Source organism: Massilia arenae, from assembly GCF_008014745.1.
Classification (GTDB): domain Bacteria; phylum Pseudomonadota; class Gammaproteobacteria; order Burkholderiales; family Burkholderiaceae_D; genus Telluria; species Telluria arenae.
The window spans coordinates 1-57,671 of sequence record NZ_VPFD01000023.1; the positions used below are offsets into that span (position 1 = coordinate 1).

Below are 57,671 nucleotides of genomic sequence, written 5' to 3' on the forward strand. Positions count from 1 at the left end.
CGGCCCGGGCGCGGCTGCGGGCGCGACCGACGGCGACGCCCTGCCTGGCGGCGTGGCCGCCCTCGGCGCGCCGGACGGCGTGGCCGCTCCGGCCCGTCCGGGCGCCGTGGTCCCGCTGCTGGAGAACTACGACCTGCCCCCGAGCGGTTCGGCGGTGGACGTCATGGTCGATCACCTGAAAGTCCTGGCCGGCAAGGAGCCCGAGCGCGTTGCCGAAGTCGTCAAACAATGGGTACAGAAAAAACATGGCCGACCAGAATAATTTTGAGGACGACGACGCCGTCGTCCTGACGCCGGTCGAACAGGCCGCGATCGTGTTGCTGTCGATCGGCGAGGAACAGGCGGCCGCCGTGCTGCGCTGCCTCGAGCGCGACGAATTGATGGAACTGACCCAGGTCATGTCGCGCATGAGCGGCATCAAGGTCGACGCCGTCAAGTCGGCGCTCCAGTCCTTCTTCGACGACTACCGCCAGCAGAGCGGCCTGCACGGCGCCTCGCGCAGCTACCTCAAGCGCTCGCTCGACCTGGCGCTGGGCAGCGACATCGCCAATAGCGTGCTCAACACGATCTATGGCGATGCGATCCGCCCGATGATGGCGCGCCTGCAGTACGCCTCGCCGCGCTGGCTGGCCGAATTCGTCTCGAGCGAGCACGTGCAGATGCAGGCCGTGTTCCTGGCCTTCCTGCCGCCGGCGCTGGCCTCCCAGATCCTGGAGGCGCTGCCGGTCGAGGGTCGCGAATTGGTATTGCTGAACATGGCGCGTCTCGACGAGATCGACCGCGACGTGCTGCACGAACTCGAAGAACTGGTCAATCGCTGCCTGGCCGCGCTGGATACCCAAAGCGCCAGCGTGGAAGGCGTGCGCCAGGTCGCCGACATCCTCAACCGCCTGCAGGACAACCGCGCCGGCATGGTCGAACTGCTGCGCGCCCACGATCCCGAGGTGGTCACGCAGATCGAGATGTCGATGTACGACTTCTTCATCCTGTCGCGCCAGACCGAACAGGTCATCACGCGCCTGCTCGACGACGTGCCGCTGGAACAGTGGGCGATCGCGCTCAAGGGCGCCGAGGCGCCGCTGCGCGACGCCATCCTGGCCGCGATGCCGCGCCGCCAGGCCCAGAGCTTCGAAGACCTGATGCGCCGTTCGGGCCCGGTCCCGATGTCGCGCATCGAGCAGACCCGCCGCGAGATCATGGCCACCGTCAAGGAACTGGCCGACGCCGGCGAGATCGACATCCAGCTGTTTGCCGAGGCGACCGCGGAATGAAGCAGTTCAGGTCCTATCACTTCCCGCCGCTGCACCAGTTCAGCGCGGCGCGCCCGGCTGGCTCGAACGGCACGGGCTCGCAGGAAGAATGGCAGAGCGCGCTGGCCGACGGCTACCGCCAAGGCCAGCGCGAGGGCTATGAGGCCGGCCTCGACCAGGGCCGCGCCGAAGGCTATCCGCGCGGCGAGGCCGAGGGCCGCGAGCGCGGGATGGAAGAAGGCCGCGCCGCGGCGCTGGCGCGCTTCGACGAACTGGCGCGCCCGGTCGAGGCCATGCTCGAGGGCCTGAGCCAGCTGAAGGCCGACCTGCGCGCAGCCCAGCGCAACGAAGTCGTCGAACTGGTCGGCAAGATCGCGCGCCAGGTGATCCGCGCCGAACTGGCGCTGCAGCCGGTGCAGCTGCTGGCCCTGGTGGAAGAAGCGCTGGCCGTGATGCCGCCTTCGCGCGACGAAGTCGAGGTCTTCCTCAACCCCGAGGAACTGCGCCGCGTGCAGGAACTCGATCCCAAGCGCGCGCGCACCTGGACCCTGCTGCCCGACCCTGCCCTGGAGCCGGGCGAATGCCGCGTGCGTGCGGGCGACAATGAAGTCGACGCCGGCTGCCAGGGCCGCCTGGCGGCGGTGATGGAGCAGGTCCACGACCAGCTCATGACGGAGGAGCCGACGGCATGATGGCCCTGGCCGACAGCTTGCGTGCGGTCGACATCGGCGCGGTGCCGGTGGCGACGCCGACCGGACGCCTGGTGGGCGCCCAGGGACTCCTGCTGGAGTCCGTAGGCTGCCGCCTGCACACCGGCCAGCGCTGCCGCATCGAGACCGTCGACGGCGAATGGCTCGACGCCCAGGTGGTGGGCTTTCGCGACAAGGTGTCGTACCTGATGCCGTTCAAGAAGGCGGCCGGCCTGGCCACCGGTGCGCGCGTGCTGCCCACGCCCGACAAGAGCGACCTGATGATCGGTCCGTCCTGGCTGGGCCGCATGGTCAATGGCCTGGGCGAGCCGATCGATGGCCTGGGCCGCCTTGGCGGCGACCAGCCGCTGTCGACCACCCCGCCGCGCGTCAATCCCCTGAGGAAGGCGCCGGTCGAGGAACCGCTCGACGTCGGCGTGCGCGCCATCAATGCCATGCTCACCATCGGCAAGGGCCAGCGCGTCGGCCTGATGGCCGGCTCCGGGGTCGGCAAGTCGGTGCTGCTGGGCCTGATCACGCGCCAGACCGTGGCCGACGTGATCGTGGTCGGCCTGATCGGCGAGCGTAACCGCGAGGTGCGCGAATTTGTCGAGCGCTCGCTCGGCCCCGATGGCCTGAAACGCGCCGTGCTGGTGGTGGCGCCGGCCGACGAAAGCCCGCTGATGCGCGTGATGGCGACCGAGATGTGCCATGCGGTCGCCGCCCACTTCCGCGACCGCGGCCTGAACGTGCTGCTGCTGTGCGATTCGCTGACCCGCTACGCGATGGCGCTGCGCGAAGTCGCGCTGTCGCTGGGCGAGCCGCCGGCCACGCGCGGCTATCCGCCGTCGGTGTTTTCCAACCTGCCGCAGCTGGTGGAGTCGGCCGGCAATGGCGAGCACCCGCAAGGCAGCATGAGCGCCATTTACACGGTGCTGGCCGAGGGCGACGACCAGCAGGATCCGGTGGTCGATTCGGCGCGCGCGATCCTCGACGGCCACATCGTGCTGACCCGCGAGCTGGCCGAGCGCGGCCACTACCCGGCGATCGACGTCGCCCAGTCGATCTCGCGCTGCATGGCCCAGGTGGTGCCGCAGGAACACGCGCTGGCCGCGCGCAAGCTGAAAGCCGCGCTGGCGCGCCATGCGCGCGTGCGCGACCTGATCCCGCTCGGCGCCTATGTGCCGGGCGCCGATCCCGAGACCGACCGCGCGGTGCAGCTGCAGCCGCAGATCGAAGCCTTCCTGTGCCAGGGCACGCGCGAAGAAGCCCCGATGGGCGACTGCATCGCCTCCCTGACCGCGATGATGGCATGAGGACCGCACCATGAAACGACAGAACACCATCCGCAGCCTCGACACCCTGGTGCAGCTGCGCGGGGTCCAGGTCGACCGCCTGCAGGCCGACCTGGCCGGTCAGGAAGCGACCCGGGTGCGCTACCAGGTCAACCTCGAGCGCCTGGCCCTGCTGGCCGAAGGCAGCGGGGCGTCGGGCGCCAAGCTGGCGCTGAATCCGGCGCTGGCCTTGAATTGCGGCGCCTACAAGCAGGGCGTGCTGGCGCTGGCCGACAGCCACCGGGTCGACCTGTCGCTGCACGAAGCGAATATGGCGGTGGCGCAGGGCCGCCTGAAGGATGCCTGGGTGCGGCGCGAGCTGCTGGGCAAGGTGCTGGTGCGCGAGCAGGATGCGCACGCGGCGGAACAGGAACGCGCCACCAGGAAGCGCGAAGACGATATTGCCACCCAATCGTGGATGGCGGGACGGGCGGCTTGACCGCTGAATGAGAACCGGGAGAACAACATGGCATCAGTGATTACCGCACCTACCTACGATCCGATTACCACGGCAACAGCGCTGGCGGAAAAATACGTTGGCGCGCGGCGCGAACAGCTGGCGTCCCAGACCCGGATCGCCGCAGCGACCGAGCGTAGCCTGACCGACCTCGGATCGGCGATTTCGTCGTTCCAGACCAGCCTGGCGGCACTGACCGGGACGGGCAAGGCTTTGTACACCCAGACCGCCACCTTCAGCGACACCGCAATCGGTTCCGGCACCGCCAAGGCGAACGCGACGGCCGGCACCTACAGCTTCTTCGTGCAGCAGCTCGCCACCTCCAGTCAGGTGGCGTTTTCCGGCCTGACGGACGACCGTGGCGTTGGCGGCGAGCTCATCGTCAAGATGGGCACCGAATCGTTCGCAGTCGATCTGAAAAAGGCCGATACCGACAATGACGGCATCCTGAGCACGCGCGAGCTCGCCGCGGCGATCAATGCCGCTCCAGACAATGCATCCAGGCTTACCGCTTCGATCATCACCACTGGCGCAACGTCCGAACTCGTGCTTACAGCGAAAGGAACCGGCGCCAACACCGAAATCTCGCTCGACACGGCCGGCGTCACGGTTGCCGCCGGCGACCCCGATGCCCCCCCTCCGGCCTCCAGCCTGGTCACTGCCAACGGATCGATGCGTAGGCTGGTACGGGCGCAGGACGCGATCATCCAGATTGGCGCCGGGGGCGCTGCGGACAGTACGTCGATTCAGCAGGCCAGCAACACGTTTACCAATATCGACGGCGTGACGATGACGTTTGTCAAAGCGCAAGCTGCGGGAGACGCGCCGGTCACGATCACGGTCGGGCCGAACGATACCGCGACCACGGCCAATGTCCGTGCATTTGTCGACGCCTACAACAAGCTCACCACCAGCCTGGCGAAGCTGACCTATTCGGGGAACCCTGCAAGCGGCGCCGCCGCAGGCGTGTTTGCCAATGACGGCGGCGTGCGCGCCCTGCAGGACCGGCTGGTCAACCTGGTGCGCCCGGTCGGGGGCGCCAGCCTTGCTTCGTTCGGCATTGTCGCCGCCAAGGATGGCACTCTCGAGCTGAACAGCGACCGCCTGCTGAGCCAGCTCGCGACTTCTCCCAACGGACTGGACAAGCTCATAGGCAGCACCTCGGCCGCCGGCGCCAGCGGCATCGCGAGCGAGCTCGACAAATACCTCAAGGTCTGGAGCGATTCCGCAAATGGCCAGATCGGCAAGCGCAAGTCCGCGACCCAGGACCTGCAGTCCAAACTCGGCGAACGCGAAGCGCTGATCGACCAGCAATTCGACGCCGCCTATCAACGCTATCTGGGGCAATTCACCCAACTGCAAAACATGCAGAACATCATGAACAGCAACGTATCACTGTTCGACGCCCTGTTCGGCAACGACAAAGACTGAAGAGAACCGCCATGTCCTACCAAGAAGCCTACGGCAGCTACCACGCCGTCAACCTGGACGCACAAACCGCGCGCGCCTCGCCGGTCGAGCTGGTGCTGCTGCTCACCGACGGGCTGCTCGACGAACTGGCGCGCGTCCGCGCCCACATCGAGGCACGACGCTACGAACAGAAGGCCGCCGGCATCGACAAATGCCTCGAGATCATCAATGGGCTGTCGAGTTCGCTCGACTTCGAGAGCGGCGGCGAGACTGTGGCCAACCTGGCGCGCATCTACGATTTTTGCGCGACCCGGTTGAACGGCGCCGGCATCAAGCTCGATCCAAGCATGGTCGACGAGGTGATTCAGGTGCTGACCACCATCCGCCAGGGATGGAAAGGTGTTCAGGAACGCAATGGATAGGAGTGTTGCCATCGAGCGCCTGGCCGCGCGACTGCGGGATGCAGCGGCATGTGCCGACTGGGACCTGCTGGAGCGCGCCGTGCGTGAGCTCGGCCCGCAGGTACGGACGCTGGCCGAACGCGGCGCCTGGGGCGCGCGCGAGCGCGCTGCCCTGGCCGGCCTGCGCGCGGCCCACGACGGAGCCGCGAGCGCGGCCGCCTCGGCTAGCGCACAGCTGGAAGCGCAGATGGGCGAGATGCGCGACAACAAGGAAGGCTGGATGGCCTATGCCCTCGCGGGCGAACTCGAATCAGGTAGCACCACACGATGAATTTCTCCATGAATAGCGCGATGAATGCCATCATCGCCGTCGGCAATGCTTCCGCCAAGGTCACCGCCAATGGCGCGCCGGCCGATTCAGCCCAAGTTCCCGAAGGCGTGGTCCTTCCGGGCGCCGGCCCCGCCCTCCTCCGGCCGGCGCTCCCGGTGCTGCCGTTCCAGCACTGGATCGGCGCCGATGGCGCGTTGCCGCAGCTCGATGCCGCCGCGCCGGTCGACGGCGCCGCGCCCGAGTCCAGCCCGGAACCGCTGGAGGACGAACAGGCGGACGAGACCCTGGCCGCGGAACAGGCGGTGGCGATCGATGCCGTGCTGGCCGCGATGACGCCGCAGGCCTCGCCGGCCGCGCTGCCGGCCATGATGCTGGCGATGTCGGGCGCCAAGCCGGGCGCCGCCAACGACGGCGCTGCGCCAGCCGCGCTGGCCGCCGTGACGGATGCGGCCGCGGCGCCCGAGGGCCAGCCGGTCGCCGCGACCAGCGCCGCGCCTGACGTTCCCGTCCTGCCGCTGCCGGTGGCGGCGGCCGTCCCGCGCGTGGATGCCGCGGCCCAGCCGCTGCCGGTAACGCCGGCCTCGGCCCCGGCCGCAGCTGCGACGCCGGGCGCAAACACAGCCGCAGACGCAGCCGCAAACACGGCCACGAGCGCGGCCGTGGATGGCGCGCCGCTGGACAGCTCCGACAGCGCGCCCACCATCGGCGCCGCCGGCGTCGCTCCCGGCCAGCCGGCCGCCGCGCGCGGCGCCGCCAGCGCGGTGCTGGCCGGTCCGCCGACCGCCTGGCGCCAGACCCTGCACGAAGCGCTGGGCGAGCGGCTCCAGCTGCAAGTCGGGCGCGGCGTCGAGCAGGCGACCATCCGCCTCGAGCCGCCCATGCTGGGCCGGATCGACATCTCGGTACGCCACAGCGGCGGCAACCTCGAAGTACATATCGCCGCCACCAATACCGAGGTGCTGCGCCAGCTGAACACGGTCAGCGACAGCCTGCGCAACGACCTGGCCGGACGCCAGTACAGCAATGTCTCGGTCAATGTGAGCGAGGCCCCGCGCGCCCAGGCGAGCGCCCAGGCCGGCAACCAGCCGTCCGGCCAGCCGGGCGCCGACGCCCAGGGCCGCGGCCGCCAGCAAGAGCAAGAAGAACAGCGCCAGCGCACGCCCGGCCTGGCCCTGAACGATGCCGGCGACGCCGGTTCCCTGTTTTCGATGAATGACCGCGACTAGACCATGAAAGCAAAACTGATCATTGCATTTGCCGGCGTCGCTGTAGCGGCGGCCGCCGCCGCGGGCGGCGCCATGTGGTACATGAAGCCGGCCCCGGCCAACGGCGCCGTCGCCAGGCCGGCGCCGGAAAAGAAACCGACCAAGTACGTCACCCTGGACAAGGTGATCGTCATGCTGCGCCGCGCGCCGAACGAGCAGGCCGCGCACTACCTGTCGGTCGACCTGGTGCTGGCCACCACCCCGGCCGAAGAAAAGGAAGCAAAGGAGCAGTTGCCGCTGCTGCGCAGCATCGCCGTGTCGGCGCTGTCTTCGCGCACCCTGGCCGAAGCGTCCGCCATGACGGTCGACCAGTACGCGGACGAGCTGAACAAGGTATTCAACGCCAACTATGAAAAGGAAAACCACGTCAAGCCGTTTTCCGAAGTCATGGTCGGCAAACTGATCATCGAGTGACGCGCACACCCCTGGTGACCACGTGGCCTATATGACCGACTACCTCGACGCTGGCGCCGGCGCCGCATTTGCCGAGTATGGCGAGGCGCAGGCCGCCGCCGGCATGAGCGCCCAGGAAGAGGGGCGCCACCTGCTGGCCTATGCGCCGCTGGTCAAGCGCATCGCGCGCCAGCTCGGCAGCCAGGTCTCGGGAGCGCTGGGGCGCGAGGACATGGAACAGATCGGGCTGATGGGCCTGCTCGAGGCGCTGCGCCGCTACGGCCAGCCCGATACCGGGTTTTCCAGCTATGCGGCGCTGCGCGTGCGCGGCGCCATCCTGGACGAGCTGCGGCGCCAGGACTGGCGCCCGCGCGCCGTGCGCCAGGACAGCCACCGCCAGCGCGACGCCCTGCGCGCGCTGACCCGCAGCCTGGGCCGCGAGCCGAACGAGAAGGAAGCGGCAGAGGCGCTCGGCTTGAGCCCGGAAGAATATCAACAGTATCTGCTCGACGACAGCGCCGAGGAAATGCTGAGCTTCGACGAAGTCTTGCAGGACGCGGTCGCCGAAGCCCACCATACCCCCGGTCCCGAAGAACAGTTCATGGTGCGGCGCAGCCTGGAGCAGGCGCTGTCCGCCCTCAACGAGAAGGAGCAGCGCGTGATCCAGATGATCTACGAGTTCGAACTGAGCTACAAGGAAATCGCCGCCGTGCTCGACCTGTCCGACGCCCGCGTCTGCCAGCTCAACAAGAGTGCGCTGGCCAAGATGAAGGCCGCGCTGCAGCGCGACTGAACCGAATAACAGAGAAAAGCCAGAAAGGCCTTACGTCATGCAGCAACTACTCGGAATCGCCATCGTGCTCGGCGCCGTCTTCGGCGGATTCACGATGATGGGCGGAACCTTCTCCGCGATCTTCCACCCGATCGAGATCCTGATCATCGGCGGCGCCGCCTTCGGCGCCCTGGTGCTCGGCAATCCGCGCCACGTGCTGGCCGAGATGGGCCACCAGCTCAAGAAGGTGGCGGCGCGCAAGAAGCACGACTCGGAATTCCAGCGCCAGCTGCTGCTCTTGATGTACGAACTGCTGCAGACCGCCGCCGGCGGCCTGAAAGCGCTCGACGCCCACGTCGAGGCGCCCGCCGAAAGCCCGCTGTTCCAGCGCTATCCGCTGATCCTGGAAGAGCCGAAGCTGCTGGCCTTCATCGTCGACAACTTCCGCCTGATGGCCATGGGCAAGATCAACGCCCATGAACTCGAAGGCGTGCTGGAGCAGGAACTGGAAGCCATCCACGAAGAGCTGACCCAGCCCTCGAAGTCGCTGCAGAAGATCGCCGAGGCGATGCCGGGCTTCGGCATCCTGGCCGCGGTGCTGGGCATCGTGATGGCCATGTTCTCGGTCTCGGGCGGCGCCGATTCGGGCGAGATCGCCGAGAAGGTGGGCGCGGCCATGGTCGGCACCTTCATCGGCATCTTCTTCTGCTACGGCGTGCTGGAGCCGCTGGCCAACCTGATGAAGCAGACGGTCAACTCGGACGCCTCGACCATGGAAACGGTGAAGGTCGTGCTGTGCACCCACGTGGCCGGCAAGCCCGCCCTGCTGGCGATCGACGCCGGACGGCGCCTGATCCAACTGAACACCAAGCCCAGCTTTGCCCAGCTCGAACAGTGGATCAACGCCATGGGCGGCGAGGACGAATCGCAGAACAAGCGGCGCCGCGGCGGCGACCGCATGACGGGGTAACACGTGTCGAAGACCAACGACAAGCACGAATCGACCATCGTCAAGCGCGGCGGCGGCAAGCACCAGCACGACGAGCACGGCGGGGCCTGGAAGGTCGCGTTCGCCGACTTCTGCCTGGCGCTGATGGCCCTGTTCCTGGTGCTGTGGCTGATCGCCGCGCGCGAGCAGCAGAACCTGAAGGCGATCGTGCAGGACGCCACCGACAGCGGCATGCTCGAGGGCCAGGGCCAGAAGCCGGCCATCGCCAGCGAGCCGAGCGGCAGTCTGATCGAACGCTTCGAAGTGCCGCGCACCGGCAATGCCGGCACCAGCAATCCGGGCAGCCCGAGCGCACCGCGCACCGCCTACGAGACGCCGTCCGACCTGGCGGCCCTGTCGAAGGCCCTGACCGAGCTGTCGGTGAGCGCCGGACTGGCCTCGAACCTGGCGACCGTGGTCACGCCCTACGGCTTGCGCGTGATGCTGCACGACACCGACAAGCAGGGCATGTTCATGCGCGGCAGCGCGCTGCCCACCGGTCGCTTCGCGCGCCTGCTGCAGAAGATGGGGCCGCTGTTCGCCCAGATGCGCAACCAGATGCTGATCATCGGCCATACCGATTCCAGCCGCTACGCCGGTCCCGATACCGGCGGCTACTCGAACTGGGCGCTGTCGACCGACCGCGCGCTGGCCGCGCGCGCGCAACTGCTTACCGGCGGCATGCAGAGCACGACCATACTCCAGGTGGTCGGCATGGCCGACCGCGGCCCGCTGCACCCGGAAGAGCCGCTCGACGGCATGAACCGCCGCATCGAACTCCTGATCCTGACCAGCGCCCAGTCGCGCGCGGTGGCGAATATGTTCGGCGCTCCGAGCGGCCAGGGCACGGCGCTGGGCAGCGGCGCGACGGTCACCATGCCGGATGCGACGGCACTGGAAGAACTGCGCGGCCAGCTGCCGAAAACGCCATGACGATCCAAGCAAAATCCCGAGGTAACCGCATGAAAATCACCGGCTCGCCCGTCTCCACCGTCACCATCGGCGCCCAGGCCGCGCCGGCGCCGGTCCAGGCCGAAGCGCCGGCCGCCCCGGCCGCCGCCCTGCAATCCGAGGTCCTGAAACCGGCCGCCGACGCCTTGCGCGCAATGCCCGACTTCGACGCCGCCCGCGTGGCCGAGCTGCGCGATGCGCTGGCGCGCGGCGAACTGCCGTTCGATCCGGGCCGCCTGGCCGGCCTGATCCAGAAATTCCACGGAGGTCGCTGATGGCTACCCTGACCCGCCAGCAGGCCAATACGCTACTGCTCGAAGGCGTCCAGCGCGACCTGGGCGAAGCCACCACCATCCATACGCTGCTGGAGAAACAGTTCGAAGCCGCGGTGCGCCACCGCAGCGCCGAGCTGACCGCGCTGGCCGATGGCCTGGCGCCCCTGCTGGAAAGCATGGAAGCGCGCCGCCAGCAGCGCCTGCAACTGGTGCGCGCCCTGCTGGGCCCGGATGCCACGATGGCGCACTACAGCGCCAGCCTGGACACGGCGGCGCGCGCAACCTTCGACGCCGCCTGGACCGAGCTGGAAACCATCGTGCGCGCCTGCAAGGAAGCGACCACCCGCAACAGCCAGTTGCTGGCAGAGCAGTATTCGGTCATGCAGCGCGTGCTGCACGGCGAGGACGAAGTCTATGCGCCACGCTGATTTTTCGATCGCTGCCACGGCGCCGACCGCGGCCACCGCCGCTACCGCCGCTACCGCCTCCACCCGCCCGACCGCCGGCCTCGGCGGCGATGGCAGCTTCGGGCGCGTGTTCAACGAGCTGCAGGGCGAAGTGACTGCCTACATCCAGCATGGCGACGCCGATGGCGGCGCTGCCAGCAGCCTCTCGGCCGAAGGCGCGCTGGTGCGCCTGCGCGCACGCGGCTTGATCATGGGAGAAGACGAGCAGGTGGACGGCGCCGCCGCCAGCGGCGGCGCGGCGGCCAACACGCCCGAGCAACAGGCCTTTTTGGATAGCATCGCGCCCTGGGCGCGCCAGGCCGCCGATCGCCTGGGCGTGGCGCCCGAGCTGGTCCAGGCCCATGCGGCGCTCGAATCGGGCTGGGGCCAGCGTCCGCTGCGCACCGCCGACGGCGCGAGCAGCCACAACCTGTTCGGGATCAAGGCCGGCGCCAGCTGGCAAGGCGCGACCGGCGACTCGACCACCACCGAATACATCAATGGCGCGGCGCTCAAGACGCGCGAACGGTTCCGCGCCTACCCGGACGCGGCCAGCGCCTTCCAGGACTACGCCCGCGTACTGACCGACAATCCGCGCTACCGCGCCGCCCTGAATACCGGCAACGACGCCCAGGCCTTCGCCCAGGGCCTGGCGCGCGGCGGCTATGCGACCGATCCCGGCTACGCGGCCAAGCTGGCCCGCATCGCGGGCAGCCTGCAGGGGACCGGCGAGTGAAGGCTTATTCGCCCAGCGGCATGTCGAGCGGCTGCACGGCGCCGGCGTCCAGCACCCGCATGCGCACGACCTGCCCGCTGGCGTTGTTCTTGACCCGCACCACGGCGCCGCGCGCGCCGGCGTCGAGCGCCTCGCCCGCCATGCTGACCTCGATGCCGTCCTGGCGCGCCGTCATGACCACTGCGTCGCCGCGCTTGACGACGATTGGCGCCACCAGCTGGCTGGCGCGCAAGACCTCGCCCGCGCGCAGGCTGCGCCGGCTTGACTGGCCCACGGCTTCATCGAGCATGCCGATCGGGTCGCGCACATTGGTGATGTCGCGCCGCTCGAGCGCGACGTCGGCTTCGGAAAGTTCGCGGTTGGCCGCCACCGGGGCCGCCGTCACCGCCACGAGCGCCGAGACCCGCGCGCGCACCACGAAGTCATGGCGCCAGCCCTTGCCGTCCGGGCAGCGCGCGACGAAACGCATGCGCGCCGGCTGGCGCGTATCGATCGCCTCGATGCTGGCCTCGCCCTTGCATACCGGCGCCGGCCGGCTGCTGGCCACCGTCAGGTCGAACTGCGGATCGCCCAGCCCGATCGCGTCGGCGCCCCGCTCGAGCTGCGCGCGCGCGGCGTCTTCTATCTGTACGGAAAGAGTTTGCGCCGACGATGCTGTGGCGCACAACAGACAGGTTACAATACTAAGAGTTGCCTTACGGAAAGCAATCATTGGACAATACGGGTCAGGCGAAAAGACCCATTCTAACCAAACTCACTGCAGTCCACCGGAGAATCGCCATGTCGATTAATTTCAAGGAAGCCCTCGGCGTCAGCGCCGACGCGCTACAACTGCGCGCCGAACGCACCCGTGTGCTGGCCGCGAACATCGCCAACGAGAGCACGCCGGGCTACACCGCGCGCGACATGGATTTCGCCAGCGTGATGCAGGCTCGGATGGATGCCGAGGATGGCGCCCCGACCCTGTCCGAGGATGGCCCCCTGTACCGCGTACCGTTTCACCCGAGCGCCGACGGCAATACCGTCGAGATCGGCGTCGAGCAGGCGGCGTTCTCGCAGAACGCCTCCGATTTCCAGACCAGCCTGACCTTCATCAATATGAAGCTGCGCGGCCTGAACAAAGCCATCACTGGCCAATAAGGAGCGCTGAATGGGTTTCAAAGACATTTCCCTGATCGCCGGCTCGGCCATGGCGGCCCAGACCGTGCGCATGAACACGATCGCCAGCAACCTGGCCAATGCAAATGCCTCGGCCACCACGGAAGCCGAGGCCTACCGCGCAAGGAAGCCCGTGTTTGCGGCCATGCTCGACGGCGAAGGCGTGGCCAAGGTGCAGGTGCTGGACGTGGTGCAATCGAGCGAGCCGCTGCGCCGCATGCACGAGCCTGATAATCCTTTGGCCGACGCCGACGGCATGGTGTATTACGCCAACGTGAATGAAGTGGCCGAAATGGCCGATATGATGGCCGCCTCGCGCGCCTTTGAAACGAACGTCGAGGTCATGGGCCGCATCAAGTCGATGCAGCAGTCCCTGATCCGCATGGGAGAAAGCTGATCATGGTTACATCCACCAATGGCTTCGGCTTCAACAGCAATTACAGCAATACCAGCGACCGTCCGGCCGGCGTGCCGATGAGCGAGAACAAGGACATGTTCACCAAGCTGCTGGTGGCCCAGATCCGCAACCAGGATCCGCTGGCGCCATCCGATCCGGCCACCTTCGTGAACCAGCTGTCGCAGCTGTCGCAGACCGAGGCGCTGGAAAACATGACCCAGACCACCGCCGCCAGCGCCGCCATGCTGCAAAGCCTGCAGGTGCTGACGATGGGCGGCCAGGTCGGCAGCCTGGTCTCGGTCGAGACCAAGAGCGTGCAACTGGACGATACGCCGATCACCGGCAGCGTGCAGCTGGAAGGCGCCAGCACCCTCACCCATGTCGTGCTGAAGGACATCGCAGGCAAGGAGACCACGATCGAACTGCCGCCGCACGGCATCGGCGGCCAGGAATTCACGATCGATCCGGTCAAGCTCGGCCTGCCTCCCGGCAAGTACAGCATCGCCGCCAAGTCCTCGGACGAGACCGCGCCGGCGGTCGAGATCAAGGGCCGCCTGAACAATGTGCGCCTCGATTCGAGCGGCGGCATCCTGATGCATGTGGCCGGCGTCGGCGAAGTCGAGCCGGGCTGGATCACGGGCTTCCACGGTAAAGACAAATCCGCCGACCTGGCGTTCACCAACTAAACAAAGGATTCCCCATGAGCTTCAATATCGCCCTGTCGGGCATCCAGGCCATCAACGAGCAGCTGAACACCCTGTCGAACAATATCGCCAACGCCGGCACCTACGGCTTCAAGAGCAGCCGCGCCAACTTCTCGTCGGTGTATGCGGGTGAGCAGGCCAATGGCGTGCAGGTCGGCTCGCTGACCCAGAACATCGGCCAGAACGGCAGCCTGCAGACCACCGGCCGCGGCCTCGACGCCGCCATCCTCGGCCGCGGCTTCTTCACCAGTCGCGACGCCCAGGGCGTGGTCTCGTACTCGCGGGTCGGCATCTTCAACACCAATGCCGACGGCTTCCTGGTCGATGCCACCGGCAAGCGCGTGCAGGGTTATGGCCCGACCCAGAACGGCGTCATGGGCACCATGGGCGACATCGCTATCCCGACTGGCCAGATTCCGGCCCAGGCCAGCACCCGCGTAGCCTACACCGGCAATATGTCGGATGACTGGCAGACGCCGGCTGGCGCCTTCGATATGGCCGATGCCAATACCTACAATATGGTCAAGCAATCGGTCGCCTATGACTCGCTCGGCAACCAGCACACAATTTCGCAATACTTCGTCAAGGCTCCTCTGGGCGCGCCTCCTGCCCTACCAACCGTCAACGTCTACTACAGCGTCGACGGCGGCGCGACTGGTGCCGCGCACCCGCTGGGTTTTGACCTCAATGGCCAGATCAGCACCGGCATGACCAGCCCGAATATCCCCATCACGGCGCCGGGCGCGGCTGCCCTTGCCATCAATATCGACTACTCCAACACCACCAAGTTCGCCGGCGAAGCCACCACCACCACCAACCGCGCCGACGGCTATGCTTCGGGCACCTTCGTCGGCGTGGAACTGGCCGAGAACGGCTCGATCGTCGCGAAGTACAGCAACGAGCAGCAGCAGGTCGTGGGCACCGTGGCGATCGCCACCTTCCCCGACGAAGGCAGCCTGGTGCCGACCAGCGACACCACCTGGGTCGCCAACGCCAACTCGGGCGCGCCGCTGTACACCACCCCGGGCACCGGCCTGGCCGGCAAGCTGTCCAAGGGTTCGCTGGAAGGCTCGAACGTGGACATCACCTCGGAACTGGTCGGCCTGATGACCTCGCAGCGCAACTACCAGGCCAACTCGAAGGTGATCACCGCCGAGAACCAGATGATGCAGTCGCTGATGCAGGCGCTGTAAGCGGCATATGGACAAGTTCATCTTCACCGCCGTCAGCGGCGCCCAGCGCACCCTGCAAGCGCAGCAGGTGCGCGCCAACAACCTGGCCAATGCCGATACCCCGGGCTTTCGCGCCAATATCGAACTGGCGTCGGTACAGGCGCTGGCCGGCTACGGCTACGACGACGTGCACCTGTCGCGCACCGAGGCCGATGCCGTCTCGACCCGCAACGGCACGGTGCGCGACACCGGCCGCGCGCTGGACGTCGCCGTCAACGGCAACGGCTACCTGGCGGTGGAGTGGAACGAAGGCGAAGCCTATACCCGCGCCGGCGCGATCGCCATCGACGCCAACGGCGCGCTGTCGGTGGCGGGGCGGCCGCTGCTGGGCGAAGGCGGGCCGATCGTGCTGCCGCCGCACACCGCAGTCGACATCGCCAAGGACGGCACGATCTCGATCATGCCCGAAGGCGGCACCATCACCCAGATCATCGACCGCCTGCGCCTGGTCAGTGCCGAAGGCGGGCAGCTGGCCAAGAACGAGGCCGGCCTGATCGTGCCGCGCGACGGCGAACCGCTGGCGGCCGATCCGAACGTCACCGTGCGCGGCCGCGCGCTGGAAGGCAGCAATGTCTCGGCGGTGGAAGAAATGGTTGCCGTGATGAGCCTGAACCGCAGCTTCGAGATGCAGATGAAGATGTTCAAGGCCAGCGACAGCATGAACGAGTCGGGCAACCGGCTCCTCGGCGCATAAGCGTCGGCACACTCAACTAGGGAGCAACCATGAATCCAGCAATGTGGATCAGCAAGACCGGCGTGCAGGCGCAAGACGCCAAGCTGCAGGCGATCGCCAATAACCTGGCCAACGTCAACACCGTCGGCTTCAAGCGCGACCGCGTCGTGTTCGAAGATCTGTTCTACCAGGTCGACGCCCAGCCGGGCGCCCAGAACGCGGACAACACCGTCAACGGCGGCGTCCAGCTCGGCAACGGCGTGCGCGTGGTCGGCACCCAGAAGGCCTTCACCGACGGCAGCCTGCAGACCACCAGCCAGCCGCTCGACGTCGCCATCTCGGGCGCCGGCTTCCTGCAGGTGCTGCGTCCGAACGGCGAACCGGCCTACACCCGCGCCGGGCAGCTGAAGGTCGATCCGAACGGCACCCTGACCAATGCCCAGGGCCTGGCCATCGTGCCGCAGATCACGATTCCGCAAACCGCGCAGCGCGTGACCATCGGCGAAAACGGCGTGGTCTCGGTGACCTTCGCCAACCAGCCGAATCCGCAAGAGGTCGGCCAGATCAACCTGACCGGCTTCATCAACCCGACGGGCCTGCTGGCCCTGGGCGACAACCTGTTCCAGGAAACCGCCGCCAGCGGCGCGCCCAACGAAGGCCGTCCGGGCGACGACGCTTTCGGCCAGCTCAAGCAGGGTATGCTGGAAGGCTCGAACGTGCAGGTGGTCGAAGAAATGGTCGACATGATCGCCGCCCAGCGCACCTACGAGATGAACACCAAGGTGCTGTCGGCGGCCGACAATATGCTGCAATACCTGTCGCAGGCGGCGCGCTGATGAAACTGCCCGCCGCCCTGCTGTGCGTCCTGCTGCTGGCCGGCTGCGCCTCGCCGGCGCAGGTCGCCATGCGCGACGACGACGACGACCACATGCCGCTGCAGCGCATGACGCGCGGCGGCGTCTCGGGCGGCGTGTTTACCGCCGACACCGTCTCGCTGACCTCGGACAGCCGCGCCTACCGCGTGGGCGACGCCGTCACCGTGATCCTGCAAGAGACCACCCAGGCCAGCAAGCGCGCCGGCACCAGCATTTCCAAGGGCTCGTCGATCGGTATTTCCCCTCTCGCGGCGCTGGGCAAGGTCTACGACAAGGCCGCGATCGATATCAGCGCCGACCGCGATTTCCAGGGCGACGCCACCAGCACCCAGCAGAACGCCCTGTCCGGCTCGCTGACCGTGATCGTGCAGGAAGTGCTGCCCAACGGCCTGTTGCGCGTGGCCGGCGAAAAGAACCTGATGCTGAACCAGGGCGAGGAATTCGTGCGCCTGAAGGGCTTCGTGCGCGCGGCCGATGTCGACGCCGACAACCGCGTGTCGTCGCTGCGCGTGGCCAATGCCCGCATCGCCTATTCGGCGCGCGGCGCGCTGGCCGACGCCAACCAGCCGGGCTGGCTGACGCGCTTCTTCAACAGCCCCCTGATGCCGTTCTGAGGACAACCATGAAACTGCGCCGCATTGCTCCATTCATGCTCGCCGCCCTGCTCGGCTGCGCCGCCCTGCCCGTGCAGGCCGCGCAAGCCCTGCGCAACCTGGTCAGCGTCGAAGGCGTGCGCGAAAACCCACTGGTCGGCTATGGCCTGGTGGTCGGCCTGAACGGCTCGGGCGACTCGACCCAGGTCAAGTTCGCCAGCCAGTCGGTCGTCAATATGCTCAAGCAGTTCGGCGTGCGCCTGCCGGAAGGCCAGGACGCCAAGAACAAGAACGTGGCCGCCGTCATGGTCTCGGCCACCTTCCCGCCCGGCTACCGCCGCGGCCAGGCCATCGACGTCACGGTCTCGTCGCTGGGCGACGCCAAGAGCCTGCGCGGCGGCACCCTGCTGCTGACGCAACTGCGTGCGGCCGACAACGAAATCTACGCCCTGGCCCAGGGCAATGTGGTGGTCGGCGGCCTGAACGCCACCGGCCGCAGCGGCTCCTCGGTCACCGTCAATACCCCGACCGCCGGCCGGGTGCCGAATGGCGCCCTGATCGAGCGCGAGATCGCGACCGACTTCGCAACCCGCCCGCAAGTGATGCTGCGCCTGCGCCAACCGCATTTCGAGACCGCCACCAACGTGGTCAACGCGATCAACAAGCGCTACGGCCCGATCGCCACCACCCTCGACGGCACCAGCGTCGAAGTCATCGCACCCGAAAATCCAACCGAGCGCGTGGCCTTCGTGGCCAGCCTGAGCGCCATGAGCGTGGAAGCCGGGATCGAAGTGCCGAAGGTCGTGTTCAATTCGCGCACCGGCACCGTCGTCATCGCCGACGGCCTGCGCGTGAAGGCGGCCGCCGTGACCCATGGTTCGCTCAAGGTGATCATCTCGGAAAGCTCGCGCGTCAGCCAGCCTGCCCCGTTCGGGCGCGGCCAGACCGCGGTCACGCCGGAGTCGAAGCTGTCGGTCGACCAGGGCTCGGGCCAGATGTTCCGCTGGCCGCCGGGCGCGCGCCTGCAAACCATCATCGATACCGTCAACAGCCTGGGCGCCTCGCCCGACGACATCATGGCGATCCTGCAGGCCCTGGACCAGGCCGGCGCGATCGAAGGCGAACTGGTGGTGATCTGATGCGCATCGACGATATCCACAACGGCCTGCCGGTGGGCCTGCAAGGCGCCGCCATTGACGGCCCGGTCGCCCCCGCCGCGGGGCAGCCGGAACACGACCCGGCCTATGTGGCGAAAGCCACCCAGGCAGCGGTCGAGTTCGAGCGCTTCTTCATCAGCCACATGCTGCGCACGATGCGCGCCTCGACCCGCGAGATGGCCAGCGAGGACAGCGTGTTCAACAACCGCGTCAACCAGGACATGCAGGACATGGCCGACGACCTGGTGGCCGGCAATATGGCCGGCCAGCGCGCCTTTGGCATCGCCGACGCCATCCTGCGCCAGCTGGTGCCTGGCGCTATTACCGGCAAGCGCTGAGCGCTGCCGGAGCCAGGACAATCCGGTTACATAAAAAACTTAATAAACTGCAATAATCGGTCGCCCTACTAGGTTAACGCAGGTCGAGCCTGTCCAAGGACGAATTCCCACCATGACGATCATCAATAATGCCCTCTCCGGCGCCCTTGCTGCCCAGCTTGCCCTGTCAGCCAGCAGCCACAATATCGCCAACTTGCAAACCAAGGGCTATACCCGCCAGTCGGCGCTCCTGATGGCGGTGGGACCGGATGCCAGCGGCCGCTCGGCCGGCAACGGGGTCCAGGTGACCTCACTGCTGCGCTTCTCGGACAACTACAAGACCCAGGCCATGTGGCGCGCCAATTCGGAACAGGGTCTGTACTCGCAATCGCAGCCCTACCTGACCCAGTTGGAGAGCGTGATGGGCGACTCGTCGGCCAGCCTGTCGGCCGGCATCGACGACTTCTTCAAGGCCATCAATGCCGTGGCGGGCGACCCGGGTTCGACCCCGCTGCGCCAGCAAGTGCTGACTGCTGCCAGCCTGATGGGCGAGCGCTTCAACGGCCTGAACAACGTATTCAATTCGCAGCTGACCTCGGTGCGCCAGCAGCGCGGCGCGCTGGTCGACAGCGCCAATAGCGATATCGCCGCGATCGCGACCCTGAACAAGCAGATCATCGAGACCCAGGCTGGCGGCGTGTCGGCATCGAGCCTGATCGATGCGCGCGACCAGGCCATCGATGAGCTATCGAGCAAGATGGCACTGGAAGTCTCCAACAATCCGGACGGCAGCCGCGACGTGTCGCTCAAGAGCGGTCAGGCGCTGGTGATCGGCAGCATGAGCGGCAAACTCAAGGCGGCTGCGACCGCCGATTCGCCGCAGGCGTTCTCGATCACTTTCGCCAATTCCACCTTCGTACTCGATCCCAGCAAGATGGGCGGCCAGCTCGGCGGCCTGACGCAGTTCGAGCAGACCACCCTGCTGCCGCTGCAAGAGGATGTCGCTGACCTGGCCGAGGAAATCGCCACGCGCGTCAACAGCCAGCTGGCGACCGGCTTCACCGGCGAGCCGCATCCAACCCTTCCCGGCACGCCTTGGGCGCCGGGCAAGCCGCTGTTCGTCTACCCACTGGGTGACGGCGCGAGCATGCTCAAGACGGTCGCCGGCTTCAAGGCTGAGGACCTGGCCTTCTCGAGCGACGGCACGCCGGGCGACACCGGTAACCTGCAGGCGCTGGCCGCGCTCAAGACGAAGCCGATCACCCTGACGAACATCGGCGCCGTGCTGCTGAGCGACGCCGACACCCAACTGCTGGGCAAACTGGCCGTGGACAGCAAACTCAACAAGGCTGCCCTGAAGACCACAGACACCGTGCGCCTGCAGTCGATCAACGACTGGCAGTCGACCAGCGGCGTCAACGAGGACGAGGAAGCGGTCAAGCTGGTCGAATTCCAGCGCATGTACCAGGCGAACATGCAGGTGATCTCGATTGCCAACTCGCTGTTCGACGCCACCCTGGCAATGATGGGCTAAGGAGAAAAATATGCGTATCGCCTCGTCCCAATATCAGTCGACGATGAACCAGTCGCTCCAGGTGAACCAGGAGCGGGTCAGCTACATCATGCAACAGCTGGCAACCAACAAGCGCATCCTGTTGCCGTCAGACGACCCGGTCGACAGCGTGCGCCTGTCGCGCCTGGCGCGCGAAGAGTCCACAGTCCAGCAATACCGCGACAATATCGCCTCGCTCAAGTTGCGTCTGACGAAGTCGGAGGGCTATCTGAGCAATATGGTAAATGAAATGTTGCCGGGCCGCGACTTGCTGGTCTGGGCGTCGGATGGCAGCAATGCGCCAGACGACCTCAAGGCCATGGTGACCCCGCTCACTTCGCTGCGCGACAGTCTGTTCTACACCGCCAATACGATTGACCAGGAAGGCAACCACCTGTTCTCCGGCACCCTGACCAAGACCGCACCGATGGTCTTCGATCCTGTCGGCGATCCCGGCGAACGTTACAAGTTCGTGGGCAATACTGCGACCCAAGAAGTGGTGATCGGCAGCGGGCTGACCCAGCCTGCCAATGAGAACCTGGCTGGATTGGAAAAGCTGCTGAACCAGCTCGACGAGAGCATTCGCGTGCTGTCGGTGCCAGGCGTGTCGGCCAACGACCCCGCGGTGCGCGCCATCCTGAAGGCCAACCTGGACAGTTTCGACGCCGCCCAGGCCCTCGTCTCGGACAAGGTCGCCAACCTGGGGGGGCGCCAGAACATCATGAAGACGCTGGACGCCAATCACGCCAATATCAGCCTCTCGAACAAGATGGCGATCACCGACATAGGGCAGCTCGACGTGGGTCTGGCCGCCACTGAGCTCAACGGTTATTCTAGCGCCCTGCAGGCGACTTACAAGGCGTACGCGAAGATCGGCAACCTGTCGCTGTTCAATGCGATTTGAAACCCATGGAAGCATTGTCCAGACCAGCCAGCACCGGCGCGCCAGGCGCCAACGCTAGCAGCGCCGCGATCAGCGGCAACACCGGCGCCCAGAGCACCGTCGCCACAGGCCGCGCCCATGCCGTGCCGCCGGCGCTGTCCGACAGCCGCGCGGTCAGCCGCCCCCCGCCGAGCGCGGGCCCGCTGCGCCGCAGCCTCGGCCAGAACCCGAACCTGCAAAGCCAGGTGGCGCGCGCCCAGCAGGCGATCGACTACCTCGAACGCGTGGCCAGCCAGCTCGAGGCGCTCAAGTCCGACCTGAGCGCAAGGATTTCCGGCCGCGGCGCCGCCTCGCGCGAGCTCGAAGCGCGGACGCGTCAGCTCGCCGCGGCGCTCGAAGGGCGCCGCCAGCAGGCCGGCGACGGCATCGACGCCCAGCTCGACTTCGACGCCGAGGGCGCGCAGCAACGCTTCCGCATCCATGGCATGGACATCGCCTCGCTCAAGGCTGGCGGCAGCCAGACCCTTGGCTTCTCGGTCGGCAGCGCCGGTGGCCCGCAATTAGCGGCCACGATCGAACCGAACATGACGCCGGAAGAAATCGCGAGGCGCCTCGACCGCACCCTGGCCCCGGTCAAGGTGCGCGCCAACCTGGACCAGGACCGCGAACTGGTGTTTACTACCCGCGAATCCGGATACGCCCAGGTCAAGGATGCGATCGCTGTGACCGGCCGCGGACGGGTCGACACGGCCCCCCTGCCGGCCTCCCTCGCACCCGGGAACTGGGAGCTGGGCAACCCAGACGCCCTGCGCCAGGGGCTGCGCGAAGTGGTGCAGGCCCTGGCCCGCGTGCGGCGTTCGCAGGACGCCGCTTCGCTGGCCCTGAGCGTCGCCATGGCGCGCACTGCCCAGCCCGCGCTTCCGACGGCCGAACTGGCCATCATCGCCAACGACTTCACCGCCACTGCCGCCAGCCACGACTACGAGTCGCTGCTGGCCATCACCTCGGCCCTGGTCGGCGTCAGCCGCGACCGGGTGACGGCCCTGCTCGGCCTGCGCTGAATTGCGCCGGATGGCCGGGACTTGACCGTTCCGGCCACCGATACAATCGATGACTGTTCACGATCGCATTTTCATGCGATAAAGCAAGGGTAGCGACCTCCGGTTGCACGGCATTCCCAACCAGGATTATCGAGCCATGCTGACAACTTCCACCACGGGACTCGCGTCCCAGCCCGCCGCCAGACAATACGGCGATATCCGCACCAACCTGACGCAGTCGCTGCTGGCCCAGAATCCCGGGCTGAAAGTCCTCGACGCCCAGGTCAAGCGCGACGACGCACGCCTGTCGTCGATCGGCAAGACGGCGCTGGCGCTGGACGGCTTCCGCTCGGTCGCGGCCGGCCTCACCGGCGGCAAGCTCGACATGCTCGCCACCGCCAGCGGCAGTGCCCTGACGGCCAAGCTGAGCGCCGCTTCCGCCACGCCCGGCAAGTACACGGTCGACGTCCAGCAACTGGCCCAGGGCCAGAAGCTGCAAACCAAGGGAGTCGCGGACAAGGATGCGGCGCTAGGCAGTGGCGACGCCAGCACGATCACGGTCGAGACCGGATCCGGCGCCAATGCCAAGAAGACGACGGTGCGCATCGACCCAAGCGACAGCAGCCTCGAAGGCATTGCCAAGGCCATGCGCGAGGCCGGCCTGGATGCCGATGTCGCCAAGGATGGCGACGGCTATTCGCTGAGCCTGACCGGCGAGACGGGCGCCGCCAACGGCATGCGCATCAGCGTCGCCGGCGACCCGGTGCTGAAAGGGCTGCTCGCTTACCAGCCCGACAAGGAAGGCGGCATGCAGCAAGTGGCCGCGGCCCAGGATGCACGCGTGGTGGTCGGCGACAAGACCGTCACCTCCGCCACCAACTCGGTCACCGAGGCCATCCCGGGCCTGAACCTGACCCTGAAAGAGACCGGCAAGAGCGAGGTCGAGGTGCGCAGCGATCCGGCCGCCATGGCAGGCAACGTCAAGGATTTCGTCAAGGCCTTCAATGAGCTGAACACCCAGCTGGGCAAGCTGGAAACGGGCGACGCCCGCTCCGACACCACGCTGCTGCGGATGAAAGCCCAGATCGGCAACATCGTCAACAGCAGCAGCCTGCGTGAGCTGGCGGCTTTTGGCATCACCCAAAAGGATGGCGCACTGGCGCTGGACGAGGACAAGCTCAAGGCAGCCATCGCCGCCGACCCGGCGCGCGCCAACAAGGTGTTCAGCGACAAGGGCGGCCTGGCCGAGCGCCTGGTCAGCCAGGTCGACAAGCAGATCGGCACCACCGGCACCCTGGGCGTCGAAGCGGCCAGCGTGCTGCGCGAACGCGACCGCCTGCTCGACCAGCGCGACAAGGTGATCGACACCGTGACCCGCCAGGCCACGCTCATGGCCCAGCAATACCAGATGGCCGGCAGCGGCAACGGGCTGTTGTTCGGCGGCGGCGCGGGGCGGCCGATGTCGCTGTTCGATTACATGGCATAAGGCGTCTCGAATCAAAAAAAATCCCGCTGCATGCAGCGGGATTTTTTTCGTCCAGGGACGGCGAACCGCCCCCGAGTGATTGCTTACGCCTCGCGGCTGGCCTTCTTGCGCTCGTGCTCTTTCAGGTAGCGCTTGCGCAGGCGGATCGATTTCGGGGTGATCTCGACCAGTTCGTCGTCCTCGATGAACTCGACGGCGTATTCCAGCGACATCTGGATCGGCGGCACCAGGCGCACTGCTTCGTCGGTACCCGACGAACGCACGTTGGTCAGCTGCTTGCCCTTGATCGGGTTGACGACCAGGTCGTTGTCGCGCGAGTGGATGCCGATGATCATGCCTTCGTACACCGGGGTGTTGTGCTCGACGAACATACGGCCGCGGTCTTGCAGCTTCCAGATCGCGTAGGCCACGGCGGCGCCGTCGTCCTGCGAGATCAGCACGCCGTTACGGCGGCCAGCCAGTTCGCCCTTGCTGTTGTCGACGGCAGCGTATTCGTGGAACACGTGGCTCATCAGGCCGGTGCCGCGGGTCAGGGTCATGAACTCGCCCTGGAAGCCGATCAGGCCACGGGCCGGGATCAGGTATTCCAGACGCACGCGACCTTTACCATCGGATTCCATGTTCTGCAGGTCGCCACGACGGCGGCCCAGTTCTTCCATCACGCCGCCCTGGTTGGCTTCTTCGACGTCAACGGTCAGGTTCTCGTATGGCTCTTGACGGACGCCATCAACCATCTTGTACACGACGCGTGGACGCGACACTGCCAGCTCGAAGCCTTCGCGACGCATGTTTTCCAGCAGGATGGTCAGGTGCAGCTCGCCGCGGCCCGAGACTTCGAAGGTGGTGTCGTCGTCGGTCGGCAGCACGCGCAGCGCGACGTTGGCCTTCAGTTCACGTTCCAGGCGCTCGCGCAGCTGGCGGCTGGTGACGAACTTGCCTTCGCGGCCGGCCAGTGGCGAGTTGTTGACCATGAAGTTCATGGTCAGGGTCGGCTCGTCGACGGTCAGCATCGGCAGCGCTTCTGGCGTGTCCACGGCGCAGACGGTCGAACCGATGCCGATGTCTTCGATACCGTTGATCAGGCAGATGTCGCCGGCGACAGCCGAGTCGACCAGCACGCGCTCCAGGCCCTTGAAGTTCAGCACCTGGTTGATGCGGCCTTTGATCGGGGTCGAATCAGGGCCATTCAGGATGAGCACATCCTGGCCGGTCTTGACGGTGCCGCGATTGACGCGGCCGATGCCGATCTTGCCGACGTACGACGAGTAGTCGAGCGAGGTGATCTGCATCTGCAGCGGGCCGTCCGGGTTGTCGTCACGCACCGGCACGTATTTCAGGATGGCGTCGAACAGCGGCTTCATATCGCCTTCGCGCACGCTTTCGTCCAGGCCGGCATAGCCGTTCAGGCCCGAAGCGTAGACGATCGGGAAGTCCAGCTGCTCGTCGTTCGCGCCCAGCTTGTCGAACAGTTCGAAGGTCTGGTTGATGGCCCAGTCGGCGCGCGCGCCCGGACGGTCGACCTTGTTGACGACCACGATTGGCTTCAGGCCCAGGGCCAGCGCCTTGCGGGTCACGAAGCGGGTCTGCGGCATCGGGCCTTCCTGCGCATCGACCAGCAGCAGCACCGAGTCGACCATCGACAGCACGCGCTCGACTTCACCGCCGAAGTCGGCGTGGCCTGGGGTGTCGACGATGTTGATGTGGGTGCCTTCGTACTCGACGGCGCAGTTCTTCGACAGAATGGTAATGCCGCGCTCTTTCTCGAGATCGTTCGAGTCCATCACGCGGGTGTCCACGGCCTGGTTTTCACGGAAGGTGCCGGACTGACGCAGCAGTTGGTCGACGAGCGTGGTCTTGCCGTGGTCAACGTGGGCAATGATTGCGATATTACGAATCGCGCGTTTGGTGTTTGACATGATTTTTGAGAAGTAGCGTGGAGTACAGAATGTACTGGAACTGCAAGTCCGATGCTGCCGCTTACTGAAACAGATTTCGGAAACCGACTAGTATAGCATGGGAAGCGGCCCAGTCTGAATCTTGCGCGGGAAAGACACGTTTTTTTGGCGGACTGCCGGCGCGTCGTCACCGCAGCAGCTTAGCCGCTGCCGGTGACAGGCGCATGACATGCGCTCAGGCAAGGTTCGCGCAAGTCAGGCCGGCGCCGCGGTCGAGATCAGGCGCTCCGGCGCCAGGATCGCATACTCGCCCAGCTGGCCGGTGCCGAGCAGGCGGCCGTCGTGGTAGATGCGCACCCTGCCCTGTTGTTCCGGCACGGCGAAGTTCTCCTTGCCCAGGGCCAGGCGCTGGCCCTGCAGGAAGCGCTTCGCCAGTTCCGGCGTCAGCTCGATGGCCGGGAAGGTCGACAGCAGCGCGTCCACTGGCCGCAGCAGCGACAGGGGATCGGGATGGGTCAGCAGATCGTCCAGCGTGATCATGCCGGTGACGTCCAGCGCACCGACCTCGATCCGGCGCAGCGCGTTCAGGTGCGCTCCACAGCCGAGTGCGGCGCCGATGTCTTCGCCCAGCACGCGCACATAAGTGCCCTTGCTGCACGTGACGCGGATCTTCAGGAATGGCGCCTGGTAGTCGATCATCGACAGTGCGTGGATGGTCACCGGCCGCGCCTCGCGCTCGAGCGTGATGCCCTCGCGCGCATATTCGTACAGGGCCTTGCCGTCGCGCTTGAGCGCCGAGTACATCGGCGGCACCTGCTGGATCGGACCGCGGAAACGCGCCAGCGCCGCCTCGATCTGCTCGATCGTGACGTCGACCGGCAGGGTCTCGATCGCCTCGCCTTCGGTGTCGCCCGTCGTCGTCATGATGCCCAGGTGAACCGTGGCTTCATAGGTCTTGTCGGCCTCGAGCAGGTCTTGCGAGAACTTGGTCGCTTCACCGAAGCACAGCGGCAGCAAGCCGGTGGCGAACGGGTCGAGCGTGCCGGTGTGGCCGGCCTTCTTCGCGTTCAGCACGCGCTTGGCCTTGATCAGGGCGTCGTTCGACGACAGGCCGACCGGCTTGTCGAGCAGCAGCACGCCATTGACCAGGTCGCGCGGTTTTTTCGCGGGACGTCCGTTCACTCTTTGTCCGCCGGGTCGGCTGCCTGAACGTCGGGATGCAATTCGGGATTCGACTCCGGATCGTCCTTGGCGCGGGTGGCGTTGGCCTGGTCGATCAGGGCCGACATCGCCAGGCCGCGCACGGTCGAGGTGTCGTGCAGGAAGTGCAGCGACGGCAGCGTATGGATGTGCAGGCGCTTGCCCAGCATATTGCGCAGGTAGCCGGAGGCCTTGTTCAAGCCTTCCAGGGTCTGGCGCACGTCTTCCGCGCTGTCCTTGAGCAGGGTGAAATAGATCTTGGCGTGGGCGTAGTCCGGGGTCAGCTGGACTTCGCTGATTGTGACCATGCCGACGCGCGGGTCCTTCAGTTCGAAGGCGATGAGTTCCGACAAATCCTTCTGGATCTGGTCGGCCACGCGCAGGCCGCGCTGTGGAATGCTTTTACTGTGTTTAGCCATGATGGTTCACTACTTTATTCTTTTGTTAGCGTCGTCCCCGCGCAGGCGGGGACCCAAGTTTTTTAGCTCAGCAGCTGCGCTTGCGGGTAACGGTCAAGCGAACAAACCTGGGTTCCCGCCTTCGCGGGAACGACGTGCTCGGGCCGGTGGGCGCCCCGTTCCTGTACGGATAAAAAAGGGCCAGGCCCTCCGCGGCATTGCCGCGAAGCGTCCTGGCCCCATGGTACGCCAACGGCGTGACTTACAGCGTACGCGCCACTTCGGTGACTTCGAACACCTCCAGGACGTCGCCGACCTGGATTTCGTTGTTGCCCTTCAGCGACAGACCGCACTCGAGACCGGCGCGCACTTCTTTCGCGTCGTCCTTGAAGCGTTTCAGCGAATCGATCTCGCCGGTCCAGATCACGATATTGTTGCGCAGCAGGCGAACCGACGAGGAACGCTTGACCACGCCATCGGTGACCAGGCAGCCCGCAATCGCGCCGACCTTCGACACCAGGATGACCTGGCGAATCTCGACCTGGCCGGTGATGGTCTCGCGCTTTTCTGGCGCCAGCATACCCGACAGTGCGGTCTTGATCTCGTCGATCGCATCGTAAATGATGCTGTAGTAACGGATGTCGACACCGTTCGCTTCGGCCAGCTTGCGCGCCTGGGCGTCGGCACGGGCATTGAAGCCGATGATGACTGCCTTCGACGCGGTTGCCAGGTTGACGTCCGACTCGGTGATGCCGCCGACCGCGGCGTGCACGATCTGCACCCGGACTTCGGAAGTCGACAACTTCTGCAGCGAGCCGACCAGCGCTTCCTGCGAACCCTGCACGTCGGTCTTGACGATCAGCGGCAGGTTCTTGACTTCGCCTTCGGCCATCTGCTCGAACATGTTCTCGAGTTTCGCGGCTTGCTGCTTGGCCAGTTTCACGTCACGGAACTTACCTTGACGGAACAGGGCGATTTCACGCGCCTTGCGCTCGTCGGCCATGACCATGACTTCTTCACCGGCGCTCGGCACTTCGGTCAGGCCCTGGATCTCGACCGGAATCGATGGACCGGCTGCGGCGATCGTCTTGCCGTTTTCGTCCAGCATGGCACGAACGCGACCGAACGAGGAACCGGCCAGCACGACGTCGCCGCGCTTCAAGGTACCCGACTGCACCAGGATCGTCGCGACCGGGCCACGGCCCTTGTCCAGACGGGCCTCGACCACCAGGCCACGGGCCGGGGCTTCGGTTGGCGCCTTCAGTTCCAGCACTTCGGCCTGCAGCAGCACTTGCTCGAGCAGGTCGTCGACGCCGGTACCGATCTTGGCCGACACTGGCACGAATGGCGACTCGCCACCGTATTCTTCCGGCACCACGCCTTCGGCGACCAGCTCTTGCGTCACACGGTCGGTGTTGGCGCCCGGCTTGTCGATCTTGTTGATCGCCACCACCAGTGGGACACCAGCGGCTTTTGCGTGAGCAATCGCCTCTTTGGTTTGCGGCATCACGCCGTCGTCCGCAGCCACCACCAGGATGACGATGTCGGTCGCCTTGGCGCCACGGGCACGCATCGCGGTGAACGCTTCGTGGCCCGGGGTATCCAGGAAAGTGATCATGCCGCGCGGGGTGTCCACGTGGTATGCACCGATGTGCTGGGTAATGCCGCCGGCTTCGCCCGAAGCGACTTTCGCACGACGGATGTAGTCCAGCAGCGAGGTCTTACCATGGTCGACGTGACCCATGACGGTGACCACCGGTGCGCGCGAGCTCGATTCGTACTCGGTGTGCTCGCCCTGGTCGGCCAGCAGCGCTTCCGGATCGTCCTCGGCGGCGGCGAAGGCCTTGTGGCCCATCTCTTCCACCAGGATCATCGCGGTTTCCTGATCCAGCACCTGGTTGATGGTGCACATCTGGCCCAGCTTCATCAGCTGCTTGATGACCTCGGATGCCTTGACCGACATCTTGTGGGCCAGTTCGGCCACGGTGATGGTTTCAGGAACGTGGACGTCCTTCACGATCGCCTCGGTAGGCGCCTGGAAGTTCGATTCACGATCGTCGCCATGACCGCGACGGCCGCCACGGCCACCGCTGCGCCAGCCGTCACGGCCACCGCCGCCGGCAGGTGCGCCACGGGTTTTCAGGCCGGTGCCGCCACGCTTCTTGTCGTCCGACCAGGTCGACGACACATTGGCCGACTTGATCGACTTCTTGTCGCCCGGCTTCTTGGCGTCGTCCTTCTTGACTTCGCCCGGTTTTTTATCCGCAGGCTTGTGCAGCGTGCCGGCGGGAGCCGCCGGAGCGGCTGGCTTGGCGACCGGTTCCGGCGCCTTGATCACGCGGCGCGGCTGGCTCATCATGAGCTTGATCTGCGCCACTTCATCGGCCACGGCCTTGCGTGCACGCTCGGTGGCGGCAGCGCGCTCGGCAGCTTCCTTGGCAGCGACTTCTTTCGCAGCCTTGGCGTCGTCGGCAACTTTCTTGGCGGCCTCATCGGCGCCAGCAGCGGCTTCCTTGCCGGCAGCAGCTTCCTTGGCGGCAGCAGCAACAGCGGCCTTTTCGGCGGCGTCGCGCTTGGCCTGTTCGGCAGCTTCGCGCTTGGCCTGCTCTTCAGCGGCCGCGGCTTGCGCCTTTTCTTCGGCTTCCAGCTTGGCCAGGCGTTCCTGCTTTTCACGCAGGTCAGCTTCCTGACGGGCGATCAGCTCGTTCTGGCGGGCCGCATCTTCTTCGCGGCGCGCCTGTTCGGCAGGGTCGATCACCTGTTCTTCGGCCGCCTTGGTCGTGACCAGGTCGTCGCGCTGCACGAAGGTGCGCTTCTTGCGGACTTCGACCTGGATGGTGCGCGATTTACCCGACGAATCGGCTTGCTTGATTTCGCTGGTTTCCTTGCGCGTCACCGTGATCTTCTTTTTCTCGCCGGTATCGGCTGCGCCGTGGGTACGGCGCAGATGGTTCAGCAGCTTGTCCTTATCATCTTTCGACAAGGGATCTGACGTCGAGCTTTTCTCGACGCCGGCCGAACGCAGCTGGGTCAGCAGCAGGTCTGCAGGCATCTTCAGCTCGGTGGCAAATTGGGCTACGTTGTTACTCGCCATTCAGTCCTCTTTTCTACGTGTCGCGACAGATGATAAAGAAATTTTCAAGCTTTGGCCGTTTCTACCAGGCTCCAGGCTTTCGCCTGCAGTGCTTTCGCCCGGTCGTCGTACTTGCCATCGACCAGTTTCATCTCGTCGTCGGTCACATCATTAAATTCACTCTTGATCAGGTCGCGGGCGCGGTCCGACGTCAGTGCCAGGATGGCGCCGAATTCGTCATAGGCCAGTGCCGCGAATGCTTCGACCGTCTTGATGCCAGCCAGGCCAAGCTTGCCGGCAACGGTACGGTCCATGCCTTCCAGATTGACCAGAGCTTCTTCCATGCCTTCGAGACCTTCCTCGGAAGCGATCGCTTCGGTCACCAGTGCGTCACGAGCGCGGGTGCGCAGTTCGTTGACGGTGTCCTCATCAAACGATTCAATTTCCAGCATCTCGGAAATTGGCACGTAGGCGATTTCTTCCAGGCTCGAGAAGCCTTCTTCAACCAGGATATCGGCCACTTCCTGGTCGACGTCCAGTTTTTCCATGAACAGCGCGCGGATCGCGGCCGATTCTTGTTCCACCTTGTTCGCCGATTCCTCGGCGGTCATGATGTTGATCTTCCAGCCGGTCAGCTCGGACGCCAGGCGCACGTTCTGGCCCGAACGGCCGATCGCGATGGCCAGGTTTTCTTCGTCCACGACCACGTCCATCGCGTGCTTTTCTTCGTCGACCATGATCGACGAAACGTTCGCCGGAGCCAGGGCGCCGATCACGAACTGGGCCGGATCGTCCGACCACAGCACGATGTCCACGCGCTCGCCGCCCAGCTCGCCGGTCACGGCCTGCACGCGCGAACCGCGCATGCCGACGCAGGTGCCGATCGGGTCGATGCGCTTGTCGGCCGTGAACACGGCGATCTTGGCGCGCACGCCGGCATCACGGGCTGCCGATTTGATCTGCAGCAGGCCTTGTTCGATCTCTGGCACTTCCAGCTCGAACAGCTTCATGATGAAGTCTGGCGCAGTGCGCGACAGGATCACCTGCGGGCCACGCATATTGCGGTCCACACGCAGGATGAAAGCACGCACGCGGTCGCCGATGCGCAGGTTTTCTTTCGGGATCATCTGGTCGCGCGGCAGGCGCGCTTCGATCTTGCCCGACTCGACGATCGCATCGCCACGTTCCATGCGCTTGATGGTGCCGGTCACCAGCGAATCGCCGCGCTCCAAAAAGTCTTGCAAGATCTGCTCGCGCTCGGCATCGCGCACGCGCTGCAGCACGACCTGCTTGGTGTCCTGGGCAAAACGGCGGCCGAAATCAACCGATTCGATCGGCTCTTCGATGTATTCGTCGACTTCGATATCAGGAATTTGTTCCTTGGCTTCGAAATGCAGGATTTCCTGGTCAGGCAGTTGCAGGCCCGCTTCATCCGGCACCACGTGCCAGCGGCGGAAAGTCTCGAACTCACCGGTGTCGCGATCGATCGACACGCGAATGTCGACTTCGCCTTCATAGCGCTTCTTCGTGGCCTGTGCCAGCGCGAACTCGAGCGCACCGAAAACGACTTCCTTGTCGACGTTCTTTTCGCGCGCAAGCGCATCCACCAGCAATAAAATTTCGCGACTCATGCTTTGCGACTCCTAAAATCCACCTGTGGCACCAAACGTGCCTTATCCAATTCGGCCAGCGTAAATTCCATCAACGCCGGGCCATCCTTACTGTCAAATTCCAAACCGACCTTGTCGTTCTCGACGCCGCGCAGGATACCGGTGAACGTCTTGCGGTGATCACTGCCGGGCACCGCGACGCGCAGCTTGACCGTGCACTCATGGCCGGCGAAGCGCGCAAAATCGGCGAGGGTCCGTACCGGGCGATCGAGGCCCGGCGACGAAATTTCCAATCGTTCGTAATCGACGTTTTCCACGGTCAGCACGTGCGACAGCTGGTGGCTCACCTTGGCGCAGTCCTCGACCGTGATCGGGCCCTTTTCGTCCGCGTCGGCAGCCGGGAAATCGATGTATACACGCAGGATCCCGCGCTCGCCTCGTTCCACTTCGACGAGGTCATAGCCGAGTCCACTGACTGTCGTGGCGATTAAGTCAAACTGCTGCACGGCACTTCTCCAGGGCTTTAAAACGATTTACCAAAAAAAAAATGGGCATCTGCCCATCTTTTTGTACTTACAACCCAACCAGATGAAAGCACTTGCACCAGTGTCACGCGAATCTCGACTCGCGGATACAACATTCGGGAAGGACTTCGATTAGGCTGCAAATTATACTGCTTTTCCACCTCTCTCGCAATCTCCATACCACAAATGAGATTTTAAACAACAGTTGGCGAGATGATATGGGCTACGAAACATTTTACGCCGATCGGACGGCGGATGCGCGGCCTGCGCGTCCTTGCGCAGGCCGGTCAACCCGAGCTTAGCCGCGACGGCCGCGGCGCGGCAGGCCGTGTTCCGAGCCGCGCGGGCCCTGGCCGCCACGACGACCGCCACCACCGCTGCCGGCGAAGCCGAAGGTCGTCTGCAGCGGGTCCGGCTGGCGCGGACGGCTGCTGCTGGCGCCGCTGTTGCCACCGCCTTTGCCGCCACCAGCGGCCGCGCCACGGCCCTTGCCGCCACCCTGACCGCCCTGACCACCGAAGCCGCCCTGGCGACCGCCGGCAGGCTTGCCGCCCGGCACTGGGCCGTTCAGGATGCCCTGGCCACGGGTGCTGCCGACGCGCGCCACCTGCGGGCCGAAAGGATCGACGTTGCGGTTGGCGTCGGCGCGGTCGATGCGATTGCCGTCGCTGCGGTCGTTGCTGCGTTCGGCGCCATGGTTGACCTCGGCGCGCATGCCATTCGGACGCGGGCCCTTGCCCTTGTGGCCGCCCTTGACGTGCTTCTCGGGAGCAGCGCCCTTCTTTTCGACGCCGAAGGCCGTCATCAGCGCGCGCACATCGTTTTCCTCGAACTCTTCCCAGCGACCACGCTTGAGGCCGCTCGGCAGGGTCATGGCGCCGTAGCGGGTGCGGATCAGGCGCGAAACGGTCAGGCCGACCGCCTCGAACATGCGGCGCACCTCGCGGTTACGGCCTTCGCCGATCACCACGCGGTACCAGCGGTTGATGCCTTCGCCGCCGCCGTTCTGGATCTTCGAGAACGCGGCCTTGCCGTCGTCCAGCTCGACGCCGGACAGCAGCTTCTGGCGCATGCCTTCTTCGAGCTCGCCCAGGGTGCGCACCGCGTATTCGCGGTCGATGTTGTAGCGCGGGTGCATCAGCCGGTTGGCCAGGTCGCCCGAGGTCGTAAACAGCAGCAGGCCTTCGGTATTGAAGTCGAGGCGGCCGACGGCCAGCCACTTGCCGGCCTTCATGGTCGGCAGGCGGTCGAACACCGATGGACGGCCTTCCGGATCGTCATGGCTGACGATCTCGCCGGCCGGCTTGTGGTAGACCAGCACGCGCGGTGGCTTGCTGCTCACGCGGCGCTGGATCAGCTTGCCGTTGATGCGGACCGCGTCGGTCGGCAGGATGCGCTGGCCGATATGGGCCGGCTCGCCATTGACCGACACGCGGCCGGCGACGATCAGGTCTTCCATGTCGCGGCGCGAACCCAGGCCGGCCTCGGCCAGCACCTTGTGCAGCTTCGGCGCATCGTCGTCGGCGGTCAGGTCGCGGCGCACCGGCTTTGCCTGGACATTGCTGCGCGCGCCTTCGTTGGCGTCGAAGTCGTCCGAGGTCACGAAGGAGAACACATTGTCGGCTTCGCTGCCCGGCTGCTGCTTGCCACCCCTGCCCTGCGGCTGCTGCTTGCCGCCGCGGCCGATCTGCTTGGCCGGACGTCCGCCCTCGGTTGGACGAGCGCTTTGCTGGGTCGGACGGCCGCTTTGCTGGCCGCGCTTGCCCTGCTTGGGCTGGCCGCGGCCGCGTGCATCTTGCTTACCTTCTTGATTACCCTCTTGCGCGCCTTCCGGCGCAGCATCGACGCCAGCGTCGGGCGCCGGAGCGGCCTGCTCGGCGACAGCCGGCGCGGCGGCCTGCTGCAGCGCTTCGCGTTCGGCGCGCTTTTCGCGCATCTGGCGCGGGCCGCGCGGCTTGCGCGCTTCCTGGGCCGGGGCGACGTCGGCGGTGGCCGGCGCTTCGGCTGCTGCCGGCGCGGCGGCCGACTCGTCTTTCGCGGCCTTGGTGGCGCGCGGCTTGCGGGCCTTCGGCGCCGGCGCTTCGGCGGCCGGCGCAGCCTGCTCGGCGGCGACCGGCTCGGCGGCGACGGCCGCCTTGCGGGTGCGCTTCGGCTTGGCCGGCGCCTCGGCCGCTACGGCCTCGCCTGGCGCAGTGTCGGCAACGGCGGCCGCCTTGCGCGTACGCTTCGGCTTGGCTGCTGCTGGCTCGCCTGCATCCACAGGCTTGGTCTCGTTTTGTTCAGTTGGGTTCATCGTTCGTGTCTTTATTGTGCTGACCCGCCTCGGCAATCCCGTCATCAAGCGTGTCGCGGATCGGAACTTCAACGGGTGAAGTAGCTAAATCTATATCATCGGCGGGCGCGGAGGCGCCCACCTTGTCAAAATTGTCGTTCAATGCCGCCTCGAGGGCTTCCAGGCTGCGGCTGTCGGGGCCTTCGGCCAGCGGTTGCAGGGGCGGCAGCTGCGACAGCGACGCCAGGCCCAGGTCGTCCAGGAACTGGCGCGTGGTACCCAGCAGCGCCGGCCGCCCCACCACTTCGCGGTGGCCGAGGACGTCGATCCAGCCGCGGTCTTCCAGCATCTTGACGGTCTGCGAATTGACCGCGACGCCGCGGATCTCTTCGATGTCGCCGCGCGTGACTGGCTGGCGGTAGGCGATGATCGCCAGCGTTTCCAGCGTCGCCCGCGAATACCTGGGCGGCTTTTCGGGCGACAGCCGGTCGAGATAGGGCTTCATCTCGGGACGGCTCTGGAAGCGCCAGCCCGATGCCAGGCTGACGATCTCGATGCCTCGCCCATCCCAGTCCTGGCGCAGTTCTTCCAGCAAGATTTTGATCGTATCGGCGCCGACGCCGGCGCCAACCTGCCGTCCTTGCAGGTCGACCTCGGCGAACAGTTTCTTCATGCCATGGATCGACATCGGCTCGCGGGCGCATAGCAAGGCGGTTTCGAGGACTCTCTTGGCCTCGTCAGTATTCATATCGCGATGTCGTCAATCAAACAATTCGGCCAATCGGGGTCGGGACAGCATCAATGCGAGTGACGCGCATGCCTGCATGCCATGCGCCGGCCTTGCCTGCGCTCTGCTGCCTGAAACCGGAATCCGTGGGCCCGGCGCGCTGAGCACCGGAGCTATTACATGGCGGGCAAGGAACCCGCCAGGGGCAACCCGCCTGCGCGACGGGCCGCTGGTGTTGATCTTCATTGCGAAACGAGGAACTCGGCGAGACTCGGCGAAACCCGGCAAAACTCTACTGTCTCTCAGGCACGCCCGCGATCGGGGCTTCGCCGGGGAGCGACTTGTGTTGCACGAGAGTGCGGCACGCGAGCGGACGACGTCGTTTCTTCCAACTGGCGGCCATTGTAACCGATAAAACCCCGCAGCGGACAAGGGGGCGGCGCTGCGATGCGCGCCTATTTGCGTCAGTCGGACAGTTTTTCCGACAAAATCGCCGATACGCCAAGGAATGCGGGATACTCGGCGGTGATCACATAGGTCGGCACGTCGGCCAGGTAACGGACGAAACGCCCCTTCTGTTCGAAGCGGCGGCGGAACGAGGAACGGTCGAAGCGCTCCCCAAGACGCGGCACGATGCCGCCGCCGATGTACACGCCGCCCTGGGCGCCGAGGGTGACGGCGAGATTGCCGGCCACGGTGCCGAGCATGCCGCAAAAGGCTTCCAGCACTTCGTCGCACAGCGCACATTCACCCGTGAGCGCACGGCGCGAGATCTCGGCCGCGCCGAGGCGCTCGCCGGGACGGCCGGCGCGCTCGGCCAGCGCACGGTAGATGAGCTCGACGCCGGCGCCGGACAGGAAGCGCTCGAACGAGACGTGTTCGAACTCGCGCCAGGCATATTGCAGGATCGCGATTTCCTGCTCGTTCACAGGCGCGAAGCTGACGTGGCCGCCTTCGCTGCGCAGCGCGGTCCAGCTGTCGCCGCACGGCACCAGGCCGGAAACGCCGAGGCCGGTGCCGGCGCCCAGCAGGCCCAGCGCCGCGTCCGGCTGCGGCGTGCCGCCGCCCACCTGGCGCTTTTGCTCGCCCAGGTGCGGCAGCGAACGGGCCAGGGCCGAGAAATCGTTGACCACCAGCAGGATCTCGAAACCGCATTCCTGCCGCAAGGCTTCAGTAGAAAATTCCCAGTGATGATTAGTCATGCGCACATAGTCGCCGCTCACCGGGTTGGCGATGGCGATTGCGGCGTGACGAATCGGCGCCGCGCTGCAAGCCTTGACCGCCGCACTGCCCAGGTAGGCGCGCATGGCCTCGCCCAGGGTCGCATAGTCGGCGCAAGGCAGCACCTCGACCGCCTCGAGCCGGCCCGGACCCAGTTCCAGCACGAAGCGGCAGTTGGTGCCGCCGACATCGGCAAGCAGGCGGGCGCCGCCGCGGTGAAGGCGGTCGGTGGATGGGTTGAGCGGGGAGGCAGTCATGGTGGAGCGTGATTAAGAGACGCCCAAGCTTACTAAATTTTTTGCCCTCAAGACAAGTGTTTTCTGTAGTTTAGGTACACCACCCGCAACAGGGCGGATGAAAACACGCCGCCCGCCTATCAGTGCGAAGTAGTAGAACTACTTTTTTATGACAGTTGGAGAGCATCGCGCCACCTGCCGGGCAGCGTGCCGGTCAGCAAGTCGCCGGATCGAGCTCGGGATCGTTGCCGCGCTGGGCATTCCAGGCGTCGAGCCCGCCCTTAAGCGGTCGGGCACGGTGGAAACCGTTGACCATGAACTGGCGCGCCACTTCGGCGGCGGTGACGTCGTCCGGACAGCTGCAATAGACGACGATGTGGCGGTCGCGGTCGAGCGAGGCCATCAGGTGTTCGGGCTGGCAGGCCTTGAAGATCACCGCGCCCGGGATCGCGGCTTCCATCTGTTGCGCGCTCAGGCTGCGCGCATCGATGATCACCGGATCGTGGCCGGCGTCGATCAGGGCCAGCACCTCGTCGATGTCGATGCGCTCGATCGCGCTGCGCGAGCGGTGGCGGCGCCGTTCGGCATACTTGAAGGCGATGAACAGGGCCAGCAAGCCGGCCACGATGGTCAGCGCCGTGCTGCCCATGGTCGAGAGCGTATCGAGCACGCCGTCGACGCTGTTATGGAACCAGACGCCGAGCAGGATGCCGGTGCCGCTCCAGAGCGCCGCGCCGCTCACCGCATACAGCAGGAACAGGCGCGGGTTGACGCCCATGGCGCCCGACAGCGGCGCCGCGATGGTATTGAAGCCGGGGACGAACTTGGACACCAGCAGCGACTTGACGCCGAACTTGCTGAAGCGGTCTTCGGTCTGGTTGACGCAGGAATCGGGGGACAGCGAGATCTTGCACAGCAGCCGCAGGATGCGCTTGCCGTAGAAGCGGCCGGCGCGGAACCAGAACGCGTCGCAGATCAGGCAGGCCAGGATGGCCGCCATCCATACCATCTGCCAGCTCACGTCGGCGGTGACCGAGAGCGCGCCGGCCACGATCAGGACCGGGTAGGCGGGTATGGGCAGACCGAACTGTTCGACGAGGACGATGCCGAACACGATCAGCACGCCATAGACTTGGAGGAGTTCGGCTAGCTGGGGCATTTTTGTATATTAGCGCAATTGTGTGGTCGGCACAGGAACACCCCCTATTCCCTTTGGCGTAAGCGCAACGCCGGGGACGGATGAGCGAATTTTACAAGACACCGCGCGGAATCGCCGCCAGCAGCGAGCGCGTGTAGGGATGCTGCGGGTCGCGGTACAGCGTGTCGGAATCGGCCATCTCGACCACGCTGCCATGATGCATCACCATCACCTGGTCCGAGATGTACTTGACCACCGACAGGTCGTGCGAGATGAAGATATAGCTCATGCCGTATTCGTCCTGCAGGTCTTGCAGCAGGTTCAGCACCTGGGCCTGGACCGAGACGTCGAGCGCCGATACCGATTCGTCGCACACCAGGATCTCGGGCCGCATGGTCAGGCAGCGCGCGATCGCGATGCGCTGACGCTGGCCGCCCGAGAACTCGTGCGGATAGCGGCCATAGGCGGCGTCCGGCAGGCCCACCCGCCCCAGCAACTGGCGCGCCAGTGCTGTGCGCTCCATCTCGTCGGCGCCGATGCCGTGGATGCGCATCGGTTCCAGCAAGATCTGCCCCACCGTAAAACGCGGATTGAGCGAGGCATAGGGATTCTGGAAGATGATCTGGATCCGCCGTTTATACGCCTGGTATTCGCGGTCGGACATGGCCAGCAGGTCGCGCCCCTCGAACAGCGCCGATCCGCCGCTCGCGCGGTGCAGGCGCAGCAGGGTCAGGCCCACCGTGGTCTTGCCCGAGCCCGACTCGCCCACCACACCCAGGGTCTTGCCGCGGCCCAGGGTGAACGAGACGTCATTGACCGCCTTGAATTCGCGCTTGCCGAACAGGCCTTCGCGCAGCCAGAAACTCTTGGCCAGGTTATTGACCACCAGCACCGGCTGGTCGTCCGGCGTGGTGCCGCGCGCGCGCTGCACCTGGTCCGGCATCTGATCCGGCAAGATGCGGCCGCCCAGATAATCGTCGATCACCGGCAGGCGCAGCGGCCGCGCATCGAGCGAAGGCCGGCAATGCAGCAAGGCCTTGGTATACGCGTCGGCCGGGGCGCCGAACACCTGGCCGGCGGCGCCCTCCTCGCGCACCTCGCCGTGGCGCATCACGATCACGCGGTCGGCGATCTCGCCCACCAGCCCCAGGTCGTGGGTGATGAACAGCACCGCCATGCGGCGCTCGCGTTGCAGGCGCGCGATCAGGTCCATGATCTGCTTCTGGATCGTCACGTCCAGCGCCGTGGTCGGCTCGTCGGCGATCAGGAGGCGCGGCTCGCAGGCGATCGCCATCGCGATCATCACCCGCTGCTGCTGGCCGCCCGACATCTGGCTCGGGTAGGCATCGATCTTGCGCTGGGGATCGGGAATGCCGACCTCATGCAACAGTTCCAGGGTGCGCGCCCGCGCCGCGCGCTTCGTCATGCCCATGTGCAGGCGCAGGACTTCGCCGATCTGGAAGCCGACCGTGAACACCGGATTGAGCGAGGACATCGGCTCCTGGAAGATCATCGCGATGTCCTTGCCGCACAGCGCGCGCTGCTCGCGCAGGGGCAGGCCGAGCAGTTCGCGGCCGGCGAAACGGATGCTGGAAGCGGGATCGATGACGGTGGTCTGCGCCGGCAGCAGGCCCATCACGGCCAGCGAGCTGACCGACTTGCCGCTGCCCGACTCGCCCACCAGCGCCACCGTGCCGGTCGCCGGCACGTCGAAGGAAATGCCTTTCAGGGCCTCGAAGGTGTTGTGCTTGTCGATGCGAAAGGCAATGCGCAGGTCTCGCACTTGCAGCAATGGTTCCTGGGTCATAGTGAGGGTCATTTGATCTTGGGATCCAGTGCATCGCGCAGGGCATCGGCGAACAGCGAGAAGCTCGTCACCAGCAGCGCCATCGCGCCAGCGGCGGCGGCCAGCTGCCACCATTTGCCAAGGATCAGTTCATTCTGCGCCTCGTTGAGCATGCTGCCCCATGAGACGGTTCCGACCGGCACGCCGAAGCCCAGGAAGGACAGGATCACCTCGGCCTTGATGAAACCGACCACCAGGATCGACATCTGCACCAGCGCCACGTGCGAGACATTGGGCAGGATGTGGCCGAACATGCGCTGCCAGGCGGAAGCGCCGATGGCATCGGCCGCCATCACGTATTCGCGCGCGCCGTGCTTGATGTATTCGGCGCGCATCAGGCGGTAGGGGCCGGTCCAGCCGGTCAGGCCGAGGATCAGCACGATGGTGGCCACGCCTTTTTGCTGGAGCACGGCGGCCACGGTCAGGATCATGAGGATCGCCGGGATGGCCGTGAAGATGCTGTAGAACCAGTTGAACAGGTCGTCGACCCAGCCGCCATAAAATCCCGAGACGGCGCCGAACAGGGTGCCCAGCGCCACCGCCAGCAGGGCCGCCACCAGACCCACCACGATCGAAGTCTCGCCGCCCTTGATGGTCTTCTTGACGATGTCGTGGCCCCATTTATCGGCGCCGAACGGCAGGGTCGTGCGTTTTTCCACTGGCGGATGGGTCTGCGCCACCTGTGCCTCGAGCTCTGCCAGTTCGGCAGCCAGCGGATCGAAGGCGTTCGGCGGCGTGGCGCGCGGCAGCTGGGCCTGGGCCAGCGCGCGCGCCGCGGCATCGGCGCCGACGAAAGTCGGCGGCGCATAGTTGACCGCCACCTCGTCTTCCCAATCGCTGGCCAGCATGCCCGTGGCGGACAACAGCACCAGCAGCAGGAAGCCGGCGACGACGGCCAGCGCCGCCATCCCGACGCGATCGGCGCACAGGCGCCGCCATGCCAGCGCCCACAGCCCGGGCGAATGCGCTTGCATATTCATGTGCATGGTCGTCATCGTCATTTGAGCTGCACGCGCGGATCGACCGCCTGGTACAGCAGGTCGGCCAGCAGGTTGAACACCATGGTCGCGGCGGCCACATAGACCGTGATCGCCTTGATCACCGGGAAGTCGCTGCGTTCGACGGCCAGGATCACTTCGCGGCCGATGCCGGGAATGCCGAAGAAGCGCTCGAGCAGGAAGGCGCCGATCAGCAGCGCCGGCAGGTTGGCCATCACGTGGGTGATGATCGGGATCGCGGCATTGCGCAGCACGTGGACCCAGACGATCCTGCCCTCCGGCAAGCCCTTGGCGCGCGCGGTGCGCACATAGTCCTGCCCTGCCTCGTCGAGCACGAAGCTGCGGTACAGGCGCAGGGTCGGCGCGATCGACACCGCCAGGCCGATGATGATCGGCAGCAGCGCGTAGCGCAGCAGGTTCTCGCCCAGGCTATTGCCCCAGCCCTGGACCGGAAACAGCCCCAGCTGGTAGGCAAACACGTACTGGAACACGATGATATAGACCAGGATCGAGATCGACATCCCGACCGTGCAGGCGACCATCACGGCGCGGTCGGTCAGCGAGCCGCGCACGAAGGCGATCGCCAGCGCCAGCGCGATGCCGAATACGGTTTCCAGCACCGTCAGCGGGATCAGCACGGTAAGCGACGGGCCCAGTCGGCTGCTGATGATATGGGATACCGGCTCGCCCGTGCTCCAGGCGTTGCCGAAGTCGAAGGTCAGGATCTGCTTGACGAAGATCCAGAGCTGCACGGCATAGGGCTGGTCGGTGCCGAGCTGGCGCCGGATGTTCTCGATCGCGCCCGCGTCGGCCATTTTGCCCGCCAGCAGGTAGGCCGGATCGCCGCCGACCCAGTTGAACAAGAAAAACACCAGCAGCACGACGCCGGCCATCGTCGGCAGCATCTGCCACAAGCGGCGCAGGACATAAGCGAGCATCGCACTCCCGAATTTGCGGATTGGGCGAATGGCCCGCCTCCAGGGTTTGCCACCAAGCGAAATCCACGGTGGCCAAAACGACACGATAGCGCATATCCGTACGCGCCAACAGACGCGCAATCTTATGCCTCGATCACTCCAAGTTATTGCAACGTAATGACATAACTATCACTGATTCGTATAAGAAGCTTGCGCTACCCGCCAAACATGCACATCGCATTTATGGCAATTTCATACCAATGAAATATAGTTTGCTCGAACTAAATTTCATATCAAACTTTATTTTCCGCTTTATATTCCACATTCCGAGTTTTGTGACTTTTGTGTGACTAGCACCAAAGAAATGAATTGTAAAGACAAGTTATCAAGTAGTTGTATTTTGGATCTGTGCATACTTTGCTGATTGACACTATCTATCGGTAAATGTTTTTATTGCCAAGTAGTAAAAACATGTCGCGTCCATATCACGCGGCGATTCACTGACTTTACTGGCAGCGTGACCCGCTGCCAGGTCTTACGGGGAAGACTGACTATGATGGTTGAAACTGTGTTATCTCGATCGGTGCGCCTGATCTGTGCCGGCGGCCTGGCCGTCGCCTGCACGACGGCGTACGCCCAGGAAACGGCGCCTGGCGCCGAATCGCTCCAACGTGTGGAAGTGACCGGCTCGCGCATCGCGACCGCCAACCTGGAAAGCGTCAGCCCGGTGACCGTGGTCAACGCCAAGGACATCAAGATGGAAGGTGTCCGGTCGGTCGAGAACCTGCTGAACAACCTGCCCCAGGTCTTCGCCGACCAGGGTGGCTCGGTCTCGAACGGCTCATCCGGCACCGCCACCGTCAACCTGCGTAACTTCGGCGCCGACCGCACCCTGGTGCTGGTCAACGGCCGTCGCCTGCCAGCCGGCAGCCCGCGCAATACCGCGGCCGACTTGAACCAGATCCCGGTGGGCCTGATCAAGCGCGTCGAAGTGCTGACCGGCGGCGCCGGCGCCATCTACGGCTCGGACGCCGTGGCCGGCGTGGTCAACTTCATCATGGACGACCGCTTCCAGGGCGTCCAGATCGACGCCAACTACCAGTTCTACAACCACGACCAGAACGGCGGCCCGGCCGCCGATGCCGCCAACCGCCGCAACTTCGCGCTGCCTGGCGACAAGGGCGCTGATGGCAAGGTCAAGGACATCACCCTGACCATGGGTGGCAACTTTGCCGATGGCAAGGGCAATGCCGTCGTGTTCTTCGGCTACAAGAAAGAAGACGCGCTGCTGCAATCGGAGCGTGACTTCACCGCCTGCTCGCTGGGCGGCTCGAGTTCGGGCGACAGCTTCAACTGCGGTGGTTCGGGCACCAGCTTCCCGGGCCGCTTCCTGCTCGGCAGCCAGGGCTTCACGGTGGCCGATGCCGCCGGTGGCGTGCGTCCCTACAATGCCGCGACCGACGCCTACAACTTCGGCCCGCTGAACTACTTCCGCCGTCCGTCGGAACGCTACACCTTCAGCTCGTTCACCCACTACGACATCAACGACAAGGCCCGCCTGTACGCCGAGGCCAGCTTCCACGACGACAGCACCGTGGCCCAGATCGCCCCATCCGGCCTGTTCGGCCTGGACGCATCGGGCGCCAACGCCATCCGCTTCGAGAATCCGCTGCTGTCGGACGCATGGCGCCGCACCCTGGGCCTGAACGCCCCTGGCGACACCGCCGACATGGTGATCTTCCGCCGCAACGTCGAAGGCGGTGGCCGTCGCGACGACCTGAACCACACTTCCTACCGCGGCGTGGTTGGCGTCAAGGGCGACATCGGCAACTGGCAGTACGACGCCTTTGCCCAGGTCGGCCGCGTGCTGTACTCGGAAACCTATTTCAACGACTTCTCGGTCTCGCGCAGCGCACGCGCACTGGATGTGGTCCCGGGCGCCAACGGCCAGCCAGTCTGCCGCAGCACCCTTAACGGCGTCGATCCAAATTGCGTTCCGTACAATATCTGGAGCCTGGGCGGCGTGACCCCGGAAGCGCTGACCTATCTGCAGACCCCTGGCTTCCAGAAGGGCCACACCTCGCAGACCGTGCAGGGCATCAACCTGTCGTCGGATCTGGGCGAATACGGCATCAAGCTGCCAAGCAGCAAAGAAGGCGTGGGCGTGGCTTTCGGTTGGGAACACCGCACTGAGAAGCTGGAACTGAACTCGGACGTCGCGTTCGAGTCGGGTGACCTGGCCGGCCAGGGCGGCCCGACCAAGAACGTCAGCGGCCAGTTCAGCGTGCGCGACTACTTCGCCGAAACCCGTATCCCGATCCTGCAGGACGTGCCTTTCGCCGACCAGCTGACGCTGACCGGCAGCTACCGCAAATCGGATTACTCGACCGGCCAGGACACCGATTCGTATGGTGTGGGCCTCGAGTGGGCGCCAGTCAAGGAAGCCAAGTTCCGCTTCAGCTACCAGCGCGCGGCGCGTGCGGCCAATGTGGTCGAGCTGTTCACCCCGGCGGGCCTGGCACTGTTCGGCATGTCGTCCGATCCTTGCGCCGGCGCCAACCCGAGCGCCTCGCTGGCGCAGTGCCAGCTGACCGGCGTCACCGCTGCCCAGTACGGCAACATCCTGAACTCGCCAGCACAGCAGTACAACCAGATCATCGGTGGTAACACGGCGCTGGAACCGGAAGAGTCGGACTCCTACACCCTGGGCGTTGTGCTGCAGCCTACCCGCAACACCTCGGTCACCATCGACGCGTTCGACATGAAGGTCAAGGGCGTCATCGGCGGCCTGCCGGCGTCGACCACGCTGACCCAGTGCTTGAACACTGGCAATGCGCAGTTCTGCGACCTGATCACGCGTGACCGTCTGGGCAGCCTGTGGGCCCTGGAAACCGCCAACATCGTCGCCACCAACCAGAACCTGGGCATGAGCTCGACCAAGGGTATCGACCTGGGCGCCAACTGGAACACCAAGCTGGGCGCATGGGGCGGCCTGAACCTGTCGCTGATGGGCACCTACCTGAAAGAGTTCAAGCAGGAAGACTTCCCGGGTTCGGGCGAGTATAACTGCGCCGGCCTGCACGGCACCACCTGCGGTGTGCCGCTGCCGAAATGGCGTCACAAACTGCGCGCTTCGTGGGCTACCCCATGGCGCGGCGTGGAACTGGGCGCTACCTGGCGCTACGTGCGCGGCACCGACCTCGACTCGACCAGCAGCAATCCATTGCTGGCCGGCGATTTCGAAGCGGCCGATGCACGCCTTGGCGCACGCAACTACCTGGACCTGACCGCCGGTTGGCAGATCACCCCGATCTTCGCCCTGCGCGCCGGTATGAACAACGCGCTGGATAAAGATCCTCCGCTGTCGGGCGTGGTCGCCGAGGTGTTCGGTAATGGCAACACCTACCCACAAGTGTACGACTCGATGGGCCGTCACGTGTTCCTGAACCTGACCGCCAAGTTCTAATCGGCTGAGATGGAACAAAAACGGCGCACCTCGGTGCGCCGTTTTTTATGTCCGCTTATTTTTATTCTTGCCGCAACCGGCGCTGGCGCACCGCCGCCGCCAGTCCTTCCAGCACGCCCACGCTGGTGTCCCAGTCGATGCAGCCATCGGTCACCGACTGGCCATAGGTCAGTTCCTTGCCCGGCACCAGGTCTTGCCGTCCGGCCACCAGGTGCGACTCGATCATCACGCCGACGATGCGGTCGTCGCCGCCCGCGATCTGGGCCGCGATGTCGGCGCACACCGGCACCTGGTTCTCGGGCTTCTTGGAACTGTTCGCATGCGAGGCGTCGATCATCAGGCGGCTGGCCAGGCCGAGCGCGGCGATCTGGCGACAGGCCTCCTCGACGCTGGCGGCATCGTAGTTCGGCGTCTTGCCACCGCGCAGGATGATGTGGCAATCCTCGTTGCCGGCGGTCGACACGATGGCCGAGTGGCCGCCCTTGGTCACCGACAGGAAGTGGTGCGGCTGCGATGCAGCCTTGATCGCCTCGGTCGCGATCTTGATATTGCCGTCGGTACCGTTCTTGAAACCGACGGGGCACGACAGGCCGGAGGCGAGCTCGCGGTGCACCTGCGACTCGGTGGTGCGGGCGCCGATCGCGCCCCAGCTGACCAGGTCGGCGATGTACTGCGGGCTGATCACGTCGAGGAACTCGGTGCCGGCCGGCAGGCCCATCTCGTTGATGTCGCGCAGCAGCTCGCGCGCCATGCGCAGGCCGTCGTTGATGCGGAAGCTGTTGTCCATGTACGGGTCGTTGATCAGGCCTTTCCAGCCGACCGTGGTGCGCGGCTTCTCGAAATAGACCCGCATCACGATCTCGAGCTCGCCGGCAAAGCGCTGGCGTTCCTTGACCAGCCGGCGCGCGTACTCGAGCGCCGCCTTCGGATCGTGGATCGAGCACGGTCCGATCACCACCATAAGGCGGTCGTCCTGGCCGTGCAGGATGCGGTGCAGGTCGACGCGCGCGCCGGCCGCGGTCTGCTCGGCCTGCGGGGTCACCGGGAACTCGCGGATCAGGTGCGAGGGCGGCGTCAGTTCCTTCATTTCACGGATGCGTAAATCGTCGGTGCGGGGCATGCTGGGACTCCCTTTCGTGCTGTTCTGTGCTGGTCTTGTTCAGGACTGGAAATAAAAAAACCGCCATCGCTGGCGGTTTGTCTGGATGCTGCCGGGACGTTTACTCCGCGTACCCGCCGCTACTCCACCGCCTGAGGCTGGAATGGCTAAAGTAAAAAAAGCGGGTAAAGAAAGCGTGGCGCATGGTGTCGTCCGGGTTTGGTCGAATTGACTATAACAACAAGGCATGAAAGTTGGCAAGCCTTTTGTCGCTGGTTCCACGCTTGTACAGACAACAATCGGTTGCAGCGAACTGACATCCCTCCTTGCGCATGAGCGCCACCTTACGCGCATCTTGCGCTACCTCATTCCCGACGCGGCTACCGATGCAACAGTCGATTCAAGCCCGGCTGCCGCTCGTGTTGATTGTAGACACAAACAGGTACCAAGAGGTGCCAAGGAAATTGATCGGCGATAAGGATCAAGCCCTCCACCGCGCGGCATCCGAATCTTCCCATCCACTGGAGTGTCGGACCATGACTGAAACCCTGCTTTCCCGTTCCGTGCGCCGCCTGTTCGCGGGCGGCGGCGCCGCCGGCCTGGCGCTCGCCGGCCCCGTGCTGCTGGCCCTTCCCCACCCTGCTCTCGCACAGGAAGCCGCTCCCGTGGCCCGGGTCGAGATCACCGGCTCGAACATCCGCCGCGCCCAGGCCGAGACCGCGTCCAGCGTGCTCACCGTCAACCGCGCCGACATCGAGCGCTCGGGCAAGACCACGGTGGCCGAGCTGCTGCAGACCCTGGCGGTCGACAACCAGGGCTCGGTGCCGATGAGCTTCGGCAGCGGCTTCGCGGCCGGCGCCTCCGGCATCTCGCTGCGCGGCCTGGGCACGGCCTCGACCCTGGTGCTGCTCAACGGCCGCCGCATGGCGCCCTACGGCCTGGCCGACGACGGCCAGAAGGTGTTCGCCGACCTCAACGTGATCCCGACCGACGCCGTCGAGCGTATCGAGATCCTCAAGGACGGCGCCTCGGCCATCTATGGCTCGGACGCGATCGCCGGCGTGGTCAACATCATCCTGCGCCGCAACTTCCAGGGCACCAGCGCGCGCGCCCTGTACGGCAGCGGCGAGGCCGGCGACGGCCAGCAGCACAACCTGGCCCTGGCCTGGGGCTTCGGCAACCTCGAGACCGACCGCTACAACGTGCTGGTCAACGTCGAGTACAAGCACACGCAAGAAATCTGGTACCGCAACCGCGGCAACCGCGACTACATCGGCAAGATCGACCTGCGGCCCTATGGCTATTCGGCCCAGGAAGGCTTCGGCGGCACCGGCGCCATCACCGGCAACAACCAGTCGGGCAATGCCATCAACGGCAATGTGCGCAACCCCGACACGCTGGAGTACTACAACCGCGGCAACCTGGCCGGGCCCGGCTTCACGCGCACCTTCCCGGGCGCCGCCTGCGGCAACTTCACCAACCACCCGCAGGGCGATCCGGGCGGCGGCTGCCTGGTCGATTCGGCCTTCCTGTACAACCAGATCCAGCCCGACAGCGAAAACCTGTCGCTGTACACCCGCGGCACGCTCAAGCTGCAGGGCAATACCGAGGCCTATGCCGAACTGAATCTGTACAACAGCCTGGCCCAGTCCAGCACCACGCCGAACCCGATCGCAGCCAGCGTCGGCTATCCCGGCGGCCCGGTCAGCAACGCCGGCGTCCAGTTCGGCGCCGAGCATCCCGACAACCCGTATTTCGGCCGCGCCGCGCGGCTGCGCTACCTGCCCTTCGACGTCGGTCCGCGCCAGTCCGACATCTCCTCGAACTTCCTGCGCGCCCTGTTCGGCGCGCGCGGCACCAGTGGCGCCTGGGACTGGGATACCTCGCTGCTGTATTCGACCAGCAGGGTCGACAACGACCGCCGCGGCTACCTGCAGCGCGACGCCACCTTTGCCCTGCTCGACCCGTCGGCCGCGAACGTGGCGGCGGCCCAGGCCAATCCCGGCTACCGCGCCCTGCCGGCCGGCACCTATTGGCGCATCGGCGAAAGCGCGGGCCTCAATTCTCCGGGCGTGTACGCCGCCCTGTCGCCGACCATCTCCAACGATGCCAAGACCGAGATCGCCCAGGTCGACTTCAAGGCCTCGCGCGAGATCGGCAAGCTGGCCGGCGGCGCGGTGGGCGTGGCCCTGGGCGCCGAATTCCGCCACGAATCGGCGCGCCTGGATCCGACGGCAGGCACCGAGCGCGGCAATATCATCGGCCTGGGCTATTCGGCCTACGACGGCCAGCGCAACGTCACCGGGCTGTACGGCGAAGTGCTGGCCCCGGTGCTGCCGGGGCTGGAACTGACCGGCGCCATGCGCTACGACCACTTCACCGACGTGGGCGACGCCTGGACCCCGAAGGTGGGTGTCAAGTGGAACCCGCGCCGCGAACTGGCGTTGCGCGCCACCTGGGCCAAGGGCTTCCGCGCGCCAAGCCCGGCCGAGAATGGCGTCGGCGGCCTGGCGGCCTTCGCCAACGCCACCGATCCGGTGCGCTGTGCGCTGGGCGTGCAGACCGCCTGCAACCCGGGATCGGTGTCGGTCATCACCTCGCCCAACCAGGACCTGAGCCCGGAACGCTCGAAGAGCTGGAATATCGGCGCGATCTGGGATCCGCTGCCGCGCACCAGTTTCTCGCTCGACTTCTGGAACATCAAGCGCAAGAACGAGATCAACCAGCAGCAGATCGACGCCGCGATCGCGGCCGGCGACGTGGCGCGCGATCCGAGCACGGCGGTGCCGACGATCCCGGGCGACCCGGGCGCGATCACGGCGGTGCTGGCCGAATACGTGAACTCGGCCGAGACCGAGGTGCGCGGCATCGACCTCGACGCGCGCCAGGGCTTCGGGCTGCCGAACAACTGGGGCACGCTGACCTTCGACGTCAAGTACACCTACCTCGACAAATGGGAGCGCACCGAACAGGACGGCACCACGCGTGACTACGCCGGCACCCACGGCAACTGCGACGTTAGCAACTGCATGGGCACGCCGGACCACAAGGCCAACCTGCGCGCGACCTGGGAGCGCGCCAACTGGCGCGTGTCGGCCAACGTCAACTACCGGGGCCCGATCGACAACACCTTCTTCAAGGATGATCCGGAAGGCTGCGCCAGCCACTTCGCCAACGGCATTGACGCGCCAAGCGATTGCGAACTGGCCTCGTTCACGACGGTCGACCTGGTGTTCCGCTGGAAGCCGCAGCCGCGCTGGGAAATCTACGGCTCGATCCAGAACCTGTTCGACAAGCAGGCGCCGCTCGATCCGCTGACCTATGGCGCGGTGTCGTACAACCCGCTCGACTACTACGGTGCGATCGGCCGCTTCTTCACGCTGGGGGCGAGATACGCGTTCTGATGTGATTGCGCTTGAACGCGAAGAGTTGCTCGTGCCAGTGGCACGAACAACTCTTCTCGTCAGCGGACGTCGATCAACCGCCGAAGTCGTAATTCAACTCGACCCAGCCGGTCCGTCCTGCCGGGCTGTAGCTGCCCACCGCATAATTCGGCCAGCCGCCGGTGGTATCGTGCTTGATGCGGTCGAACACATTGTTGACGATGGCCGACAGGGTCAGGCGGTCGTTCACGCGATACACGACGCTCGCGTTGACCAGGGTAGTCGGCGTCAGGTAGTCGGTCTGCGCCGAGTTCGGGATCTTGCCGTAGCGGGTCGCGAACACGGTCGACGACCAAGCGCCGCCGTTCCAGTTCAGGCTGGCCGCCAGCTTGTCCGGCCAATCCGAGCTGGTGAGCGAATTGAGTTCGTCGCGCACCGTGTCGCCGGCAAACTGTTTCGAGCGGCGGGTCAGGGTTTTCGAGTAATTGCCGCGCAAGGTGAACGTGCCCCATCCCGTGGTGCGCAACGCATAGCGCGCGCTGACGTCGATGCCGCTGCTCGATTCCTGGGCCGCATTGATCGGATTGACGCGGATCTCGCGGATCTCGCCCGGACGCACCGGCGAATTGGCCGCGTAGCGGGTGATGCGCGAGATCGTGTCCGCGCACAGCGAAGAGCCGATGTCCAGCGAGCCCAGGCGGCAGGCCGCTTCGTCACGCAGCAACTGATCGGCCGACAGATTGGTCACCAGGTCGTCGATCTTGATGTCCCAGTAGTCGACCGAGGCATCGAAGTTCGTGCTCGGCGACCAGACGATGCCGGCGCCATACGACTTGCCCTGCTCAGGCTTGAGGTCGGCGCTGCCGTACTGGACGTAGTCGGCGCCCGGCGAATAGCTGGCGAATTCGCAGTTCGCCAGCGGCTGGCCGGTCACGCCGCAGCGGTAGTGGTCGGTGGTCGACGAGTAATAGCCGGTGCCGCGCGCCTTGTAGATGTAGTTCATGTCCGGTGCACGGAAGCTGGTGGCGTAGTTGGCGCGCACCAGCAGCTCGCGCGTCGGCCGCAGTTCCAGGCCGCCGGCATAGGTGAACTTGCCGCTGTCGCGCTCGGCGAATTCGTAACGGTCGTAGCGGCCGGCCAGGGTCGCGGTCAGGATCTTGTGCAGGGGAATGCTGGCCTCGGTGCCGAGCGCATAGCGGTTGCGGGTGCCGGCCGTGACGGCGGTGTTCGGCGCCAGGTTGAAGTAACCCGCGTTGATGCGCTCGTCGGGCGCATTGGTGAATCCCTGGCGGCCGGCCTCGGCCACCACCGCCAGTTGCAGCGGACCGGCCGGCAGTTGCAGTACTTCGCCGTTGGCGCTGGCCGATACTGTGTGGGTCCAGGATTCGTCGTCGCTTTCGGCATAGCCGGTGATGGTCCCGAACTCGTCCGGGTTCACGCGGGTCGCCAGCCGCGCCGGGTCCGGCGCGTAGATGGCGACGCCGCTGGCATCCGTTCCCAGGCGCGGCCCGAGGAAGAAGCTGTCGATGGTCGACAGCGCGCGCGGGGTCTTGCCCTTGCTTTCGTACCACGAGGCGCTGTAGCCGGCTTCCCACTTCCAGCTGGTGCCGGGCACGATGCCGCGCGCGCCGAGCGAGGCGGCGACGGCGCCGTCTTCCCAGAAGCGGTTGTAGCGCGACAGGCCGCCCATCTCTTCCGGCGAAATATAACGGGTCCAGGCCTCGTAATGCCCCGTGCCCTGGTTCAGGAAATAACCATTGTTCAGGGAATTCGAGGTCCACGAGGGTCCGCGCGTATTGTTGACGGTGTTGTTGCGGCCCAGCAGGACGTCGGCGAACAGCGTCGTGTTCTCGTCGAGCTCATAGGTGGCGCTGCCGAACGCGTTCTTGCTCTGGTTCTCGGTCTGCACCGACCAGTAGGTGGGGCTCACTTTATTGCTGGCGCAGTAGTTGCCGGTGCGCGAAGCGTAGTTGACGACGCTGCCGCCGAACAGGTCGCCCAGTTGCCCGCAGGTCGCGCCCGGATCGATGTAGCGGCCGACGGTGGCGTCGCGGCGCGACAGCATATTGGTCGGCGTGCCCGAGCGTTCGGCCATGAAGTCGCGCTGGTAGGCGCCGATCGGATTGCGTTCTGAGTACTCGAGCGCGAACACGGTGCTCAGGCGGTCGAACTGCTTGCCGCCCGTGACTTGCACGCGCCGCTCGGAGCCGCCGCCGCGGCTGGTGCCACCGAGCTTGACGTTGACGTCGACGCCTTCGGCCTTCTTCTTGAGGATGATGTTCACGACGCCGGCGATCGCATCCGAACCATAGATGGCCGAGGCGCCGCCGGACAGGATCTCGATGCGCTCGACGATGGACGACGGGATATTGGCCAGGTTGGTGAAGTTGACCGTGCCCTCGTAGGCGATCGGAAAATCGGCCAGGCGCCGGCCGTTGAGCAGGACCAGCGTGTGGTTCGGCCCCAGGCCGCGCAGGCTGATGGTGTTGGCCGACGGCGTGAAGGTATTGCCGAAGTCGGCGCCCTGCACGAAGCCGCTGTTCTGCACCTGGTTGTTCAGGGCGTCGAACACGTTCTTGTAACCCTGGCGCGTGATCTCGTCGCCGGTGATGACGGTGACGGCCGACGGACCGTCCAGCTGCGCGCGGGCGATGCGCGAACCGGTGACGAGGACCGACGCGGGCGCGGCGTTGGTGGTGGCAGCGGCGGCGGCCGGCGCATCGGCGGAGGTCGACGCCGTCTGGGCGTGGGCCAGCAGCGGCGCGCCGATGGCGGCGGCCAGGAGGTAGGTATGTTTCATGATTGGCTTGTTTTTATTGGGAAACGAACTCTAACAAGCCAACAAGTCAGCACAAACGAATTATTCTGAGCAACTTTATAACAATAATGTTTGGCGCTGGCCGCACCAATAAAAACGCCCGGTGGAAGGCCGGGCGTTTTTATCGAAGAATGGAAAACGGATCAGGCCGTACCGCCCACCGTCACCCCATCGATGCGCAGGGTCGGCTGGCCGACGCCCACCGGCACGCTCTGGCCTTCCTTGCCGCACACGCCGACGCCCGAATCCAGGCGCATGTCGTTGCCGATCATCGAGATGCGGTTCATCACGTCCGGGCCGTTGCCGATCAGGGTCGCGCCCTTCACCGGATAGGTGATCTTGCCGTCCTCGATCATATAGGCCTCGCTGGCCGAGAACACGAACTTGCCGTTGGTGATGTCGACCTGGCCGCCGCCGAAATTGGCTGCGTAGATGCCGTTCTTGACCGAGGCCAGGATCTCCTGCGGGTCCTTGTCGCCGGCGAGCATATAGGTATTGGTCATGCGCGGCATCGGCAGGTGGGCGAACGATTCGCGGCGCGCATTGCCGGTGACCGGCATCTTCATCAGGCGCGCATTCATCGTGTCCTGGATATAGCCTTTCAGGATCCCGTCCTCGATCAGCGTGGTGCACTGGGTCGGGTTGCCTTCGTCGTCGATGTTCAGCGAACCGCGGCGGTCCTGCAGGGTGCCGTCGTCGACCACGGTCACGCCCTTGGCCGCCACGCGCTGGCCGATCATACCGGCATACGAGGACGATCCCTTGCGGTTGAAGTCGCCCTCCAGGCCGTGGCCGACCGCCTCGTGCAGCAGCACGCCGGGCCAGCCCGGTCCCAGCACGATGGTCATCGGACCGGCCGGCGCCGGACGCGCCTCCAGGTTGACGCAGGCCGACTTGACCGCCTCGGTGGCGTAGCGGTCGAGCACCTCGTCGTCGAAATAGCCGTAGTCGAAACGGCCGCCGCCGCCAGATGAGCCGACTTCGCGCCGGCCGTTCTGCTCGGCGATCACGGTCACCGACACGCGCACCAGCGGACGGATGTCGGCCGCCAGCACGCCGTCGCTGCGCACCACCAGCACCACGTCGTATTCGCCGGCCAGGCCCGCCATCACCTGCACCACGCGCGGATCTTTTGCGCGCGCCATCTTTTCCACGCGCTCGAGCAGTTTCACTTTCGCGGTGGCGTCGAGCGATGCCAGCGGATCGTTGGGCAGGTACAGCGAACGGCCGCCGGTGGGCAGCGCGCTGCCGGCCACCTTGATGCGGCCGGCGCCCTGGCGACCGATGGTGCGGGTGGCGGCGGCAGCGTCGAGCAGCGCCGCTTCGGAAATCTCGTCGGAATACGCAAACGCGGTCTTGTCGCCCGAGATGGCGCGCACGCCGACGCCCTGGTCGATCGAGAAGCTGCCGGTCTTGACGATGCCCTCTTCCAGGCTCCAGCCTTCGCTCTTGGTGAACTGGAAGTACAGGTCGGCGTAGTCGACCTTGTGCGTGAACATCGTTCCCAGCGCGCGCAGCAGCTTGCCTTCGTCGAGGCCGAATGGCGTCAACAGCACGTCGCGCGCGACGGCGATGGAAGAAAGATTCGGTTCGAATGGAGTCATGTTTGCGTTCGGTCTTTCATATGGATAGGTCATTGTGCCATATCCAGTTCTTTCACACTGGACGCATGCTAGACGCGTCCATGTCATTCCTTACATCTTGCGATGCCGCAATGCCGGCAAGCTTTCGCGCACTCCGGCCAGGTAGGCCGGATCGAGTTCGCCGCTAATCACGCCCTCGCCTTCCGGCAGCACCGCCTTGACCTCGCCCCAGGGATCGACCAGCATGCTGTGTCCATAGGTGCGGCGGCCGTTGACGTGCAGGCCGCCCTGGGCCGCGGCCAGCACATAGCATTGGTTCTCGATCGCACGGGCGCGCAGCAGCACTTCCCAGTGCGCGCGGCCGGTGGTGTGGGTGAAGGCGGCCGGCACGATGATCAGCGCGCACTCGCCCATCGCGCGGTACAGCTCGGGAAAACGCAGGTCGTAGCACACCGACAGGCCGACCCGGCCGAACGGCGCATCGAACACGCCCACCGTCTCGCCCGGCACGATGGTGCGCGCTTCGTCATACGATTCGGCGCCCTTGTTGAAGCCGAACAGGTGGATCTTGTCGTAGCGGCTCATCGACTGGCCCTGCGGGTCATAGACCAGGGTGGTGTTGAGCACCTTGCCGGCCTGGGGCGAGACCATCGGCAGGGTGCCGCCGACCAGCCAGATCCCGTGTTCGCGCGCCAGCTGCGCCATGCAATCCTGGATCGGACCGCTGCCCGGCTGCTCCGCGTGCGCGACCTTGTCGGCATCGCTCATGCCCATGATCGGCCAGTATTCCGGCAGGGCCACCAGGGTGGCGCCCCGGCCGGCGGCCTCGGCCACCAGGCGGCGCATGGTGGCCAGGTTCTCGCCGACCTCGGGGGTGGATACCATCTGGATCGCGGCTACGGTCGTCATATCACTCCTTCTTGGCTGGCTCAGTGACTGGTGCAGCGGCGGCGGCCGCCGCCGGGTTATCGATTTTGGTGATGACCGGCGCCTTCCACGGCCCCGTCACCTGCATTTCATAGGTCAGCGCCTTCATCACCGGCGCGCGCAGGAACAGCTGGGCCAGATAGCCTCCCAGGCCGATCACCGGGTTGACCGCCAGGCCATATACCAGCGGCCCGGTGCCCAGGTTGAACTCGGGGATCACCACCACGCGCAGGTTGGTCGATTCGTTGGCGATGTCGGCGCTGCCGTTCATCAGGACGGTGGCCGCCACCCCATGCATTCTAAGGTTGTCGGTGCGCACCACCCCGCGCTGGATCATGGCGTTGGCGCTGATGCCGTCGAACGCCAGGCCTTCCGAGAACACGTCGTGGAAATCGAGCTTGAGCAGGCGCGGCAGCGCTTGCAGGCTGAGCACGCCCAGCAGCTTGGCGGCGCCCGGGTCCTGCTTGAGGAACTGGCCCGATTCCACGTTCATCTCGATCTGCCCCGACAGGCTCGGGATGTCCATCGCATACGGCAGGCCGGCCCACGAGATATCGCCGCTCAGGGTGCCATTGCCGCGCCCGATGGTGCCGGGAAAGCCCAGGCGGTCCAGCAGCTTGCCGGCGTCGTCCATGTGGAGCGCGAAGTTCAGGCTGGTATTGCTCTTGCCATCCTTGGTCAGCCAGCGGCCATTCGCCTTCAGCTGGCCATCCGGATTGGCGAGCAGGACGCGGTCGATGCGCCATTCGCGACCCGCCAGCGCGCGCACATTGCTGGCGCGTAGTTCGAGCCGGCCGAGGCGCTTGTCGAACAGTTCGAACTGCTCGGCCACGATGTCGAGCGAAGGGATGGTGGCGCTGGCGCCGCGGTTCGACTCCAGCAAGTCCTTGACCTCGGCCTCGGCCGATTCGGGAATCGTGAGCGAGGCCAGGCGCGCCGTGACCTTGCCCAGGCCGCTCTTCGTCTCGGTCCAGGTGAGGTAGCCGCTGGCCTGGCGCGAATGCAGGTTCGCCTGCCAGGTGTCGCCCGTATGGGTGGCGCCGACCACCACGTCGGCCACGCGCCGCTCGCCGATGGTCAGTTCGCTGATGCGTCCGGCCAGCACGGTCGGCAGGATGTACTGGGTGAAGTCGGCGCCGCCGGCAGCCGTCGCCGGTCCGGCCATCGCGCCCGGCGACGGCAGTGCGGCGCCTGCCGCCTCGTCCTCGCCGGCGATGGCGCGTCCGGCCGCCAGCCAGTGGTCGATATTGAGCACCTTCGAGTCGACGTGGACCATCATGCCTTCGTCCGGCAGCGGCGCCGGCACGTTCACGCCGATGCCGCCCTGGGTCACCCGCCACGGGCCCTTGCCCTGCTTCTCGCGCAGGTAGCGCGCCGCCAGGTTGGGGCCGACGCCGACGCGGATCTCGTCGCGCGCCAGGCCGGCCATGGTCGGCGCGCCTTCCAGCACGAAGCTGAGCGGCAGGCTGGCGTCCGCGACCTTGTTGAGCGGGTGCGGCAGTTCGACGCCCAGGCCCGCCAGGCTGGAATCGATGGCGATCGTGCGCCGGCCTTCGCGCACCACGATCGAGCCGGTGTAGTGGGTGCTGCCCGACAGGCGCTCGGCCAGGCGCCCCAGCGCCGGCGCCGGCGCCGTGCGGCGCATGCCCTCGGCCGACAGCACGCCGTCGAGCAGCACCCGGGTGCTGCCGTCGCGCTGGGTGCCGCCGGCCACCGAGACCGGCTCGCCCAGGAAGTTCGCGCGGATCGCCTCGAGGCCGAAGCCGTGATCGTGGAAATCGATCCGGCCCTGGGCCGCCTGCAGGGTCGGCAGTTCGGGGAACAGGCTGACGTCGTTGTTCTGCAATTGCAGGCTGCCCTGCACCTTGGTGTCTGCCAGGTGCGACAGCGGCATGCGCAATTTCAGGCCGAGCCTGGCGTTGCCGCTGCCGCGCGTGTCTTCGGTGAAGTGGCCGATCCAGTCCAGCACCGGCGTCACCGACACATAGCGCAGGAATTCCTGCAGCGGCCCGGCGCCCTGGCCGTCGATCTCGAGCATCATGTTCTCATGGGCGCCGAGGTCGGGGATCACCGCCTTGACGTTCGACAGCGCCACGCCCAGCGTGCGCAGGGTCTTGCCGTGGATTTCCATGCGCGCCCGGTCGAACGCGATGCTGCCGTCGATCGCCTCGGCCAGCGGCCACAGCGGCGTGCCGTCCGGATGGCGGTGGCCGGGCGCGTATTCGAGGCGCGCCCCTTCCAGCCGGCCGCTCACATTGAATTCGCCGCGCGCGCGTTCGGCGGCGTTGGCGGCATAAAACGGGAAGTGCGCCAGGTCGCCGCGCAGGCGCAGGCTGGCGTCACGCAGGCGTCCGCCCTGCAGGGCGCCGACCAGCCAGTCGTGCAGGCTGTGCGGGGTGGCCAGCGGCAGATAGCGCCCGATCTGGTCGATCGCAAAGCCATCCAGGCTGCCCGTGAAATCGGCAGTGCCGGGGCCGTGGCCGGGCTCGAGCGGCAGCACGTGGCTGCCCGAGATCTCGCCGCTGAACCCGCCCTGGCGGAAGCTCAGGTCGTCGACCTCGACCTGCAGCTGCTT

General features: G+C 65.9%; 49 protein-coding genes and 1 pseudogene (1 of these 50 running past the window's edge). 31 read left to right on the top strand and 19 right to left on the bottom strand.

Annotated features, from left to right (window positions below; all coding sequences use genetic code 11):
* The 16 genes and pseudogenes from FVD38_RS19065 to flgJ all read left to right on the top strand — a co-directional run.
* Positions 1-262 (top strand): annotated as a pseudogene (locus FVD38_RS19065) (flagellar basal-body MS-ring/collar protein FliF); the annotation flags it as partial.
* The gene (locus tag FVD38_RS19070) at positions 246-1,271 is read left to right on the top strand and encodes a FliG C-terminal domain-containing protein (RefSeq protein ID WP_147936283.1); all 1,026 of its coding nucleotides are present in this window, start codon (positions 246-248) and stop codon (positions 1,269-1,271) included. The pseudogene FVD38_RS19065 and the gene FVD38_RS19070, both read left to right, overlap by 17 nt.
* Entirely contained in the window at positions 1,268-1,942 is a 675-nt protein-coding gene (fliH, locus tag FVD38_RS19075) for a flagellar assembly protein FliH (protein WP_147936284.1), read from the top strand. The genes FVD38_RS19070 and fliH overlap by 4 nt, the downstream gene beginning before the upstream one ends.
* Positions 1,939-3,255, top strand: a complete 1,317-nt coding sequence (gene fliI / locus FVD38_RS19080) for a flagellar protein export ATPase FliI (protein WP_147936285.1) — start codon at positions 1,939-1,941, stop codon at positions 3,253-3,255. The genes fliH and fliI overlap by 4 nt, the downstream gene beginning before the upstream one ends.
* Positions 3,256-3,265: 10 nt before the next feature.
* Entirely contained in the window at positions 3,266-3,712 is a 447-nt protein-coding gene (locus FVD38_RS19085) for a flagellar FliJ family protein (protein WP_147936286.1), read from the top strand.
* A gap of 27 nt (positions 3,713-3,739) precedes the next feature.
* Positions 3,740-5,161, top strand: coding sequence for a flagellar filament capping protein FliD (gene fliD, locus FVD38_RS19090; RefSeq protein ID WP_147936287.1), 1,422 nt, complete (start codon positions 3,740-3,742; stop codon positions 5,159-5,161).
* An 11-nt stretch (positions 5,162-5,172) separates the two neighbouring features.
* A complete protein-coding gene (gene fliS, locus FVD38_RS19095; protein ID WP_147936288.1) occupies positions 5,173-5,562 on the top strand; it encodes a flagellar export chaperone FliS in 390 nt (129 codons plus the stop codon).
* Complete coding sequence (locus FVD38_RS19100; RefSeq protein ID WP_147936289.1) at positions 5,555-5,872, top strand: hypothetical protein; 318 nt, start codon at positions 5,555-5,557, stop codon at positions 5,870-5,872. The genes fliS and FVD38_RS19100 overlap by 8 nt, the downstream gene beginning before the upstream one ends.
* An 8-nt stretch (positions 5,873-5,880) precedes the next feature.
* Positions 5,881-7,098, top strand: a complete 1,218-nt coding sequence (locus FVD38_RS19105) for a flagellar hook-length control protein FliK (RefSeq protein ID WP_187271648.1) — start codon at positions 5,881-5,883, stop codon at positions 7,096-7,098.
* A 3-nt stretch (positions 7,099-7,101) separates the two neighbouring features.
* Positions 7,102-7,551, top strand: coding sequence for a flagellar basal body-associated FliL family protein (locus FVD38_RS19110; RefSeq protein ID WP_147936291.1), 450 nt, complete (start codon positions 7,102-7,104; stop codon positions 7,549-7,551).
* A 31-nt stretch (positions 7,552-7,582) separates the two neighbouring features.
* Positions 7,583-8,323: a FliA/WhiG family RNA polymerase sigma factor gene (locus tag FVD38_RS19115; RefSeq protein WP_147936345.1), complete on the top strand. Its 741-nt coding sequence runs from the start codon at positions 7,583-7,585 to the stop codon at positions 8,321-8,323.
* A gap of 37 nt (positions 8,324-8,360) precedes the next feature.
* A complete protein-coding gene (motA, locus tag FVD38_RS19120) occupies positions 8,361-9,272 on the top strand; it encodes a flagellar motor stator protein MotA (protein ID WP_147936292.1) in 912 nt (303 codons plus the stop codon).
* A gap of 3 nt (positions 9,273-9,275) precedes the next feature.
* On the top strand, positions 9,276-10,223 hold the full coding sequence (locus tag FVD38_RS19125; protein ID WP_147936293.1) for a flagellar motor protein MotB: 948 nt from the start codon (positions 9,276-9,278) through the stop codon (positions 10,221-10,223).
* Positions 10,224-10,252: 29 nt separating this feature from the next.
* Entirely contained in the window at positions 10,253-10,516 is a 264-nt protein-coding gene (gene flgM, locus FVD38_RS19130) for a flagellar biosynthesis anti-sigma factor FlgM (protein ID WP_229493843.1), read from the top strand.
* The gene (gene flgN / locus FVD38_RS19135; RefSeq protein ID WP_147936295.1) at positions 10,516-10,944 is read left to right on the top strand and encodes a flagellar export chaperone FlgN; all 429 of its coding nucleotides are present in this window, start codon (positions 10,516-10,518) and stop codon (positions 10,942-10,944) included. Before flgM ends, flgN begins: the two co-directional genes overlap by 1 nt.
* Entirely contained in the window at positions 10,931-11,698 is a 768-nt protein-coding gene (gene flgJ, locus FVD38_RS19140) for a flagellar assembly peptidoglycan hydrolase FlgJ (RefSeq protein ID WP_147936296.1), read from the top strand. Before flgN ends, flgJ begins: the two co-directional genes overlap by 14 nt.
* 4 nt (positions 11,699-11,702) lie before the next feature.
* On the opposite strand, the gene flgA is transcribed toward flgJ, so the two are convergent.
* Positions 11,703-12,365 (bottom strand): flagellar basal body P-ring formation chaperone FlgA, encoded by a 663-nt coding sequence (gene flgA / locus FVD38_RS19145; protein ID WP_229493834.1) that lies wholly within the window; start codon positions 12,363-12,365, stop codon positions 11,703-11,705.
* A gap of 113 nt (positions 12,366-12,478) precedes the next feature.
* Here flgA and flgB point away from each other — a divergent pair, with 113 nt between their 5' ends.
* From flgB to fliD (FVD38_RS19210), 13 genes are all read left to right on the top strand, one after another.
* Positions 12,479-12,838, top strand: coding sequence for a flagellar basal body rod protein FlgB (gene flgB, locus FVD38_RS19150; RefSeq protein ID WP_147936298.1), 360 nt, complete (start codon positions 12,479-12,481; stop codon positions 12,836-12,838).
* A gap of 10 nt (positions 12,839-12,848) precedes the next feature.
* Positions 12,849-13,253, top strand: a complete 405-nt coding sequence (gene flgC, locus FVD38_RS19155; RefSeq protein ID WP_147936299.1) for a flagellar basal body rod protein FlgC — start codon at positions 12,849-12,851, stop codon at positions 13,251-13,253.
* Between the two features lie 2 nt (positions 13,254-13,255).
* Complete coding sequence (locus FVD38_RS19160; protein ID WP_147936300.1) at positions 13,256-13,939, top strand: flagellar hook capping FlgD N-terminal domain-containing protein; 684 nt, start codon at positions 13,256-13,258, stop codon at positions 13,937-13,939.
* Between the two features lie 14 nt (positions 13,940-13,953).
* The gene (locus FVD38_RS19165; RefSeq protein ID WP_147936301.1) at positions 13,954-15,150 is read left to right on the top strand and encodes a flagellar hook protein FlgE; all 1,197 of its coding nucleotides are present in this window, start codon (positions 13,954-13,956) and stop codon (positions 15,148-15,150) included.
* A 7-nt stretch (positions 15,151-15,157) separates the two neighbouring features.
* Positions 15,158-15,883, top strand: a complete 726-nt coding sequence (locus tag FVD38_RS19170) for a flagellar basal body rod protein FlgF (RefSeq protein WP_147936302.1) — start codon at positions 15,158-15,160, stop codon at positions 15,881-15,883.
* A 29-nt stretch (positions 15,884-15,912) separates the two neighbouring features.
* Entirely contained in the window at positions 15,913-16,698 is a 786-nt protein-coding gene (gene flgG, locus FVD38_RS19175) for a flagellar basal-body rod protein FlgG (RefSeq protein ID WP_187271649.1), read from the top strand.
* Positions 16,698-17,351, top strand: coding sequence for a flagellar basal body L-ring protein FlgH (gene flgH / locus FVD38_RS19180; protein WP_147936303.1), 654 nt, complete (start codon positions 16,698-16,700; stop codon positions 17,349-17,351). The genes flgG and flgH overlap by 1 nt, the downstream gene beginning before the upstream one ends.
* An 8-nt stretch (positions 17,352-17,359) precedes the next feature.
* On the top strand, positions 17,360-18,469 hold the full coding sequence (locus tag FVD38_RS19185; protein ID WP_147936304.1) for a flagellar basal body P-ring protein FlgI: 1,110 nt from the start codon (positions 17,360-17,362) through the stop codon (positions 18,467-18,469).
* Positions 18,469-18,825 (top strand): rod-binding protein, encoded by a 357-nt coding sequence (locus tag FVD38_RS19190; RefSeq protein WP_147936305.1) that lies wholly within the window; start codon positions 18,469-18,471, stop codon positions 18,823-18,825. Before FVD38_RS19185 ends, FVD38_RS19190 begins: the two co-directional genes overlap by 1 nt.
* Positions 18,826-18,937: 112 nt before the next feature.
* Positions 18,938-20,338, top strand: a complete 1,401-nt coding sequence (gene flgK, locus FVD38_RS19195; protein WP_147936306.1) for a flagellar hook-associated protein FlgK — start codon at positions 18,938-18,940, stop codon at positions 20,336-20,338.
* Positions 20,339-20,348: 10 nt separating this feature from the next.
* The gene (gene flgL, locus FVD38_RS19200) at positions 20,349-21,260 is read left to right on the top strand and encodes a flagellar hook-associated protein FlgL (protein WP_147936307.1); all 912 of its coding nucleotides are present in this window, start codon (positions 20,349-20,351) and stop codon (positions 21,258-21,260) included.
* A gap of 5 nt (positions 21,261-21,265) precedes the next feature.
* Positions 21,266-22,300 carry a hypothetical protein gene (locus FVD38_RS19205; protein ID WP_147936308.1) on the top strand — a complete coding sequence of 345 codons (1,035 nt, stop codon included), beginning with the start codon at positions 21,266-21,268 and terminating at the stop codon, positions 22,298-22,300.
* Positions 22,301-22,436: 136 nt separating this feature from the next.
* On the top strand, positions 22,437-23,765 hold the full coding sequence (fliD, locus tag FVD38_RS19210) for a flagellar filament capping protein FliD (RefSeq protein WP_147936309.1): 1,329 nt from the start codon (positions 22,437-22,439) through the stop codon (positions 23,763-23,765).
* 83 nt (positions 23,766-23,848) lie between these two features.
* Here fliD (FVD38_RS19210) and typA read toward each other — a convergent pair whose 3' ends face one another.
* The 13 genes from typA to FVD38_RS19275 form a co-directional block, all read right to left on the bottom strand.
* Positions 23,849-25,681 (bottom strand): translational GTPase TypA, encoded by a 1,833-nt coding sequence (gene typA, locus FVD38_RS19215; protein WP_123067676.1) that lies wholly within the window; start codon positions 25,679-25,681, stop codon positions 23,849-23,851.
* Positions 25,682-25,915: 234 nt separating this feature from the next.
* Complete coding sequence (gene truB, locus FVD38_RS19220; RefSeq protein ID WP_147936310.1) at positions 25,916-26,842, bottom strand: tRNA pseudouridine(55) synthase TruB; 927 nt, start codon at positions 26,840-26,842, stop codon at positions 25,916-25,918.
* The gene (gene rbfA, locus FVD38_RS19225; protein ID WP_147936311.1) at positions 26,839-27,279 is read right to left on the bottom strand and encodes a 30S ribosome-binding factor RbfA; all 441 of its coding nucleotides are present in this window, start codon (positions 27,277-27,279) and stop codon (positions 26,839-26,841) included. The genes truB and rbfA overlap by 4 nt, the downstream gene beginning before the upstream one ends.
* A 241-nt stretch (positions 27,280-27,520) precedes the next feature.
* Positions 27,521-30,352: a translation initiation factor IF-2 gene (infB, locus tag FVD38_RS19230; protein WP_147936312.1), complete on the bottom strand. Its 2,832-nt coding sequence runs from the start codon at positions 30,350-30,352 to the stop codon at positions 27,521-27,523.
* A gap of 44 nt (positions 30,353-30,396) precedes the next feature.
* The gene (nusA, locus tag FVD38_RS19235; protein WP_147936313.1) at positions 30,397-31,962 is read right to left on the bottom strand and encodes a transcription termination factor NusA; all 1,566 of its coding nucleotides are present in this window, start codon (positions 31,960-31,962) and stop codon (positions 30,397-30,399) included.
* Positions 31,959-32,447 carry a ribosome maturation factor RimP gene (rimP, locus tag FVD38_RS19240; protein ID WP_147936314.1) on the bottom strand — a complete coding sequence of 163 codons (489 nt, stop codon included), beginning with the start codon at positions 32,445-32,447 and terminating at the stop codon, positions 31,959-31,961. Before rimP ends, nusA begins: the two co-directional genes overlap by 4 nt.
* Before the next feature lie 316 nt (positions 32,448-32,763).
* Complete coding sequence (gene rluB / locus FVD38_RS19245; protein ID WP_147936315.1) at positions 32,764-34,758, bottom strand: 23S rRNA pseudouridine(2605) synthase RluB; 1,995 nt, start codon at positions 34,756-34,758, stop codon at positions 32,764-32,766.
* The gene (gene scpB / locus FVD38_RS19250) at positions 34,745-35,485 is read right to left on the bottom strand and encodes an SMC-Scp complex subunit ScpB (RefSeq protein ID WP_147936316.1); all 741 of its coding nucleotides are present in this window, start codon (positions 35,483-35,485) and stop codon (positions 34,745-34,747) included. The genes rluB and scpB overlap by 14 nt, the downstream gene beginning before the upstream one ends.
* 443 nt (positions 35,486-35,928) lie before the next feature.
* The gene (locus FVD38_RS19255; RefSeq protein WP_147936317.1) at positions 35,929-36,942 is read right to left on the bottom strand and encodes a glucokinase; all 1,014 of its coding nucleotides are present in this window, start codon (positions 36,940-36,942) and stop codon (positions 35,929-35,931) included.
* Positions 36,943-37,135: 193 nt separating this feature from the next.
* A complete protein-coding gene (locus tag FVD38_RS19260) occupies positions 37,136-38,080 on the bottom strand; it encodes a VTT domain-containing protein (RefSeq protein ID WP_123071869.1) in 945 nt (314 codons plus the stop codon).
* 91 nt (positions 38,081-38,171) lie between these two features.
* Positions 38,172-39,878 (bottom strand): ABC transporter ATP-binding protein, encoded by a 1,707-nt coding sequence (locus FVD38_RS19265; protein ID WP_147936318.1) that lies wholly within the window; start codon positions 39,876-39,878, stop codon positions 38,172-38,174.
* Positions 39,875-40,906, bottom strand: a complete 1,032-nt coding sequence (locus FVD38_RS19270) for an ABC transporter permease (protein ID WP_147936319.1) — start codon at positions 40,904-40,906, stop codon at positions 39,875-39,877. The genes FVD38_RS19265 and FVD38_RS19270 overlap by 4 nt, the downstream gene beginning before the upstream one ends.
* Positions 40,903-41,841 (bottom strand): ABC transporter permease, encoded by a 939-nt coding sequence (locus FVD38_RS19275; protein ID WP_147936320.1) that lies wholly within the window; start codon positions 41,839-41,841, stop codon positions 40,903-40,905. Before FVD38_RS19275 ends, FVD38_RS19270 begins: the two co-directional genes overlap by 4 nt.
* Positions 41,842-42,373: 532 nt before the next feature.
* Between FVD38_RS19275 and FVD38_RS19280 the strand changes: the two genes are divergently transcribed.
* On the top strand, positions 42,374-45,286 hold the full coding sequence (locus tag FVD38_RS19280) for a TonB-dependent receptor domain-containing protein (RefSeq protein ID WP_229493836.1): 2,913 nt from the start codon (positions 42,374-42,376) through the stop codon (positions 45,284-45,286).
* 61 nt (positions 45,287-45,347) lie between these two features.
* Here FVD38_RS19280 and aroG read toward each other — a convergent pair whose 3' ends face one another.
* The gene (gene aroG, locus FVD38_RS19285; protein ID WP_147936321.1) at positions 45,348-46,406 is read right to left on the bottom strand and encodes a 3-deoxy-7-phosphoheptulonate synthase AroG; all 1,059 of its coding nucleotides are present in this window, start codon (positions 46,404-46,406) and stop codon (positions 45,348-45,350) included.
* Positions 46,407-46,921: 515 nt separating this feature from the next.
* Here aroG and FVD38_RS19290 point away from each other — a divergent pair.
* Positions 46,922-49,789 carry a TonB-dependent receptor gene (locus FVD38_RS19290; protein ID WP_147936322.1) on the top strand — a complete coding sequence of 956 codons (2,868 nt, stop codon included), beginning with the start codon at positions 46,922-46,924 and terminating at the stop codon, positions 49,787-49,789.
* Between the two features lie 73 nt (positions 49,790-49,862).
* Here the strand turns inward: FVD38_RS19290 and FVD38_RS19295 are convergent, their stop codons facing one another.
* The 4 genes from FVD38_RS19295 to FVD38_RS19310 all read right to left on the bottom strand — a co-directional run.
* A complete protein-coding gene (locus FVD38_RS19295; RefSeq protein ID WP_147936323.1) occupies positions 49,863-52,568 on the bottom strand; it encodes a TonB-dependent receptor plug domain-containing protein in 2,706 nt (901 codons plus the stop codon).
* A gap of 161 nt (positions 52,569-52,729) precedes the next feature.
* Positions 52,730-54,190, bottom strand: a complete 1,461-nt coding sequence (tldD, locus tag FVD38_RS19300) for a metalloprotease TldD (RefSeq protein WP_147936324.1) — start codon at positions 54,188-54,190, stop codon at positions 52,730-52,732.
* A gap of 90 nt (positions 54,191-54,280) precedes the next feature.
* A complete protein-coding gene (locus FVD38_RS19305; RefSeq protein ID WP_147936325.1) occupies positions 54,281-55,078 on the bottom strand; it encodes a carbon-nitrogen hydrolase family protein in 798 nt (265 codons plus the stop codon).
* Position 55,079: 1 nt separating this feature from the next.
* Positions 55,080-57,671: the 3' portion of a YhdP family protein gene (locus FVD38_RS19310; RefSeq protein WP_147936326.1), read on the bottom strand. The gene runs 1,608 nt beyond the window's last position; 2,592 of the gene's 4,200 nt are visible here — the last part of the coding sequence; its start codon lies beyond the right edge, outside the window — the gene reads right to left on this strand; the stop codon is at positions 55,080-55,082.

Coding starts and splice junctions, on each gene's coding strand:
- FVD38_RS19070 (WP_147936283.1), top strand. CDS start 246: ATGGCCGACCAGAATAATTTTGAGGACGACGACGCCGTCGTCCTGACG.
- fliH (WP_147936284.1), top strand. CDS start 1,268: ATGAAGCAGTTCAGGTCCTATCACTTCCCGCCGCTGCACCAGTTCAGC.
- fliI (WP_147936285.1), top strand. CDS start 1,939: ATGATGGCCCTGGCCGACAGCTTGCGTGCGGTCGACATCGGCGCGGTG.
- FVD38_RS19085 (WP_147936286.1), top strand. CDS start 3,266: ATGAAACGACAGAACACCATCCGCAGCCTCGACACCCTGGTGCAGCTG.
- fliD (WP_147936287.1), top strand. CDS start 3,740: ATGGCATCAGTGATTACCGCACCTACCTACGATCCGATTACCACGGCA.
- fliS (WP_147936288.1), top strand. CDS start 5,173: ATGTCCTACCAAGAAGCCTACGGCAGCTACCACGCCGTCAACCTGGAC.
- FVD38_RS19100 (WP_147936289.1), top strand. CDS start 5,555: ATGGATAGGAGTGTTGCCATCGAGCGCCTGGCCGCGCGACTGCGGGAT.
- FVD38_RS19105 (WP_187271648.1), top strand. CDS start 5,881: ATGAATAGCGCGATGAATGCCATCATCGCCGTCGGCAATGCTTCCGCC.
- FVD38_RS19110 (WP_147936291.1), top strand. CDS start 7,102: ATGAAAGCAAAACTGATCATTGCATTTGCCGGCGTCGCTGTAGCGGCG.
- FVD38_RS19115 (WP_147936345.1), top strand. CDS start 7,583: ATGACCGACTACCTCGACGCTGGCGCCGGCGCCGCATTTGCCGAGTAT.
- motA (WP_147936292.1), top strand. CDS start 8,361: ATGCAGCAACTACTCGGAATCGCCATCGTGCTCGGCGCCGTCTTCGGC.
- flgM (WP_229493843.1), top strand. CDS start 10,253: ATGAAAATCACCGGCTCGCCCGTCTCCACCGTCACCATCGGCGCCCAG.
- flgN (WP_147936295.1), top strand. CDS start 10,516: ATGGCTACCCTGACCCGCCAGCAGGCCAATACGCTACTGCTCGAAGGC.
- flgJ (WP_147936296.1), top strand. CDS start 10,931: ATGCGCCACGCTGATTTTTCGATCGCTGCCACGGCGCCGACCGCGGCC.
- flgB (WP_147936298.1), top strand. CDS start 12,479: ATGTCGATTAATTTCAAGGAAGCCCTCGGCGTCAGCGCCGACGCGCTA.
- flgC (WP_147936299.1), top strand. CDS start 12,849: ATGGGTTTCAAAGACATTTCCCTGATCGCCGGCTCGGCCATGGCGGCC.
- FVD38_RS19160 (WP_147936300.1), top strand. CDS start 13,256: ATGGTTACATCCACCAATGGCTTCGGCTTCAACAGCAATTACAGCAAT.
- FVD38_RS19165 (WP_147936301.1), top strand. CDS start 13,954: ATGAGCTTCAATATCGCCCTGTCGGGCATCCAGGCCATCAACGAGCAG.
- FVD38_RS19170 (WP_147936302.1), top strand. CDS start 15,158: ATGGACAAGTTCATCTTCACCGCCGTCAGCGGCGCCCAGCGCACCCTG.
- flgG (WP_187271649.1), top strand. CDS start 15,913: ATGAATCCAGCAATGTGGATCAGCAAGACCGGCGTGCAGGCGCAAGAC.
- flgH (WP_147936303.1), top strand. CDS start 16,698: ATGAAACTGCCCGCCGCCCTGCTGTGCGTCCTGCTGCTGGCCGGCTGC.
- FVD38_RS19185 (WP_147936304.1), top strand. CDS start 17,360: ATGAAACTGCGCCGCATTGCTCCATTCATGCTCGCCGCCCTGCTCGGC.
- FVD38_RS19190 (WP_147936305.1), top strand. CDS start 18,469: ATGCGCATCGACGATATCCACAACGGCCTGCCGGTGGGCCTGCAAGGC.
- flgK (WP_147936306.1), top strand. CDS start 18,938: ATGACGATCATCAATAATGCCCTCTCCGGCGCCCTTGCTGCCCAGCTT.
- flgL (WP_147936307.1), top strand. CDS start 20,349: ATGCGTATCGCCTCGTCCCAATATCAGTCGACGATGAACCAGTCGCTC.
- FVD38_RS19205 (WP_147936308.1), top strand. CDS start 21,266: ATGGAAGCATTGTCCAGACCAGCCAGCACCGGCGCGCCAGGCGCCAAC.
- fliD (WP_147936309.1), top strand. CDS start 22,437: ATGCTGACAACTTCCACCACGGGACTCGCGTCCCAGCCCGCCGCCAGA.
- typA (WP_123067676.1), bottom strand. CDS start 25,681: ATGTCAAACACCAAACGCGCGATTCGTAATATCGCAATCATTGCCCAC.
- rbfA (WP_147936311.1), bottom strand. CDS start 27,279: ATGGCTAAACACAGTAAAAGCATTCCACAGCGCGGCCTGCGCGTGGCC.
- infB (WP_147936312.1), bottom strand. CDS start 30,352: ATGGCGAGTAACAACGTAGCCCAATTTGCCACCGAGCTGAAGATGCCT.
- nusA (WP_147936313.1), bottom strand. CDS start 31,962: ATGAGTCGCGAAATTTTATTGCTGGTGGATGCGCTTGCGCGCGAAAAG.
- rluB (WP_147936315.1), bottom strand. CDS start 34,758: ATGAACCCAACTGAACAAAACGAGACCAAGCCTGTGGATGCAGGCGAG.
- scpB (WP_147936316.1), bottom strand. CDS start 35,485: ATGAATACTGACGAGGCCAAGAGAGTCCTCGAAACCGCCTTGCTATGC.
- FVD38_RS19255 (WP_147936317.1), bottom strand. CDS start 36,942: ATGACTGCCTCCCCGCTCAACCCATCCACCGACCGCCTTCACCGCGGC.
- FVD38_RS19260 (WP_123071869.1), bottom strand. CDS start 38,080: ATGCCCCAGCTAGCCGAACTCCTCCAAGTCTATGGCGTGCTGATCGTG.
- FVD38_RS19265 (WP_147936318.1), bottom strand. CDS start 39,878: ATGACCCTCACTATGACCCAGGAACCATTGCTGCAAGTGCGAGACCTG.
- FVD38_RS19270 (WP_147936319.1), bottom strand. CDS start 40,906: ATGACGATGACGACCATGCACATGAATATGCAAGCGCATTCGCCCGGG.
- FVD38_RS19275 (WP_147936320.1), bottom strand. CDS start 41,841: ATGCTCGCTTATGTCCTGCGCCGCTTGTGGCAGATGCTGCCGACGATG.
- FVD38_RS19280 (WP_229493836.1), top strand. CDS start 42,374: ATGATGGTTGAAACTGTGTTATCTCGATCGGTGCGCCTGATCTGTGCC.
- aroG (WP_147936321.1), bottom strand. CDS start 46,406: ATGCCCCGCACCGACGATTTACGCATCCGTGAAATGAAGGAACTGACG.
- FVD38_RS19290 (WP_147936322.1), top strand. CDS start 46,922: ATGACTGAAACCCTGCTTTCCCGTTCCGTGCGCCGCCTGTTCGCGGGC.
- FVD38_RS19295 (WP_147936323.1), bottom strand. CDS start 52,568: ATGAAACATACCTACCTCCTGGCCGCCGCCATCGGCGCGCCGCTGCTG.
- tldD (WP_147936324.1), bottom strand. CDS start 54,190: ATGACTCCATTCGAACCGAATCTTTCTTCCATCGCCGTCGCGCGCGAC.
- FVD38_RS19305 (WP_147936325.1), bottom strand. CDS start 55,078: ATGACGACCGTAGCCGCGATCCAGATGGTATCCACCCCCGAGGTCGGC.